Annotated in this window: 56 protein-coding genes and 1 riboswitch (1 of these 57 cut by a window edge); of the genes, 29 read left to right on the forward strand and 27 right to left on the reverse strand. The window is 69.2% G+C overall.

Annotation, left to right across the window (positions count from 1 at the left end; translation table 11 throughout):
* Window positions 1–221: 221 nt before the first annotated feature.
* Genes ACFE6Z_RS00835 through xseA form a run of 7 tightly spaced genes read right to left on the reverse strand, consistent with a single transcriptional unit; the run spans window position 222 to window position 6,791 of the window.
* Window positions 222–878, reverse strand: coding sequence for a response regulator transcription factor (locus ACFE6Z_RS00835; RefSeq protein ID WP_375383801.1), 657 nt, complete (start codon window positions 876–878; stop codon window positions 222–224).
* Complete coding sequence (locus tag ACFE6Z_RS00840; RefSeq protein ID WP_375383802.1) at window positions 875–2,395, reverse strand: ATP-binding protein; 1,521 nt, start codon at window positions 2,393–2,395, stop codon at window positions 875–877. The genes ACFE6Z_RS00835 and ACFE6Z_RS00840 overlap by 4 nt, the downstream gene beginning before the upstream one ends.
* 38 nt (window positions 2,396–2,433) lie before the next feature.
* Complete coding sequence (locus ACFE6Z_RS00845) at window positions 2,434–3,828, reverse strand: class II fumarate hydratase (RefSeq protein ID WP_375383803.1); 1,395 nt, start codon at window positions 3,826–3,828, stop codon at window positions 2,434–2,436.
* An 18-nt stretch (window positions 3,829–3,846) separates the two neighbouring features.
* Entirely contained in the window at window positions 3,847–4,464 is a 618-nt protein-coding gene (locus ACFE6Z_RS00850) for a carbonic anhydrase (RefSeq protein ID WP_375384620.1), read from the reverse strand.
* 38 nt (window positions 4,465–4,502) lie between these two features.
* Window positions 4,503–5,156: a DUF4245 family protein gene (locus tag ACFE6Z_RS00855; RefSeq protein ID WP_375383804.1), complete on the reverse strand. Its 654-nt coding sequence runs from the start codon at window positions 5,154–5,156 to the stop codon at window positions 4,503–4,505.
* Entirely contained in the window at window positions 5,156–5,434 is a 279-nt protein-coding gene (locus ACFE6Z_RS00860) for an exodeoxyribonuclease VII small subunit (RefSeq protein ID WP_375383805.1), read from the reverse strand. Before ACFE6Z_RS00860 ends, ACFE6Z_RS00855 begins: the two co-directional genes overlap by 1 nt.
* Before the next feature lie 10 nt (window positions 5,435–5,444).
* Window positions 5,445–6,791 carry an exodeoxyribonuclease VII large subunit gene (gene xseA / locus ACFE6Z_RS00865; RefSeq protein ID WP_375383806.1) on the reverse strand — a complete coding sequence of 449 codons (1,347 nt, stop codon included), beginning with the start codon at window positions 6,789–6,791 and terminating at the stop codon, window positions 5,445–5,447.
* Window positions 6,792–6,910: 119 nt separating this feature from the next.
* Between xseA and ACFE6Z_RS00870 the strand changes: the two genes are divergently transcribed.
* The 5 genes from ACFE6Z_RS00870 (at window position 6,911) to ACFE6Z_RS00890 (ending at window position 10,429) form a co-directional block, all read left to right on the forward strand.
* Entirely contained in the window at window positions 6,911–7,951 is a 1,041-nt protein-coding gene (locus ACFE6Z_RS00870) for a 4-hydroxy-3-methylbut-2-enyl diphosphate reductase (RefSeq protein WP_375384621.1), read from the forward strand.
* Entirely contained in the window at window positions 7,948–8,559 is a 612-nt protein-coding gene (locus ACFE6Z_RS00875; protein WP_375383807.1) for a DUF6264 family protein, read from the forward strand. Before ACFE6Z_RS00870 ends, ACFE6Z_RS00875 begins: the two co-directional genes overlap by 4 nt.
* Before the next feature lie 63 nt (window positions 8,560–8,622).
* Entirely contained in the window at window positions 8,623–9,129 is a 507-nt protein-coding gene (locus ACFE6Z_RS00880) for a sigma-70 family RNA polymerase sigma factor (RefSeq protein WP_375383808.1), read from the forward strand.
* The gene (locus ACFE6Z_RS00885) at window positions 9,126–9,833 is read left to right on the forward strand and encodes a zf-HC2 domain-containing protein (RefSeq protein ID WP_375383809.1); all 708 of its coding nucleotides are present in this window, start codon (window positions 9,126–9,128) and stop codon (window positions 9,831–9,833) included. Before ACFE6Z_RS00880 ends, ACFE6Z_RS00885 begins: the two co-directional genes overlap by 4 nt.
* A gap of 47 nt (window positions 9,834–9,880) precedes the next feature.
* Window positions 9,881–10,429 (forward strand): MOSC domain-containing protein, encoded by a 549-nt coding sequence (locus tag ACFE6Z_RS00890; RefSeq protein WP_375383810.1) that lies wholly within the window; start codon window positions 9,881–9,883, stop codon window positions 10,427–10,429.
* Between the two features lie 79 nt (window positions 10,430–10,508).
* On the opposite strand, the gene fbaA is transcribed toward ACFE6Z_RS00890, so the two are convergent.
* On the reverse strand, window positions 10,509–11,537 hold the full coding sequence (gene fbaA, locus ACFE6Z_RS00895; RefSeq protein ID WP_375383811.1) for a class II fructose-bisphosphate aldolase: 1,029 nt from the start codon (window positions 11,535–11,537) through the stop codon (window positions 10,509–10,511).
* A 210-nt stretch (window positions 11,538–11,747) separates the two neighbouring features.
* Here fbaA and glpX point away from each other — a divergent pair, with 210 nt between their 5' ends.
* The gene (gene glpX, locus ACFE6Z_RS00900; RefSeq protein WP_375383812.1) at window positions 11,748–12,737 is read left to right on the forward strand and encodes a class II fructose-bisphosphatase; all 990 of its coding nucleotides are present in this window, start codon (window positions 11,748–11,750) and stop codon (window positions 12,735–12,737) included.
* Between the two features lie 297 nt (window positions 12,738–13,034).
* Window positions 13,035–13,250, forward strand: a complete 216-nt coding sequence (locus tag ACFE6Z_RS00905; RefSeq protein WP_375383813.1) for a UDP-N-acetylmuramyl pentapeptide phosphotransferase — start codon at window positions 13,035–13,037, stop codon at window positions 13,248–13,250.
* A 9-nt stretch (window positions 13,251–13,259) separates the two neighbouring features.
* On the opposite strand, the gene ACFE6Z_RS00910 is transcribed toward ACFE6Z_RS00905, so the two are convergent.
* Both ACFE6Z_RS00910 and ACFE6Z_RS00915 read right to left on the reverse strand, forming a co-directional pair.
* Window positions 13,260–14,603 (reverse strand): DNA recombination protein RmuC, encoded by a 1,344-nt coding sequence (locus tag ACFE6Z_RS00910; protein WP_375383814.1) that lies wholly within the window; start codon window positions 14,601–14,603, stop codon window positions 13,260–13,262.
* Window positions 14,604–14,663: 60 nt separating this feature from the next.
* The gene (locus tag ACFE6Z_RS00915; RefSeq protein WP_375383815.1) at window positions 14,664–15,278 is read right to left on the reverse strand and encodes a 3'-5' exonuclease; all 615 of its coding nucleotides are present in this window, start codon (window positions 15,276–15,278) and stop codon (window positions 14,664–14,666) included.
* Window positions 15,279–15,360: 82 nt separating this feature from the next.
* Here ACFE6Z_RS00915 and ACFE6Z_RS00920 point away from each other — a divergent pair, with 82 nt between their 5' ends.
* The 4 genes from ACFE6Z_RS00920 to ACFE6Z_RS00935 are packed head-to-tail and all read left to right on the forward strand — an operon-like array spanning window position 15,361 to window position 18,445.
* Entirely contained in the window at window positions 15,361–16,113 is a 753-nt protein-coding gene (locus ACFE6Z_RS00920) for a class I SAM-dependent methyltransferase (protein WP_375383816.1), read from the forward strand.
* 10 nt (window positions 16,114–16,123) lie between these two features.
* Window positions 16,124–16,738 (forward strand): dihydrofolate reductase family protein, encoded by a 615-nt coding sequence (locus ACFE6Z_RS00925; RefSeq protein WP_375383817.1) that lies wholly within the window; start codon window positions 16,124–16,126, stop codon window positions 16,736–16,738.
* A 45-nt stretch (window positions 16,739–16,783) separates the two neighbouring features.
* Complete coding sequence (gene ychF / locus ACFE6Z_RS00930; protein ID WP_375383818.1) at window positions 16,784–17,857, forward strand: redox-regulated ATPase YchF; 1,074 nt, start codon at window positions 16,784–16,786, stop codon at window positions 17,855–17,857.
* 24 nt (window positions 17,858–17,881) lie between these two features.
* Entirely contained in the window at window positions 17,882–18,445 is a 564-nt protein-coding gene (locus ACFE6Z_RS00935; RefSeq protein WP_375383819.1) for an alpha/beta fold hydrolase, read from the forward strand.
* 9 nt (window positions 18,446–18,454) lie between these two features.
* Here the strand turns inward: ACFE6Z_RS00935 and ACFE6Z_RS00940 are convergent, their stop codons facing one another.
* On the reverse strand, window positions 18,455–19,339 hold the full coding sequence (locus ACFE6Z_RS00940; protein ID WP_375383820.1) for a zinc-ribbon domain-containing protein: 885 nt from the start codon (window positions 19,337–19,339) through the stop codon (window positions 18,455–18,457).
* Between the two features lie 246 nt (window positions 19,340–19,585).
* Between ACFE6Z_RS00940 and dinB the strand changes: the two genes are divergently transcribed.
* On the forward strand, window positions 19,586–20,782 hold the full coding sequence (gene dinB, locus ACFE6Z_RS00945) for a DNA polymerase IV (RefSeq protein ID WP_375383821.1): 1,197 nt from the start codon (window positions 19,586–19,588) through the stop codon (window positions 20,780–20,782).
* Between the two features lie 78 nt (window positions 20,783–20,860).
* Here the strand turns inward: dinB and ACFE6Z_RS00950 are convergent, their stop codons facing one another.
* Window positions 20,861–21,229, reverse strand: coding sequence for a VOC family protein (locus ACFE6Z_RS00950; RefSeq protein ID WP_375383822.1), 369 nt, complete (start codon window positions 21,227–21,229; stop codon window positions 20,861–20,863).
* A gap of 62 nt (window positions 21,230–21,291) precedes the next feature.
* Between ACFE6Z_RS00950 and ACFE6Z_RS00955 the strand changes: the two genes are divergently transcribed.
* Window positions 21,292–21,753, forward strand: coding sequence for a MarR family winged helix-turn-helix transcriptional regulator (locus ACFE6Z_RS00955; RefSeq protein ID WP_375383823.1), 462 nt, complete (start codon window positions 21,292–21,294; stop codon window positions 21,751–21,753).
* 6 nt (window positions 21,754–21,759) lie between these two features.
* Here the strand turns inward: ACFE6Z_RS00955 and ACFE6Z_RS00960 are convergent, their stop codons facing one another.
* Genes ACFE6Z_RS00960 through ACFE6Z_RS00980 form a run of 5 tightly spaced genes read right to left on the reverse strand, consistent with a single transcriptional unit; the run spans window position 21,760 to window position 24,200 of the window.
* Window positions 21,760–22,380: a hypothetical protein gene (locus tag ACFE6Z_RS00960; RefSeq protein WP_375383824.1), complete on the reverse strand. Its 621-nt coding sequence runs from the start codon at window positions 22,378–22,380 to the stop codon at window positions 21,760–21,762.
* Window positions 22,381–22,402: 22 nt separating this feature from the next.
* Complete coding sequence (locus ACFE6Z_RS00965) at window positions 22,403–22,606, reverse strand: hypothetical protein (RefSeq protein ID WP_375383825.1); 204 nt, start codon at window positions 22,604–22,606, stop codon at window positions 22,403–22,405.
* The gene (locus ACFE6Z_RS00970) at window positions 22,603–22,776 is read right to left on the reverse strand and encodes a hypothetical protein (protein ID WP_375383826.1); all 174 of its coding nucleotides are present in this window, start codon (window positions 22,774–22,776) and stop codon (window positions 22,603–22,605) included. Before ACFE6Z_RS00970 ends, ACFE6Z_RS00965 begins: the two co-directional genes overlap by 4 nt.
* A 26-nt stretch (window positions 22,777–22,802) precedes the next feature.
* Window positions 22,803–23,630, reverse strand: coding sequence for a PIG-L deacetylase family protein (locus ACFE6Z_RS00975; protein ID WP_375383827.1), 828 nt, complete (start codon window positions 23,628–23,630; stop codon window positions 22,803–22,805).
* A 33-nt stretch (window positions 23,631–23,663) separates the two neighbouring features.
* Window positions 23,664–24,200 carry a class I SAM-dependent methyltransferase gene (locus ACFE6Z_RS00980; protein ID WP_375383828.1) on the reverse strand — a complete coding sequence of 179 codons (537 nt, stop codon included), beginning with the start codon at window positions 24,198–24,200 and terminating at the stop codon, window positions 23,664–23,666.
* A 230-nt stretch (window positions 24,201–24,430) separates the two neighbouring features.
* Here ACFE6Z_RS00980 and ACFE6Z_RS00985 point away from each other — a divergent pair, with 230 nt between their 5' ends.
* The 3 genes from ACFE6Z_RS00985 to ACFE6Z_RS00995 all read left to right on the forward strand — a co-directional run bounded on the left by ACFE6Z_RS00985 (window position 24,431) and on the right by ACFE6Z_RS00995 (window position 28,220).
* Entirely contained in the window at window positions 24,431–25,837 is a 1,407-nt protein-coding gene (locus ACFE6Z_RS00985) for a sigma 54-interacting transcriptional regulator (RefSeq protein WP_375383829.1), read from the forward strand.
* A 33-nt stretch (window positions 25,838–25,870) separates the two neighbouring features.
* A complete protein-coding gene (locus ACFE6Z_RS00990) occupies window positions 25,871–27,913 on the forward strand; it encodes a VWA domain-containing protein (protein ID WP_375383830.1) in 2,043 nt (680 codons plus the stop codon).
* A gap of 136 nt (window positions 27,914–28,049) precedes the next feature.
* Complete coding sequence (locus tag ACFE6Z_RS00995) at window positions 28,050–28,220, forward strand: CsbD family protein (RefSeq protein ID WP_375383831.1); 171 nt, start codon at window positions 28,050–28,052, stop codon at window positions 28,218–28,220.
* An 81-nt stretch (window positions 28,221–28,301) separates the two neighbouring features.
* On the opposite strand, the gene ACFE6Z_RS01000 is transcribed toward ACFE6Z_RS00995, so the two are convergent.
* Window positions 28,302–29,459, reverse strand: coding sequence for an SLC13 family permease (locus ACFE6Z_RS01000; RefSeq protein ID WP_375383832.1), 1,158 nt, complete (start codon window positions 29,457–29,459; stop codon window positions 28,302–28,304).
* Between the two features lie 29 nt (window positions 29,460–29,488).
* Here ACFE6Z_RS01000 and ACFE6Z_RS01005 point away from each other — a divergent pair, with 29 nt between their 5' ends.
* The 5 genes from ACFE6Z_RS01005 to ACFE6Z_RS01025 all read left to right on the forward strand — a co-directional run bounded on the left by ACFE6Z_RS01005 (window position 29,489) and on the right by ACFE6Z_RS01025 (window position 32,080).
* The gene (locus ACFE6Z_RS01005; RefSeq protein WP_375383833.1) at window positions 29,489–29,881 is read left to right on the forward strand and encodes an ester cyclase; all 393 of its coding nucleotides are present in this window, start codon (window positions 29,489–29,491) and stop codon (window positions 29,879–29,881) included.
* Window positions 29,882–29,975: 94 nt separating this feature from the next.
* Window positions 29,976–30,410, forward strand: coding sequence for a hypothetical protein (locus ACFE6Z_RS01010; RefSeq protein ID WP_375383834.1), 435 nt, complete (start codon window positions 29,976–29,978; stop codon window positions 30,408–30,410).
* Window positions 30,411–30,515: 105 nt separating this feature from the next.
* Complete coding sequence (locus ACFE6Z_RS01015) at window positions 30,516–31,358, forward strand: Fpg/Nei family DNA glycosylase (RefSeq protein WP_375383835.1); 843 nt, start codon at window positions 30,516–30,518, stop codon at window positions 31,356–31,358.
* A 36-nt stretch (window positions 31,359–31,394) separates the two neighbouring features.
* On the forward strand, window positions 31,395–31,913 hold the full coding sequence (locus tag ACFE6Z_RS01020; protein WP_375383836.1) for a hypothetical protein: 519 nt from the start codon (window positions 31,395–31,397) through the stop codon (window positions 31,911–31,913).
* Between the two features lie 41 nt (window positions 31,914–31,954).
* The gene (locus tag ACFE6Z_RS01025) at window positions 31,955–32,080 is read left to right on the forward strand and encodes a hypothetical protein (protein WP_375383837.1); all 126 of its coding nucleotides are present in this window, start codon (window positions 31,955–31,957) and stop codon (window positions 32,078–32,080) included.
* Between the two features lie 23 nt (window positions 32,081–32,103).
* On the opposite strand, the gene ACFE6Z_RS01030 is transcribed toward ACFE6Z_RS01025, so the two are convergent.
* Window positions 32,104–33,609 carry an MDR family MFS transporter gene (locus ACFE6Z_RS01030; protein WP_375383838.1) on the reverse strand — a complete coding sequence of 502 codons (1,506 nt, stop codon included), beginning with the start codon at window positions 33,607–33,609 and terminating at the stop codon, window positions 32,104–32,106.
* 106 nt (window positions 33,610–33,715) lie between these two features.
* Between ACFE6Z_RS01030 and ACFE6Z_RS01035 the strand changes: the two genes are divergently transcribed.
* Both ACFE6Z_RS01035 and ACFE6Z_RS01040 read left to right on the forward strand, forming a co-directional pair.
* Entirely contained in the window at window positions 33,716–34,345 is a 630-nt protein-coding gene (locus ACFE6Z_RS01035; RefSeq protein WP_375383839.1) for a DUF1345 domain-containing protein, read from the forward strand.
* Between the two features lie 33 nt (window positions 34,346–34,378).
* Window positions 34,379–36,409, forward strand: coding sequence for an ABC transporter ATP-binding protein (locus ACFE6Z_RS01040; protein ID WP_375384622.1), 2,031 nt, complete (start codon window positions 34,379–34,381; stop codon window positions 36,407–36,409).
* 16 nt (window positions 36,410–36,425) lie between these two features.
* Here ACFE6Z_RS01040 and ACFE6Z_RS01045 read toward each other — a convergent pair whose 3' ends face one another.
* Genes ACFE6Z_RS01045 through ACFE6Z_RS01070 form a run of 6 tightly spaced genes read right to left on the reverse strand, consistent with a single transcriptional unit; the run spans window position 36,426 to window position 43,171 of the window.
* Window positions 36,426–37,370 carry a glycosyltransferase family 2 protein gene (locus ACFE6Z_RS01045; RefSeq protein ID WP_375383840.1) on the reverse strand — a complete coding sequence of 315 codons (945 nt, stop codon included), beginning with the start codon at window positions 37,368–37,370 and terminating at the stop codon, window positions 36,426–36,428.
* 28 nt (window positions 37,371–37,398) lie between these two features.
* On the reverse strand, window positions 37,399–38,544 hold the full coding sequence (locus tag ACFE6Z_RS01050) for a cysteine desulfurase family protein (protein WP_375384623.1): 1,146 nt from the start codon (window positions 38,542–38,544) through the stop codon (window positions 37,399–37,401).
* Window positions 38,545–38,566: 22 nt separating this feature from the next.
* A complete protein-coding gene (nadC, locus tag ACFE6Z_RS01055; RefSeq protein ID WP_375383841.1) occupies window positions 38,567–39,433 on the reverse strand; it encodes a carboxylating nicotinate-nucleotide diphosphorylase in 867 nt (288 codons plus the stop codon).
* Complete coding sequence (gene nadB / locus ACFE6Z_RS01060) at window positions 39,427–41,133, reverse strand: L-aspartate oxidase (RefSeq protein WP_375383842.1); 1,707 nt, start codon at window positions 41,131–41,133, stop codon at window positions 39,427–39,429. Before nadB ends, nadC begins: the two co-directional genes overlap by 7 nt.
* The gene (nadA, locus tag ACFE6Z_RS01065; RefSeq protein ID WP_375383843.1) at window positions 41,130–42,491 is read right to left on the reverse strand and encodes a quinolinate synthase NadA; all 1,362 of its coding nucleotides are present in this window, start codon (window positions 42,489–42,491) and stop codon (window positions 41,130–41,132) included. Before nadA ends, nadB begins: the two co-directional genes overlap by 4 nt.
* 26 nt (window positions 42,492–42,517) lie before the next feature.
* A complete protein-coding gene (locus ACFE6Z_RS01070; protein WP_375384624.1) occupies window positions 42,518–43,171 on the reverse strand; it encodes an NUDIX domain-containing protein in 654 nt (217 codons plus the stop codon).
* Between the two features lie 223 nt (window positions 43,172–43,394).
* On the opposite strand from ACFE6Z_RS01070, the gene ACFE6Z_RS01075 reads away from it, so the two are divergent.
* The 4 genes from ACFE6Z_RS01075 (at window position 43,395) to gcvP (ending at window position 49,368) form a co-directional block, all read left to right on the forward strand.
* Window positions 43,395–44,585: a MarP family serine protease gene (locus ACFE6Z_RS01075; RefSeq protein ID WP_375383844.1), complete on the forward strand. Its 1,191-nt coding sequence runs from the start codon at window positions 43,395–43,397 to the stop codon at window positions 44,583–44,585.
* An 83-nt stretch (window positions 44,586–44,668) separates the two neighbouring features.
* Window positions 44,669–44,764: riboswitch (glycine riboswitch) on the forward strand.
* Window positions 44,765–44,921: 157 nt separating this feature from the next.
* On the forward strand, window positions 44,922–46,121 hold the full coding sequence (gene gcvT / locus ACFE6Z_RS01080; protein ID WP_375383845.1) for a glycine cleavage system aminomethyltransferase GcvT: 1,200 nt from the start codon (window positions 44,922–44,924) through the stop codon (window positions 46,119–46,121).
* Complete coding sequence (gcvH, locus tag ACFE6Z_RS01085; protein WP_375383846.1) at window positions 46,118–46,495, forward strand: glycine cleavage system protein GcvH; 378 nt, start codon at window positions 46,118–46,120, stop codon at window positions 46,493–46,495. Before gcvT ends, gcvH begins: the two co-directional genes overlap by 4 nt.
* Window positions 46,492–49,368 (forward strand): aminomethyl-transferring glycine dehydrogenase, encoded by a 2,877-nt coding sequence (gene gcvP / locus ACFE6Z_RS01090; protein ID WP_375383847.1) that lies wholly within the window; start codon window positions 46,492–46,494, stop codon window positions 49,366–49,368. The genes gcvH and gcvP overlap by 4 nt, the downstream gene beginning before the upstream one ends.
* Window positions 49,369–49,474: 106 nt before the next feature.
* Here gcvP and ACFE6Z_RS01095 read toward each other — a convergent pair whose 3' ends face one another.
* Together ACFE6Z_RS01095 and ACFE6Z_RS01100 are read right to left on the reverse strand one after the other, a co-directional pair.
* Window positions 49,475–50,467: a hypothetical protein gene (locus tag ACFE6Z_RS01095; RefSeq protein ID WP_375383848.1), complete on the reverse strand. Its 993-nt coding sequence runs from the start codon at window positions 50,465–50,467 to the stop codon at window positions 49,475–49,477.
* Between the two features lie 279 nt (window positions 50,468–50,746).
* A complete protein-coding gene (locus ACFE6Z_RS01100; RefSeq protein WP_375383849.1) occupies window positions 50,747–51,598 on the reverse strand; it encodes a CPBP family intramembrane glutamic endopeptidase in 852 nt (283 codons plus the stop codon).
* Window positions 51,599–51,745: 147 nt separating this feature from the next.
* On the opposite strand from ACFE6Z_RS01100, the gene ACFE6Z_RS01105 reads away from it, so the two are divergent.
* Both ACFE6Z_RS01105 and ACFE6Z_RS01110 read left to right on the forward strand, forming a co-directional pair.
* Window positions 51,746–53,539 carry an ABC transporter family substrate-binding protein gene (locus tag ACFE6Z_RS01105; protein WP_375383850.1) on the forward strand — a complete coding sequence of 598 codons (1,794 nt, stop codon included), beginning with the start codon at window positions 51,746–51,748 and terminating at the stop codon, window positions 53,537–53,539.
* Between the two features lie 159 nt (window positions 53,540–53,698).
* Window positions 53,699–54,898 carry the 5' portion of an ABC transporter permease gene (locus tag ACFE6Z_RS01110; protein ID WP_375383851.1) on the forward strand. 336 nt of this gene lie beyond the right edge of the window, so only the first 1,200 of its 1,536 coding nucleotides appear in the window; the start codon lies at window positions 53,699–53,701; its stop codon lies beyond the right edge, outside the window.

The raw sequence follows: 54,898 nt of genomic DNA on the forward strand, positions 1-54,898 counted from the left end.
CGCGGTGCGGCGGTGATCGAGTAGCGAGCTTGCGAGCGTATCGAGATCGCCCGGATCGACGCACGACGCAGGCTCTGCGGGTCTCGAGCCGGCGCTGGCGCGCCTACTCGACCTGCGCGGGGTCGCGGTGCGGCGGTGATCGAGTAGCGAGCTTGCGAGCGTATCGAGATCGCCCGGACCGATGTACGACGCAGGCTCAGCGGGATCTCGAGCCGGCCGAGTCAGTCCCAGCGGTAGCCGGTGCCGCGGATCGTTGTGATGTGCTGGGCGCCGAGCTTGCCGCGCAGGTAGCGCACGTACACGTCGACGACGTTCGACCCGGGGTCGAAATCCAACCCCCACACCGTGCTGAGGAGCTGCTCCCGGCTGAGCACGCGCCCCGGGTTGGAGAGGAACTGCTCGGCGAGTTCGAACTCGCGCGACGACAGATCGACCTCCCGACCGCCCACGGTGGCGCGTCGGCTCCGCACGTCGAGCGCGACCTCCCCCTGGGTGATGACGATCGCGGTGGTCGCGGTCGTCTCGCGCAGGCGTGAGCGGACCCTCGCCAGCAGCTCGTCGAACTTGAACGGCTTCGGGACGTAGTCGTTGGCTCCGGCATCCAGACCATCCACCGTGTCGCGGGTGCTGGTGCGCGCAGTGAGCATGATGACCGGGAGCGCTGACCCGCGGGCGCGCATCAGACGGAGAACGTCGAAGCCGTCCATCGTGGGCAGCCCGACGTCGAGCAGCACGAGATCGATGCTGCCGCCGAGCGCGATCTCGAGTGCGTCGGCGCCGTCCTCCACGATCGTCGTGGCGTATCCGGCCGACTCCAGGCCCCTGCGGATGAAGGCGGAGATGCTGCTCTCGTCTTCCGCGATGAGGATGCGCGTCATCCGGCGGCCTCTCGCTGCAGCACGACGTCGCCGGCGCGTACGGGGGCGGGAAGTGCGGTGGGCGCGCCGATCGGCACGTGGATGGTGAAGGTCGCGCCGCCTCCCTCGGTGTCGCCGACCGAGCAGCGACCGCCGTGGGCCTTCGTGATGGCATCCACGATCGCCAGGCCCAGACCCGAGCCGCCGATGGAGCGCTTGCCCTGCGCGCGGTCGAAACGCCGGAAGATGCGGTGGCGTGCGGCGGGAGGGATGCCGGGGCCGTGGTCGCGCACCCACAGCTGCGCCTCACCGGCGTCGATCGTGCTGCCGATCTCGATCGGCGAGCCGTCGGGCGTGTACTTCGCGGCGTTGTCGGCCAGCTGCAGCCAGGCCTGCAGGAGCCGGTCCTCGTCACCGGTGACCCGGGCCGAGCCCGTCTGGCGCACACTCCACTCGTGGCCGGGGATCACCGAGACCAGCTCGCTCACGCGATCGGTGAGTGCCTCCACCTCCACATCGGACATCGAGAACTGATCGCCTTCGACCGCGGCGAGCAGGTCGATGTCGTCGACGAGGCGGGTCATCCTGTCCAGTTCGGCGATCCCGATCTCACGCGTGGCCTGCACGTCGACCGCGTCACCCGGGTCCATCAGCTCCAGATGCCCGCGCACGATCGTGATGGGCGTCTTCAGCTCGTGCCGCACGTCGTCCAGGAGTTGTCGCTGCGTGTCGACCGAGCCCTCGAGCCGGTCGAGCATCGAGTTCACGGTGCGGGTGAGGTCGGTGATGTCGTCGTTACCCTGCGTGGGCAGTCGCGCGCCCAGTTCGGTGAGCGTGATGGAGTCGGCGGTGTCGCGCAGGCGACGCAGGGGCGAGAGCAGCCGCCCGGCGACGAACCAGCCGACGATACCGATCGCGACCAGCACGACGCCCGCGGCGATCCCGTAGGTGACGATCGAGAAGGTCACCGGTGCGAGCTCGGCGTCGAGGTCGACGGCTCGCAGGTACACGCCCTGCTGCGGATCGCCTGCCATCGTCACCGGAACGGCGATGTAGCGCAGCGAGCCCTGTTCGGTGACGGCGGTGCCGCGCACCGCCGTGCCCGAGGCGGTCGTCTCGGCGACGACGCGGTCGATGAGCGCCTGATCCTGCGAGATGTCGAATCCCGACAGGGTGCCCGGGCGGTAGCGGGCCTGCCCGTCGAGGATGCCGACCGATCCCTCGTTGCGCCCGGGAACGAGCCGCGCGACGGCCACCCGCAGGTACTCGACGACGGTGGTGTAGTCATCGACGTCGAGGTTGTCGGTGGCGGTGGGAGCACCCTCCGTCGTGGTTCCGGCGGAGTCGGTGTCGGTGCCCGCCACCGTGTTCAGGCTCGCGATCTGCGAGGTCAGGCGGTCATCGATCTCGGCCAGCACCCGCTCGCGCTGCACGAGGAACGTCACGCTGCCCACGATCGCCAGCCCGACGCACGCCACGGCGAGGATTGCCCCCAGGATCCGTACGCGCGCCGAGACAGTTCTTGGCCTGCGGCTCACCCCCCGATTATCACCCTTCCGGGCGCCGAGGGCCCTGCTTATCCGGGATGAGTCATCGAGAGCAGGTCGAGCTTCTCGTCGAGCTGCTCCGCCGTGAGCTCGCCGCGCTCGACGTAGCCGAGATCGATCACGGCCTCGCGCACGGTGATTCCCTTCGCGACCGCGTGCTTGGCGATCTTCGCCGCGGCCTCGTACCCGATCAGCTTGTTGAGGGGCGTGACGATCGACGGCGACATCCCGGCGAACGCCGCCGCCCGCTCGAGGTTGGCCTCGAGCCCGTCGATCGTCTTGTCGGCGAGGATCCGCATGGAGTTGGCGAGCAGCCGGATCGATTCGAGCAGCGCGGTTCCCATCACCGGGATCGCGACGTTCAGCTCGAACATCCCCGATGCGCCGGCCCACGCGACGGTCGCGTCGTTGCCGATCACGCGCGCACACACCATCAGGGTCGCCTCCGGCACGACGGGGTTGACCTTGCCGGGCATGATCGACGAGCCGGGCTGCAGGTCGGGGATGTGGAGTTCGCCGAGCCCGGTGTTCGGACCCGAGCCCATCCAGCGCAGGTCGTTGTTGATCTTGGTCAGCGATACGGCGATGGTGCGGAGGGCGCCGGATGCCTCGACCAGGCCGTCGCGGTTGGCCTGGGCTTCGAAGTGGTCCTTCGCCTCGGTGATCGGCAGCTCCGTCTCGGCCACGAGCAGCTCGATGACCTTCTGCGGGAAGCCCAGCGGGGTGTTGATCCCGGTGCCGACAGCCGTGCCGCCCAGCGGCACCTCTGCCACGCGGGGCAGCACCGCCTGCACGCGGTCGATCCCGAGCCGCATCTGGCGGGCGTAACCGCCGAACTCCTGACCCAGGGTCACCGGCGTCGCGTCCATGAGGTGCGTGCGTCCTGCCTTGACAGCATCCTTCCAGAGCACGGCCTTGGCCTCGAGGGCCACGGCCAGGTGGTCGAGGGCGGGGATCAGATCGTCGATCAGCGCTTGGGTGACCGCGACATGCACCGACGTCGGGAAGACGTCATTGGAGGACTGCGACGCATTCACATGGTCGTTCGGGTGGACCGGCGCCCCGAGCTTGCGTGAGGCGAGGGAGGCGAGCACCTCGTTGATGTTCATGTTCGACGACGTGCCGCTGCCGGTCTGGTAGACGTCGATCGGGAACTGGTCGAAGTAGCCACCGGCGACCACCTCATCGGCCGCGGAGGCGATCGCGTCCGCGACGTCGGCGCCCAGCACCCCGAGGTCTTTGTTCGCCAGCGCCGCGGCCTTCTTGATGCGGGCGAGGGCGACGATCTGCGCCGGGTCGAGGCTGTCGCCCGAGATCGGGAAGTTCTCCACCGCGCGCTGCGTCTGTGCGGCGTACAGAGCGTCCTTGGGTACGCGCACCTCGCCCATGGTGTCGTGCTCGATGCGGTACTCGATGTCGCTCACGTCTTCGTTCCTCCGGATTCAGGCGGACGCGTCGGTCGCGTCGCCCACGATGATGTCGGGCACGGCCGTGCCCTCGTCGAGTCGGTAGTTGGCTCCCACGATCGCGAGGCGACCCTCTGCGATCGCATCGCTGATCAATTCGGACGAGTGCAGCAGCTCGGCGACGGTGTCGCGCAGGTGCTCACGGCCCACCTGCTCGCCGTCGACCTCACCCGCCGGCACGCCGTTGGCAGTCCCCTCGCGGATGACCCGGCGCACAGCGGGCACGATCGGGGCGATCTGGCGCCAGATGTGCGGCGGCAAGTGGGGGGCATCGATCCGGGTGCTGTCGATCGCGGCGTTGACCGCACCGCATTCATCGTGCCCGAGGACCACGATCAGCGGCACCCCCAGCACGGCTACGGCGTACTCGAGGCTGCCCACCACGGAGTCGGAGATCACCTGGCCGGCGTTGCGCACGACGAACAGGTCGCCCAGCCCCATGTCGAAGATGATCTCGGCAGACAGACGTGAGTCCGAGCAGCCGAACAGCGCCGCACGGGGCTTCTGCCCCGCGGCGATCGACTGCCGTCGCTCGATGTCCTGACGCGGATGCTGGGGCGTGCCCTCGACGAACCTGAGGTTGCCGCTCAGCATGTCGGCCCATGCGGCACCGGGGGTGGGTCTGTCGTGGCTCAACGGCCGGCTCCATTCGTCTGTTCGCGCAGTGCGCGCACCTGGTCGGCAACACCCGCCGCCGCCGTGCGCATCGCCGCGTCGTCGGTCGAGCCGTAGATGAGGATCGTGTCGGGCCCGGCCTGAGTGCTCATCGCGGCAGACACGTTGCCCGCACGCGCCGGATCGGCGATCCGATAGGTGTCCCATACGATCCCGTCGACCGTCGTGTTCCCGTCGATCGACGCGCCGTTGAGCACCCGTGTCGGCCACGCCGGATCGGCGTCGAATCCCTGCGCGACCCGAAGGTACCCCTGCTCCGTATCGGGCACATAGACGATCGTCCACGCCGCCGTCGCATCGCCTTCGACCGCAGCCCGGTTCACGATCCACTCCTGCGGCACCTCGGGTGCGATCGTCGTGCGCTCCAGGCCCGAGCCGACGCTGGCCGCGACCGCGGCGACGTCGATCGGTGCAGGGGGAGCGGGGGTGCCGCGCGGCACGGCGAAGATGATCACGGCGACCACGGCGAGGGTGATCAGCAGTGCCGCGATCAGGTTGCGCGCGGTCTGGCTGGATCGGTACACGCGCGAGGATTCGGCCTTGCGCGCAGCGGTCTCGTCCGCGGTCTCGGGGCGACCGAGTTCGGCGACGATGCGTGGGCCGGATGCCATCACGCCCCCGCGCCCTGGGTCGTCGCGTTCTGAGGAGCCGCGGCGCCGCGCGCAGCATCCAGCCGCCTCTTCGCGCCGAGCAGCCAGTCCTCGCACCGGGCGGCCAGGGCCTCGCCGCGCTCCCAGAGCGCCAGCGATTCCTCGAGCGTGGGAGCGCCCTGCTCGAGTTCGGCCACCACGCGCACGAGCTCATCGCGCGCCTGCTCGAACGACAGCGTCGCGACCTCCGTGGAGGGCACCGTCGAGACCCCGGTACCGCCCTGGTCTGACCCGCTCATGTCTTCCATTCTAGGTCGGCTCCGGGACGGGCCCGACGGACGTCGCGCGCGGATCGGCGGCGGGATCGGGGGGATCGGATGCTGCCGATTCGGCCATCTCGCCTTCCGAGCGGGCGGCGAGCGACCCGCGCCCGACTGTGACGATGAGCCGCTCGCCGGCCGGAGCCTGGGCGGCATCGCGCACGATCGCGCCGCCGGCCAGGTGGGCGATCGCGTAGCCGCGCGCCAGCGTCGAGGCGGGTGAGAGGGCGCGCAGCGTCGAGCGCAGTTCCGACGTCCGCCGCTCCTGGGTATCCAGTCGGCGTTCGACCAGGTCTCGCCCGCGCACCACGAGCAGCCACAGCTGCTGCGCGCGCGCATCGACCATCGACGACGGGGCGCGCAGAGCCGGCCGCGAGCGCAGCTGCTCTAGCTGGGCCATATCGTGAGTGACACGCTGCGTCAGCCGTGACGTGAGGCGTGAGCGCAGCTGACCGACGAGGGCGCGCTGCTCCGCGACGTCGGGCACGACCCGCTTGGCCGCGTCCGAGGGCGTCGAGGCGCGCAGGTCTGCGACGTCGTCCAGGAGTGGATGGTCGTTCTCGTGGCCGATCGCGCTGACGACAGGAGTGGATGCCGCGGCCACGGCCCGCAGCATCCGCTCATCGCTGAAGCCGAGCAGGGTCTGCGGATCGCCGCCGCCGCGCGCGATGATGATCACGTCGACCTTCGGGTCGGCGTCGAGGGCAGCGAGCGCGCCGATCGTGTCGGGCACGCAGCGATCGCCTTGGACGGCGGCGTAGGCAGTGCGGAAGCGCACCTGCGGCCAGCGCAGCTCGGCGATGCGGTGGACGTCTTTCTCGGCATCGGACTTTTCACCCGTGATCAGGCCGATCACCCCGGGGAGGAACGGCAGCGGCTTCTTGCGTGCGCTGTCGAACAGCCCCTCCGCGCGCAGCTGGGCGCGCAGGCGCTCGAGCTTCTCGAGCTGATCGCCCAGCCCGACGTGCCGCATCGCCGAGACGGCGAAAGTGAAATCGCCGGATTTGACGAAGTAATCGGCCTTCACGCATGCGATGACGTGGTCGCCGAGCTTGAGGTCGTCCGGGAGGCGCTGGAGTGTGCTCGACCAGATCCGGAACGAGATCGTCGCGTCGCTGCCGGAATCCTTCATGCGGCCGAACACATTGCCGCCCCGCTGATTCCACGACGTGATCTCGCCTTCGACCCAGACCGATCCCCACTTCTCGACGAAGCCGCGGATGGTCTCGTTCAGGCGCGACACCGAGGTCGGCGCAGCCTGGCTCGAGTCGCGGGGGTGCACGGAATCGGGCGGGGGCGCCTGGCCGGGGGCGACGGCGGGCTCGAACGTCGTCATCGAGGCCTTTCGTGGTGGAGCCGCGGATGCGGGTGTACAGCGCCGGCCATTCGGCGGCGCTCAGCCCGAGCACGGGCAGGCCCCGTAGAATCGATGACGTGAGCACTCCGGCCGTCCGAATGCCCGTCCCCCGCGTTCCGCGGCGGCGCGAGCGCCTCCAGGATATCCCCGTGAACGGGCTCAAGAAGGTGCTGCTGGCCTCGCCCCGTGGATACTGTGCCGGTGTCGACCGCGCAGTGATCGCTGTGGAGAAGGCGCTGGAGCGCTTCGGCGCGCCGGTCTACGTGCGCAAGCAGATCGTCCACAACATCCACGTCGTCTCCGAACTCGAGCAGAAGGGCGCGATCTTCGTCGACGAGGTCGATGAGGTCCCGGAGGGGGCCCACGTCGTCTTCAGCGCTCACGGCGTCTCGCCTGCGGTCGTGCGTGCAGCATCCGATCGTGGTCTGCAGGCGATCGACGCGACCTGCCCGCTCGTCACGAAGGTGCACCGCGAGGCCGTGCGCTTCGCGCGCGACGACTTCGAGATCCTGCTGATCGGCCACGAAGGCCATGAAGAGGTCGAAGGGACGGCCGGCGAGGCACCCGAGCACGTGACGGTCGTGGGCTCGCCGGAGCACGCCGACACGATCGAGGTGAACGACCCGTCGAAGGTCGTCTGGCTCTCGCAGACCACGCTCTCGGTCGACGAGACGATGGAGACGGTGCGCCGCCTGCGCCTCCGCTTCCCCGAACTGCACGATCCGCCGTCGGATGACATCTGCTACGCGACGCAGAACCGTCAGGTCGCGATCAAGAAGGTGGCCAAGGATTCCGATCTGGTGATCGTCGTCGGTTCGGCCAACTCGTCCAACAGCGTGCGGCTCGTCGAGGTCGCCCTCGAGTACGGGGCCAAGGCCGCCTACCGGGTCGACTACGCAGACGAGATGCGGCAGGAGTGGCTCGACGGCGTCGAAACGGTCGGGGTCACCAGCGGCGCATCGGTTCCCGAGGTGCTCGTGCAGGAAGTGCTGGCCGAGCTCGCCGGTGCCGGGTACGGCTCGGTGCAGGAGATCCGGACGGCAGAGGAAGACCTGCTGTTCTCGCTCCCCAAGGAACTCAGGCAGGATTCCGCCGGTCGCCGCGACGAGCGTGCGCTCGGCGGCAGAGGCCGGGCATGAGCGAAGACACGACACGTGCGGAGGCCGCGCGCCCGCGGCCGGCGTACGGCGAATACGCGACCCCCGAGGAGCAACGGGCACGAATCCAGCAGCCCGACCTCACCTACGCGCTGGAGACCGGGCAGGATCCGGAGCGGGTCAAGTCCGCCCCGGGTGCCCCCGCCGAGCCGCATGCTCCGGCGCCCGACTGGGTGCCGCTCCCGCCGAACGTCGATGCCGCCGCCGCCTCACGCGCGGGCCGGCGACGTATCGACCTGACCGTGGCGATGGTGCTGCTCGGCTACGGGCTCGTGCAGGTCATCCTCACCAGCATCCAGACCCTGAACTTCTCGGCGTTCGCCCAGCAGTTCATGACCCTGGCCGGGATCAGCGGCGACTTCACCAACGTCGATCAGGGACGCACGTGGGGATGGATCGGCGCGATCGCGTTCTCCGTCGGCTGGATCCTGACCGCGATGATCGTGTTCCTGCGCGCACGGCGCGGTCGCACGGTCTGGTGGGTTCCGCTCGTGGGCGCGGCGATCAGCTTCATCCTGCTGACGGTCTGCCTGATGGTTCCCCTGCTGAGCGACCCGGCGATCACGAGTTCACTGCTGCAGACGAGCTGAGCCCGCTCCGTCTGAACCGTTCGGGTCGGCGCGTCGTGTTCTCTGAGGAGAGGGGCGAAGCCGATGCCGCGCGACGATGATGAGCGTCTGGGCGCCCTCTTCGACGCGCACGCCGCGCCGGTGTGGCGTTACGTCGTGAGTCTCACCGGCGATCGCGCCGGCGCGGACGACGTCGTGCAGGAGACGCTGCTGCGCGCGTGGCGCAACCCGCGGATCCTCGCGCAGGAGCCCTCGACCATGCGGGCATGGATGATCACCGTCGCCCGGCACCTCGTGATCGACGAGGCGCGCAGCGCCCGCAAGAGGCATGAGCACTCCGTGGCGGAGCTGCCCGAGCGCGCCCGAGACGACGACACGGACGCGCTGTTTGAGCAGATCCTCATCGAGGAGGCGCTCGCGACGCTCAGCGCCGACCATCGCGCAGTCGTCGTCACCACGTACTTCGGCGGCCGCAGCGTCGCCCAGGCAGCGGCCGAGCTCGACATCCCCGAGGGCACCGTCAAATCGCGGCTGCACTACGGACTGCGGGCGCTGCGACTCGCACTGCAGGAAAGGGGGGTGACGCGATGAATCCGGATCACGCGCACTTCGCCGAATGGGATGCCGCCTATGTCATGGGCGCGCTCTCGAGCGCCGACCGGCGGGCATTCGAAGCGCACCTCGAGACGTGCGACGAGTGTCGTCACGCGATCGGAGATCTCGCGCCGACGGTCGGTCTGCTCTCGCGGGTCCCGGCCGCCCGCGCGCTGTCGCTCGCCGCAGGCGACGAGCCCGAAGGGCCGACGATCGCGCTGCGCGACGGCATCGCCTCGATGGCCCGCGCACGCGCGCGGCGTCGGCGCCGCGCGACGTGGTTCTCCCTCGCCGCTGCCGCGGTCGTCCTCGTGGTCGCCGCCGTGGCGATCCCCGTGACGATCTCGTCCCTCGACAGGCCCGCTCCGGCCTTCGCGCTCGAGGATGTGAGCGGTGCCCCGCTGGTGGCATCCGTGCGGCTCACGGATGTCGCGTGGGGGACGAAGATCGACATCGACTGCCGCTACACCGACGCCGCCGCACCCGGGTCGGGGGAGGGCAGGCCGTATGCGCTGGCGATCGTGGGCGCCGACGGCGAAGTCTCGACGGTGTCGACATGGCTCGCGCTGCCGGGCTCGACCGCGCGCCTGAGCGCGGGTACGGCGCTGGATGCAGCATCCATCCGCTCCGTCGAGATCCGCACCGTTACGGGCGGCAAGGTGCTCATGCGGTACGACCTGCCCGATACGCCGGGAGGGTGAGTCGCGCGCTCGCCGCGCGGACCCGAGTCGACACGTAATATGTCCGGATGCCGCATCTGGTCGCCGTCTGCATGGTCCATCAGCTGAAACCCGACGTGGGCAACGGCGTCACCGCCATCGACAAGCGCCCCGTAGCGGGGAAGGTGCGTATCGGCCCCTATGGTGTGCGAGGTGATGTCCAGGCCGACCGCAAGCATCACGGCGGACTCGACAAGGCGCTGTACGCCTATGCGTCGGAGGATGCCGCCTTCTGGGAGTCGGAGCTGGCGCGCGAGCTGTCGCCCGGATGGTTCGGCGAGAACCTGCGCACCGAGGGCATCGATGTCAATGCCGCTCTGATCGGCGAGCGATGGGCGATCGGCGAGCGGGTCATCGTCGAAGTGACGATGCCGCGCACGCCGTGCCAGACCTTCGCGCGGCGGGTAGGGGGCGCGGAGCAGCGCGGCTGGGTCAAGCGGTTCTCGAACGAGCGGCGGCTCGGTCCGTATCTGCGGGTCGTGCGCGGCGGATCGGTGCAAGCCGGCGATCCGATCGAGGTGCTTGCGCGCCCGGCAGGGGCGCCCGGACTGCTCGAGGTCTATCGCGACCCGGCCTGAAGGCGGGAAGGGCGGATGCCGCAGCATCCGCCCTTCTTACCGCTTGCTCAGTTTCAATACGGCGCTGGCGCGCCTCGCGTCATGAGGTCGACTGGCCCGCCGAGCCCAGCTGCCGCGTGGCCTGCACGACGCGCGCGGCCATCGCGGACTCCGCGACCTTGCCCCACGCACGGGGGTCGTAGGCCTTCTTGTTGCCGACGCCTCCGTCGACCTTCAGCACGCCGTCGTAGTTCGCGAACATGAAGCCGGCCACGGCCCGCGTGAAGGCGTACTGGGTGTCGGTGTCGATGTTCATCTTGACGACGCCGTTCCCCACCGCGAGGGCGATCTCGTCGTCGGTCGATCCGCTGCCGCCGTGGAAGACGAGGTCGAGCGGCTTCGGACCGGTTCCGAATTTGGCGGCGATGCCCTCCTGGATCTCGCCGAGCAGCTCGGGGCGCAGTTTGACGTTGCCCGGAGCGTAAACGCCGTGCACGTTGCCGAAGGTGAGTGCGGCGATCCAGCGACCCTGGTCGCCGAGACCGAGGCCCTCGACCGCTGCGGTCACGTCGCCGACCGTCGTGTACAGCGCTTCGTTCGAGCCCTCGTGCTGCACGCCGTCCTCTTCGCCGCCGACGACGCCGATCTCGACCTCGAGGATCGCGTTGATCGCTTTGAGGCGGGGGAGCAGCTCCTTCGCGATGTCGATGTTCTCGGCCAGCGGCACGGCCGAACCGTCCCACATGTGCGACTGGAAGATCGGCTGACCGCCGTCGGCGACGACCTTCTCGGACTCCGCGATCAGCGGCAGCACGAAGTCGGCCAGTGCGGGCTTGGGGCAGTGGTCGGTGTGCAGGGCGACGGTGATCGGGTAGCTCTTCGCGACCTCGTGCACGAACTTCGCGAAGGCGAGCGCACCGGTCGCGCGAGCCTTGACCGTGTGGCCCGCGAAGTAATCGGCGCCTCCGGTGGTGACCTGGATGATGCCGTCGGATCCGGCCTCGGTGAGGCCCTGCAGGATGGCGTTGACGCTCTGCGAGCTGGCGGCATTGAAGGCGGGGTAGGCGAAGCCGCCGGCCTTCGCGCGGTCCAGCATCTCGGCATACTGCTCGGGGGTGGCGACAGGCATGAGGTGCTCCCTTTGTCGTTGGAGGGGTTCACTGTCACTCTAGCGAAGGAGCCCCTCTCCGACCGCGAAAGGGACGGGCGGGGAAGGATGCTGCGCCCGGCGCCGCCGAGATGATCGCGGTTCTTCCTCCTCGGCAAGAACTGCGATTCCTTCGCGTCCGCGTGCGCGGTCGGCCGGCTTCGCGCGGAGCGCGCTGGATAGTCTGAGCGCATGGTGAGCATCTCCGGGGACTTGAGCCCTCTGCATCCCGACCGCAACCTCGCACTGGAGCTCGTGCGCGCGACCGAGGCCGCCGCGATCCGGGCGGTGCCGTTCATCGGCCGGGGCGACAAGCTCGCCGCCGACGGCGCGGCGGTGGACGCGATGCGCGCCTTCTTCAGCACCGTGGACTTCGACGGCACGATCGTGATCGGCGAGGGCGAGAAAGACAAGGCGCCCATGCTCTTCAACGGAGAGAAGGTGGGCAGCGGTCGCGGACCTGCCTGCGACGTCGCCGTCGACCCGATCGACGGGACCTCGCTGACCGCCGCGGGCCGTCAAAACGCGCTCTCGGTCATCGCCGTCTCCGACCGGGGCGCGATGCTCGACGCATCCAGCGTCTTCTACATGGACAAGCTGGTCACCGGCCCCGCGGGCCTCGGGGTCGTCGACATCCGACTGCCGATCGGCGAGAACATCCGCCTCCTCGCCAAGGCGCTCGGCAAGCCCGTCGACGAGATCGTCGTCTCGGTGCTGAACCGGCCGCGGCACGAGAAGCTCATCGCCGATATCCGCGCGGCGGGGGCGGGCACGCGACTCATGAGCGACGGCGATGTCGCCGGAGGTATCAACGCCGCCCGTCACAACGCCCGCACCGACATGTGCGCCGGGGTCGGGGGCAGCCCCGAGGGCATCGTCACCGCCTGCGCGATCAAGGCGCTCGGCGGCCACATCCAGGGCAGGCTGTGGACCCTCGACGATGACGAGGCGCAGAAGGGCAAAGACAAGGGGCTCAAGCTCGACGGCTACGTCTACGAGGCCGACGAGCTCGTCAAGGGCGACAACACGATCTTCGTGGCGACGGGCGTGACCGATGGCCAGCTGGTCGCGGGCGTGCGTCGGGAGGGCGAATACATCTACAGCGAGAGCGTCGTGCTGCGCGGTCGCTCGGGCACCCTGCGGCGCATCGTGTCGGAGCACCTGACCTCCAAATGGCTGTGACCCCCCGGTCGTAGATCGGACGGCGGGCGCCGGCCGATGGGGGGCGGGGTCCGTCTTTCGCTGCAGCTTCTTCGGTGATGCACGGAATTTCGGAGGGGTCCGCGCGCGATCCGCCCGAAGAACCGCAGATCTCCGAAACTGCGGCGTGACACTGTCGGTGCGGCGGGCCCCGGTGGCGCGCCGAGACGCGAATAGCCATTGTGATGCGGATGTGACACCCGTATTCGGCCTGGTCTGGCAGAATCGACTGCGGAGTCGACGCTGACTCAGAGAATTCTGAGACCGAGGAGATGCACGATGTCCGCACCCGCACCGACGAGCAGCTCCGCTCCGCAGACAGGGGCGCAGGCCGTCATCGCGGATGCCGTCGACCCCGCCCGTCGCCCCGACGTCCTGTTCCGCATACGGCGCGACGAAGGCCACCAGCCCAGCGCGTGGTGGATGATCGGCGCCTTCGTCGGCGTCTCGGCCGCGGTGATCGCGCTCCTCAGCTTCGTTCCCGGCGGCGCCTGATTCCCGAGCTCACTCGCCGGAGGGCGTGAGCCTTTCGCGCAACGCCCCGACGTCGGCCGTGAGCGAGTCGGCTCCGGACTCCGCCTCACTGCCGCGCGCATCGACGTCTGCGAAGCCGTCGAGCGTGTCGAAGCCCTCGAGCAGCTCGGGGGCCGTCATCCGGCGACCGGCCGCCTCGATGACCGCCGGCGCGGCGACGGCGTCGAGCTTGGTCGCATCGATGCCCGGAAACTTCCGTGCCGTCACCAGCACGCGCGACTCGAGCGAGCCGACGAACTTGTTGTAGCTGTCGACCGTGCGCTCCAGCGCTCGCCGCAGATCGTCGGCGTGACCAGCAAGCCCGCCCAGCCGCTCGAACAGCTGCGTGCCGAGCGCGAGCAGCTCGCGCGCCTCCTGAGACACGTCCTGCTGCGTCCAGGTGAAGGCTACGGTCTTCAGCACCGCCCAGAGGTTCACCGGTGACGCCAGGGCGACGCGCTTGCCGAACGCGTAATCGAGGAGTGCGGGGTCTTCCTCGAGCGCCGCGGCCAGCAGTGACTCGCTCGGGATGAAGCACACCACGAACTCGGGGCTGGAGGCCAGCCCCGCCCAGTACGTCTTCCTCGCCAGGGCGTCGACGTGCGCCCGTACGGCCTTCACGTGGCGGCCGAGCAGCGCGCGGCGTCGCGCGCCCTCCTCGCCCTGCGCCGTGAGGGGGATCGCGGATGCCTCGAGGTAGGCGTCCAGCGGCACCTTCGCATCGACGGCGAGAGCCTTGTCGCCGGGGAGGCGGATGACCATGTCGGGGCGGCCGGCTCCAGCATCCGTCACCACCGCGCTCTGCGTGTCGAAGTCGACGTACCGGGTGAGCCCGGCGGCCTCCACGACGCGGCGCAGCTGAGTCTCGCCCCATACGCCGCGCGTGGCGCCCGAGCGCAGCGCGCTCGCGAGCGACTCGGTCGTCGCGCGCAGCGCCTCGCCCGACTCGTTCGCATGCCGGAGCTGCTCGGCGACCGCGCCGAACTGCGTGTGCCGGTCGCGTTCGAGGTCGTCGACCTTGAGCTGCATCGTCCGCAGCGAATCCTGCACCGGCGCGAGGGCACGGAGCACCGCCTGCTCACGCCGCTCCCGCTCCTCGCGGGCGGCCTGGTCGGCGCGTGCCTGCCCGGACAGCTCGCGGTAGAGCGCGATCTGCCGATCGAGGTCGGCGCGCAGGGCGTGGCCTGCCGCGTCCGAAGCCGCCAGCCGGGCCGTCAGCTCGCTGCGCTCGCGATGGGATCGCGCGGCCGCTCGCGCGAGCCCTGCGAACCAGCCCGCGAAGATCCCGGCGGCCAGGCAACCCAGGGCGAGCAGCGAGACGAAGAGTGCATCCATGTGCTCAGGATGCCGCGACCCGCCGACATCGCCGGTCGACCCGCCGAAGAGCGGGAGGCCTCAGGCGACGGCGAGCACGAGTTCAGCCGGCGTCTCCGCCGGTATGCGCGACGGGATCTGCGAAATCCGCACGCCGGACAGCTCCGCGAGGCAGGCGATGTCGGTCGCACCCACGATGGTCGCCGCGTCGATCATGATGTGCGCGCACGCCAGCGCATCGGCGATCGGGTCGTGGTGGGGGAACTCGAGGAATCCGGCCGCAGCGGCCACGGACGGGAGGCGATACGAATCGAGTACGTACGTCTTGCGCGCCACCTGCAGGCTGCACACGTAGCGGTACGGCGGGCACTGGTCGCCCGTTGCCTCGCACGCGCGCCGCAGCACCATCATGTCGAAGCCGGCGTTGTGCGCCACGAGCACGTCGGCACCGGCGAAAGCCGTGATGTCGTCGAGCTGCTCGGTCCAGCGCTTCGCGCCGGCGACGTCCTCCGCGCGCAGCCCGTGGATGCCCGTGTTGAGCTCGAAGAACACGTCGTGTCCGGGCGGGGGCTGGATCAGCCATCCCGCCTTCGCGACCACCTGGCCGTCGCGGACCCGCGTGAGCCCGACCGCGCAGGCCGAAGCATTGCTGGAGTTGGCCGTCTCGAAGTCGATCGCGGTGAAATCCAGGGGCACGCATCGAGCCTCACTCGCGCGCGCCGGTGCGCGGCGGAGGCGCGCCGGGCGGATGGAACGCCGAACATCATAGGCTCGACGCATGGCGAGCCGCGATGACATGTCGACCTCGTTCGGGCGGATGGTCGGCGAGTACGAGGCGGGCAGGCCCGGCTACCCGCTCGAAGCCGTGGAATGGATGCTGGAGCCCGTCGCGACCGCGGCACCGCCGCTGCGCGTGGCCGATGTGGGCGCGGGCACCGGCAAGCTCACCCGCGTCCTCGCCGAGTTCGGCGCCGACGTGATCGCCGTCGATCCGGACGCCGACATGCTCGCGGCGCTCCGCGCCGAGCATCCCGCCGTTCCGGCGCTCGCCGGCACCGCCGAGCGTCTGCCGGTGCCAGATGCGTCACTGGACGCGGTCGTGCTCGGCCAGGCGTGGCACTGGGTCGAGCCCGTCGCGGGGTCGGTCGAGGTCGCCCGCGCGCTGCGGCCGGGTGGCGCGCTGGGTCTCGTCTGGAACATCCGCGACGACCGTGCGCCGTGGGTCGCGCGCATGACCGAGATCATGCACCAGAGCAACGCGGAGATCATGATCGCCGAGGGCGGTCCGCGCGTCGCGGAGCCGTTCGGAGCGCTGGCGGAGGCGCGGTTCGAGTGGTCGCGGCCCATGACCGCCGATCGGCTGCTCGCGATGGCCCGCTCGCGCAGTTATCTCATCACCGCCGCGCCCGAAGACCGGGCTCGAATCGAGGGAGATCTGCTCGACCTGTTCGGGCAGCTGCCCGAGCTCGCCGGCGGCGGCCAGATCGAGCTTCCCTACGTGACACGGGCGTTCCGCACGATTCGGCCATAACCTGGGGCGCATGCGCACGCTGACCGTCTGCAACTTCGTCACCGTCGACGGAAAGTACGAAGACGACGACCACGACATCGCGTCGTTCTTCGAGCACCAGCATCCCGACTATGCGGGTGCCGATTCGTTCGACTTCCATGCCACGAGGCTGCTCCGCGAATCCGACACGGTGCTGCTGTCGGGCAAGAGATCGACGCTGGGCAACCTCGGATACTGGTCGAGCGTGCCGGATGACCCGGATGCGACGCCCATCCGCCGCGAGTTCGCCGAGCTGTTCCTCGGCGCCCGGAAGATCGTCGTGTCCGACACGATCACCGAGGCCGACCTCGAGCCGTACGCGAACACCCGCATCGTGCCGGTCGCCGAAGCACGGGCCGAGGTGGCGGCGCTCAAACAGGGCGAGGGGCGCGGCATCCTGATCCTCCTCGGCCGACTGCTCTGGAACGATCTGATGCGGGCGGGGCTCGTCGACGAGCTGCACCTCGTGACGTTCCCGCTGATCGGCGGCGGGGGAGTGTCGCTGTTCGACGATCGGCCGGCCGTGGCGCTCAAGCTCCTCGGCACGCAGGTGTGGCCAGAGTCGGGCAACGTGCTCATGCGGTGGCACGTCGACCCCGACGGGTAGTCCTCGCCCGGGAGGCCGCACCCCGCCCACGTAGACTGGATGCCCGTGGCTCTCACTATCGGCATCGTCGGCCTGCCCAACGTCGGCAAGTCCACCCTGTTCAATGCGCTCACCAAGAACGACGTGCTCGCGGCGAACTATCCGTTCGCGACGATCGAGCCCAACGTCGGTGTCGTGAACCTCCCAGACCCGCGGCTGAACGCGCTCGCCGAGGTGTTCCACTCCGAGCGGATCCTGCCGGCGACCGTGTCGTTCGTCGACATCGCCGGGATCGTCCGCGGCGCGAGCGAAGGGGAGGGACTGGGCAACCAGTTCCTCGCCAACATCCGCGAGGCCGATGCGATCGCCCAGGTCGTGCGCGGATTCACCGACGACGACGTCGTGCACGTCGAGGGCGGCGTCAACCCCAAGAACGATCTCGAGACGATCAACGCCGAGCTCATGCTCGCCGACCTCCAGACCCTGGAGCGCGCGATCCCGCGGCTCGAGAAGGAGATCAAGGGCAAGAAGACCGACCCGGCGGTGCTCGAGGCGGCGGTGGCCGCCAAGGATGCGCTGGAGCGCGGCATCCTCCTGTCGCATTCGAACATCGATCTCGATGCCATCAGAGAACTCGGGCTGCTCACCGCCAAGCCCTACATCTATGTCTTCAACGTCGACGAGGCGGTGTTGACGGATGCTGCCGCCAAGGCGTCGCTCGAAGCGCTCGTCGCGCCCGCGCACGCGGTGTTCCTCGACGCGAAGATCGAGTCGGAGCTCATCGACCTCGACCCCGAGGACGCCGCGGAACTGCTCGCCTCGACCGGCCAGGACGAATCAGGGCTCGATCAGCTCGCCCGGATCGGCTTCGACACGCTCGGACTCCAGACCTACCTCACGGCGGGGCCGAAAGAGGCGCGCGCGTGGACGATCGGCAAGGGCTGGAAGGCGCCGCAGGCGGCCGGTGTGATCCACACCGACTTCGAGAAGGGCTTCATCAAGGCCGAGGTGATCTCGTTCGCCGACCTGATCGACGCCGGCTCGATCGTCGAGGCCCGCTCGCGCGGCAAGGCGCGCCTCGAAGGCAAGGACTACGTGATGCGCGACGGCGATGTCGTGGAGTTCCGCTTCAACAACTGACCCGCCTGGAGAGGACTCCCGGAGATGACCGACACCCAGATCTTCGAGCCCGAAGCCCGCGCCATCCCGTTCGCCGTGGAGGGAGAGGGGCCTGTCTCGCTCGTGCTCCTGTCCGAGGGCGACCTCGGCGGTGACGGCCTGAGCGTGATCTCGCATTACCTCGTCGAAGAGGCCGGATTCCATGTCGTGCGGATCGGTTCGCGGGGCGAGCTCGCCGACCTCGATGAGCGCGTAGAGGATGTCGTCGCGGTCTTGGACCACGTGGGCCTCGAGCACACCTGGATCGGCGGATATCGAGGCGGCCGCAACGTCGCCGGCGCCTTCGCCGCCTCGCACACCGATCGATCCAACGGACTCCTGCTGCTCGGCGTCGAAGAGGATCAGCTCGCGCTCGCACCGCTCATTCCGGTGCTCATCATCCAGGGAGCAGACGACGATGTCACCCCGCCGGCGCACGGCGAGCGGCTGCAGGCGACCGCTCCCGAGCGGGCCAGCGTCAAGAACCTCGACGGGGCGGGTCACGACTTCCCGCTGACGCACCCGATCCAGACCGCGTTCATCATCGAGGAATACCTCGATTGGGACTGACTCGCGTACTCATGTGAGATAGGCATCGACGAACAGCGGACCGCGGACGGCGCGCAGGGTGTCGATCAGTCGATCGAGTGCTTTCCGGTTCCATTGCGCGAGCTGCAGGTCGAACGGTCCGATCGGTTCGAGCTTCCCGGTGCGGAGGCGGACGACCTCCCAGCGGGCGCTCCGAAGGGCGCGGTCCTTTCGGCGATCGGTCGCCTCGCGCGTGCCGACGTGCTCGAGGCCGTGCCGCCCGATGCTGTCGTACTCGATCGCGATGCGCAGCTCGGGAAACACGATGTCGGGCCACACTTCGATGTGCTGGAAGAACGGCCTGGCGACGCGCACCGCGTTCAGTCCTGGAGTGACCGATAGGCGCGCGAACAGATCGGCTCGCACCCGGGCCTCGACGGCGGACGCCGGCTTCGGAGCGCATTCGCTCAGGAACGGCTCGCCGGTCGGCAGGTCGGGCGTCTTCGGGCAGAGCGTCACGGGCGGCTGGCGGCGGCGGCGCGCGCGGAGCGGCGGAGAGGATGCTGCGCCCGCCGCCTGCGGCGGCGCGCCTGGCAGAGTCACGGCGTCGCGCATCGGCAGGGCGATCGCGGGGCGCGCGAGCTCGGAGCACTCGGGGCACCAGGCTGAACGTCGACGCTCCCGGCCAGGCCTCGAGCGCTGCTCGCCGGGCGTGGCGGCGAACCGGTGCCCCGCCTCGCACTGCCAGAGCAGCAGCACATCGGCCGCCGGCGGGATCTGGCTGAGGCTGATTCCGGCGTTGAGATCGGGGTGATACTGCCGGACGAGCGCGGGGAACGCCGCCCACGCCGCGCGATACGCTCCCACGGCGTAGGGAGTCTCGGTGCCACGCGAGAACTGGCGCCGTGCCCACCACAGCTGAATGCGTTCCGGCATGCCAGGAGGGTAGACGCATCCCTCGACACTCCCGGCGCACCGCTCCCGCACCGCCGCACCGCCCGAGAAACCACATCGCGGTCGACACATCACGCGGCGCGATGCGTCTCGGCGCGAATCCGGTTTCTCACCGCGAGCGACGGTCGCGGAGCCGGCGGCGTCGGGCTGGATGTCGCCGGTGCGTGCGACGATCCGCGGGACGGATCATCCGCGGAACGGGTGATCGGGCCGTAGGAGGGAGGCGCGATGCGGGATGAGGCAACGGTGCTGCACGCCGACCTCGACGCGTTCTACGCGTCGGTCGAGCAGCGCGATGCGCCGGCGCTGCGCGGTCGGCCCGTCATCGTGGGCGCAGGAGTGGTGCTGGCGGCGAGCTACGAGGCGAAGGCCCGCGGGGTGCGCACCGCGATGGGCGGCCGGCAGGCGCGGGAACTGTGTCCGGATGCTGTCATCGTCCCCCCGCGCATGGAGGCGTACTCGGCGGCCAGTCGCGATGTGTTCGCGATCTTCCGGGATACGACACCGCTCGTCGAGGGCCTCTCGATCGACGAGGCCTTCCTCGAGGTCGGCGGTCTCCGGCGCATCGCGGGAACGCCCGAGCAGGTCGCAGTGCGTCTGCGCGAGCGCGTGCGCGCCGAGGTCGGCCTCGCCATCTCGGTCGGGGTCGCGCGCACGAAGTTCCTGGCGAAGGTCGCCAGTGCGGTCAGCAAGCCCGACGGACTGCTCGTAGTCGAGCCCGACCGCGAGCAGGAGTTCCTGCTGCCCCTCCCGGTCGAGCGGCTGTGGGGGGTCGGGGCCGCCACGGCCGAGAGGCTCCACGGGCTCGGCATCCGCACCGTGGGTCAGCTGGCGGAGCTGGAGGCCGCCACCGCCGAGAGGCTGCTGGGCAAGGCGAACGGCGCGCACCTGCACGCCTTGGCGCGCCTGCGCGATCCGCGTCCGGTCGACACCACCCGCCGCCGCGGGTCGATCGGTTCGCAACGAGCGCTCGGCAACCGGCCGCGCACGGCCGACGAACTCGACCTGTTCCTCACGCAGATCGTCGACCGCCTTGCACGCCGTCTGCGCGAGCACGATCGCGTGTGCCGCACGGTGGTGCTGCGGCTCCGCTTCGGCGACTACGCGAAAGCCACCCGATCGCACACCGTCCGCTTTCCGACCGATCGCACTGCGCTCCTGCTCAGCGTCGCCCGCGGGCTCCTCGCTGCGGCGCAGCCCGAGATCGCGGGGCGGGGCATCACTCTCATCGGCGTCTCGCTGTCGCAGCTGGGCCGGGTCGACAGCATCCAACAAGAACTACCCATCGATTGGGATGACGGCGCCCGGCTCGACACGGTGCTGGACGCAGTGCGCGATCGCTTCGGCGCCACCTCGGTCGCCCGGGCGACTCAGCTCGGCCGGGATCCGGGTTGGTCGACGCCGCTCCTGCCGGAACACGAGTGACCCGTGACCGGCCTCGGACTCAGCGCCGATCGCTCGGTACGCGACACCGTAGTCACGCCGTCGACGATCGCGCCAGCCTCAGGCGCGGTCGTGGAGGGTGATCCTGTAGCCGTCGGGGTCGGCGAACGTGAACGTGCGCCCGAAGGGTCCGTCGATCGGCTCTGAGACGATCTCGTGGCCGTCCGAGACTAGAACGTCGTGGATCGCCTGGACGTCGGTGGCGTGCAGCCAGATCGCCGCGCCGATCCCGGGGTAGTCGCCGGAGGCGATATCCGTCTCGGTGACGATGTCGCGCAGCGCGAACGTGATCGGCGTCGTCTGGAAGACGACGGCGTGGGGCGGACCCGCGGGGGCGCGGACCAGTCCGAGGTACTTCTCGTAGAACGCCTGCGATGCGGACAGGTCGCGAGCCTGGAGGGAGATGAAGTCGGGGCCGGTGGCGGGCATGGTGATACTCCTCATTCTATGTCAGTTTTCTGACACTCTCCAATGTATGTCAGAATACTGACATGAGTCAACACGACGTCGGGATCGACCTCACCACGTCGCTCGGCTACCTCCTCAAAGAGGCTTCCAGTGCCCTGCGTGCGGCCATGGACGCGGTGCTGAAGCCGCTCGGGCTCACTGTCACCCAGTACTCGTGTCTCGAGTTGCTCGCGCAGCGCCCCGGTCTGTCCAACTCCGATCTCGCCCGCGGTGCGTTCGTGACGCGCCAGTCGATGAACGTACTGCTGCAGGCGTTCGAGCAAGACGGCTATGTGTCTCGGCCGTCGGAGGCACCCGTGGGCAAGGTCCTTCCCACGCAGCTCACGCCACGCGGCCGTGGGGTGCTCGAGAAGGCGAGCGCCGCAGTGCGATCCGTGGAGGTTGGGATGCTGGACGGAGTCACCGCAGACGAGCAGGCGGCGGCGCGCAGCATCCTGCACCGCATGATCGACTCCTTGCGCGTCGATGGGGCCGCCCCGAGGTGAGGCCAGTCAGGTGGAGGGGTAGACCTGCACCGACGACGCGTGGTGGGTGGTGGCGAGGACGAGGGCGAGCACGCCGAGCCCGAGCGTGCCCGCGAGGAAGCCGAGCATCCCGAGGAGTGTCAAGAGGCCGACCATGGCCTGGATCCCCGACGTGTCGGTCCCTACGGCCACCGCCTGCGGCAGTGCCCACACGATCGCCTGCGCTGCCAGCACCCAGAGCGGCGCCCACCGCCATCTGTTCGGCACCGTTCCGGCCCTCGCGATCTGCACTGCGGCGACGAGCGCTGCGGCCACCGGCACGAGAATGCTGAGATAGCCCAACACGATCCATCCGGCACCGGGAGACTGGCCAGGGTCGAGCAGCATCCACAGCAACGTGGTGCTGATCGGCCAGAGTGCGAGTACGACCATCGCGGTCACGCCGAAGGGCTTTCGAGCCACGACGCTCTCCGCAGGGCTCAGACCGATCGCGAACACCACGATCGCGGCGCCCCAGCACAGGTCCGCGACGATCTTCACCGCGCTCGCGCCCGGGGTGGCGGCCATCGCGCTCTGCAGCATCCCCGCCACTGCGCAGCCGATGAGTCCGACGCCCCCGATCAGCCAGGTCTGGTTACGACGATGCATGGCTCGAGGCTACCTGCCAGCGTCACGGAGCGGGGAGTGCGGAATGCCGGCTGTGGTCTTCCACGTCGGGTTCGGCGCGCAGGAGGTCGGCGGCGGTCTCCTCCGGCCGTGGGGCGACGTTCTCGTCGTCCTCCAACTCGGGGATGCTCGGCTCACCCGGGCCCGGAATGTGCTCGTGGGAGGCGTGTCCGTCGTGAGCAGATTCGGGCGCCGGTTCGTTCGTCATGCCCCCGGTACTTCGCTGTCGATCACGCCGATACCCACGGCTTCATGATCGGGATGCTCGTCCGCGCCACCGCCCTTCGGCTCCTGCCCGGGCTCCTTCTCCGTGCTCGGTTCTTCGAGCACCTCGGTCGGTGGCTCGTCGGATGCCTGGTCGTGCGGTTCGCTCGTCATCTCATCGCTCCTCGTTCGGTGGGTGATCATTGCTGCGGGTGCGGCCCGAGCTCGCTGTGGGGCACGAGGTATTCGCGCTGCAGCCACTCGCCGAATCCGCGGACGCCCAGGTAGTCGCGAACCGCTTCGCGCGCGACCACAGGGTCGTTCGCCCCGTACGCGGCGAACGCCGTCAGCTTGCGGTCGAGCAGGATGGGGTCGATGTTGGCGGGGCGCCGCGCGCCGGGGTAGCCGATCGCGTAGCGGACCTTCTCGGCCGGAATGACGCCGGCCTCGACGACCGAGGCGACGACGCGCCCCACGGTCTGGTGATCGGGATGATCGTCTCCGTCGACATCCTCGAACCCGGGATAGTTGGCGATCACGATCGTCGGGTCGTGGAGTGCCACGAGCTCGGCGACGGTGCTGCGCAACTGCTCCAGCGTGACCGACTGCTCATCGTCTATCGTCCGGATCGCGGGGAGCTCGCCGCTCAGGAGCTTCGGCAGGCTGTGCCACCCGGTGACCGCGTAGCCACCGCCGCGCAGCCCGCCGTCGGGCAGTCGCAGGAAGGACAGCGAGATCCGATCGTCGCCATCCGGGCGGGTGACCGTGACCGTCAGACCGCTGGAGAGCACGACTGTCTCGTCCGACCACGCGCCCGACCCGCCGCGCATCGTGTCGTAGGCCGCACGGATGCCTCGCTCCCGGCCGTCGGCATACTCGGACACGCCCTTGCCCGCGTCGGAGCCGGTGAAGAAGAAGGTATGGGCGCGGTGCCCGTCGGCGAGGGCCTGCAGGAGCGTGGGATTGGCGAAGACCAGGTCGTCGTCGTAGTGCGCCCAGAACATCGCGATCGTCTCGATCTGATGCACGACCTGAGTATCGGGATCGGTCGGTGCCACGGTTCAGCGCTTCCGGAAGAAGTCGAAACGGTGACCGTATGCCGTCTCGGGAATGAAGTGGTCGGCCTGTACCGGTGGGAAGATCTCGCGGCGGAAACGTCGGGCGAACTGCTCGTCGAGATCGGGCACGCGGTGCCCCTCGACGTCGTTCCAGCCCACCACGAGCCACCCGTCAGCACGAAGCACATCGGCGCACGCGTCCAGAGCCTGCTCGACGTCGGCCGGGGTGTTGACGCCCCACCCGATCACCCCGTTGCATACGACGAGGTCGAACGTCTCAGGGTCGAATTCATCGGTGAGCCTCGTGGCCGAGACGGTGCGGTGGTTGGGGCCGGCGATCTGCGTCTTCTCGGGATCGATGTCGACGGTCCAGTACTGCACGCCCTTGTACAGCCGGGGGTATGAGCGGGTATACCAGGCGATGCCGAGGTCGAGAACGCGCCGGATCCCGCTGTCGGCGAGGAAGAACGGAACCACGACATCCTCGAGGAACACGCGATCGGTGGTCGCCAGGCGCCAGCGCCCGTTCTTCCACCGCATCTTGCTTCGGAGCCGGATGCTCCGGGGAACGAGCCTCTTCAGATTAAGTGGGGACATGCCTCAGTTTCGGAGAATCCTTCGGGAACGAACCGTCAATGCCCCCCGACTCGTCGGGTACGGCACCATTCGACGTTACCAACTGATCTCATCCGGCTGTGTACAACACTGTCAAGGCGCTGAAGTTGCCGCATCCGGCCCTCATCGCTCCCGAGGCAACTTACTCTCTCGTCATGACATCGCCGCAGGTCTCGACGCCGCCGTCCGCGATCACCACCGTCGGAGCACTGCGCGCCTCAGGCCACACCTACCGACCGTTGCGGGTCGAGCTGCGTGAGAACCTCCTCACCGCCCTCGCCGACGGTTCCGATCCGTGGCCTGGAATCCATGGATTCGACACGACGGTGATCCCGCAGCTGGAACGCGCCCTCCTCGCCGGTCACGACGTGGTGCTCCTCGGCGAGCGGGGCCAGGGGAAGACCCGGCTCCTGCGCAGTCTCGCCGGCCTGCTGGACGAATGGAGCCCGGTGATCGCCGGCTCGGAGCTCGGCGAGCATCCGTTCCACCCGGTCACCCCCGCCTCGCGCCGACGCGCGTCGGAACTCGGCGACGACCTGCCGGTCGCCTGGCGACATCGCTCTGAGAGGTACACCGAGAAGCTCGCCACGCCCGATACCTCTGTCGCCGATCTGATCGGCGACGTCGACCCGATCAAGGTGGCTGAGGGCCGTTCGCTCGGCGACCCCGAGACGATCCACTACGGGCTCATCCCGCGCAGCCACCGCGGCATCATCGCGATCAACGAGCTGCCCGATCTCGCCGAGCGCATCCAGGTGTCTCTCCTGAACGTCATGGAGGAACGCGACATCCAGATCCGCGGATATGTGCTGCGACTCGATCTCGACGTCCTGGTCGTGGCGAGCGCGAACCCCGAGGACTACACGAACCGCGGGCGCATCATCACGCCGCTGCAGGACCGTTTCGGCGCCGAGATCCGCACCCACTATCCGCAGACGATGGAAGAGGAGATCGCGGTGATCCGGCAGGAGGCCGACCTGGTCGCCGCGGTTCCCGAGCACCTGCTCGAAGTACTGGCACGGTTCACCCGCAATCTTCGCGAGTCGGATGCTGTCGACCAGCGCGCGGGAGTGTCGGCGCGCTTCGCGATCGCGGGCGCCGAGACCATCGCCGCGGCCGCGCTTCATCGCGCGACCCGTCAGCACGAGGAGGTCGGCGTGGCGCGACCGGTAGATCTGGAGGCTGCCGTCGACGTGCTCGGCGGGAAGATCGAGTTCGAAACCGGTGAGGAGGGCCGGGAGCGCGCGACCCTCGAGCATCTCCTGCGCACCGCGGTCATCGAGACGGCGCGTGCCCACCTGCGCGGGATCGACGCCCGCGGGCTCGTCGATGCTCTCCACGACGGGGCGACGGTGATGACGGGCGAGCAGGTTCCGGCGGCCGACGTCCTGGCCGCGATGCCGGTGCTCGGCGAGTCGAACCTGTACGACGAGGTCGCCGAGCGGTTCGATGCGCACACCGCAGGCGAGCGCGCCGGGGCGCTGGAGCTGCTGCTGGAGGCGCTCTACCTGGAACGCCGGATCAGCAAGGACAGTGCCGCGGGGGAGACGGTCTATGGCTGAGGTCCGGTCTCTGGGCCTGTCGAAGGGCCGCTGATGGCACGCGGATTCCATCGCACACCCGCTCATACCAACAGGTACGGGCCCTATGACGGTGGTCCGGATCCGCTCGCCCCTCCCGTCGAGGTGCAGGAGGCGCTCGAGGCGATCGGGCGAGACGTCATGTCGGGCACGTCCGCCGAACGCGCGATGCGCGAGTACCTGCGCCGAGGCACCCGCGACACGCAGGGACTGGACGACCTGTCCCGCCGGGTGCGTGAGAGGCGCACCGAGCTCATCCGGCGCCATCGGCTCGACGGCACGCTGGAAGAGGTCCGCAGACTCCTCGACCACGCGGTGCTGGAAGAGCGCAAGCACCTCGTCCGCGACGTCGAGATGGACGACGACGACCGTTCGTTCGCCGAGATGCGCCTCGAGAACCTGCCGCCGAGCACCGCTGCGGCCGTGAACGACCTCGCCGACTATGAGTGGCGGAGCCCCGCGGCACGCGCCGATTATGAGCGCATCAAAGAACTGCTCGGCCGCGAACTGCTCGATCAGCGCTTCGCCGGAATGAAGAATGCGCTCGAGGGGGCGACGGATGCCGATCGCCAGGCCATCCGCGACATGCTCGCCGATCTCAACGAGCTGCTCGAAAAGCGCCGGCTCGGAGAAGACACCCCCGAGGACTTCGCCGAGTTCATGCGCACGCACGGCGCTCAGTTCCCCGAGAATCCGCAGAACCTCGATGAGCTGCTGGATGCTCTCGCCGAGCGCTCCGCGGCGGCGCAGCGCATGCTCAACTCCATGACTCCGCAGCAGCGGGACGAGCTGATGGAGCTGGCCGCCCAGGCGTTCGGGTCGCCGGAGCTCATGCAGTCGCTGTCGCAGCTCGACGATAACCTGCGCTCGCTCAGGCCCGACGAGGACTGGGGCGGCTCAGCATCCTTCTCCGGCGATGAAGCGACCGGTCTCGGTGAGGCGACCGGGATCATGCAGGATCTCTCCGACCTCGACTCGCTGGCCGACCAGCTGAGTCAGAACCATCCCGGCGCGCGGATGGACGACATCGACGTCGACGCGCTCGCGCGTCTGGTCGGCGACGACGCCGCCGTCAGCGCCCGTGCCCTGCGCGATCTCGAGCAGGAGCTGAAGAACACCGGGATGCTGCAGCGGGCGTCCGACGGAGCGCTGCGGCTCACCCCGCGTGCGATGCGCCAACTCGGCAGGGCGCTGCTGCGCGACATCGCCACCCGGGAGTCGGGACGCACGGGCCGCCGCGAGACGCGGCACACGGGCGCCGCCGGCGACCGCACCGGCTCGACGCGGGAGTGGGCATTCGGCGACACCGAGGCGTGGGACATCCCGCGCACGGTGTCCAACGCGGTGCTGCGCACTCTGGCCGACGGTGGCGATGCGTCGTCGGGGGTGCGGCTGGAGACGCGAGACGTCGAAGTGGTCGAAACCGAGGAGCGCACGCAGGCCGCCGTCGCGTTGCTGGTCGACACGTCGTTCTCGATGGAGATGGACGGCAGGTGGGTGCCGATGAAGCGCACCGCTCTGGCCCTGCATCACCTGATCACGAGCCGTTTCCGCGGCGACAGCCTGCAGTTGATCTCGTTCGCGCGCTATGCCGAGGTGATCGACATCGAGCAGCTGACCGCCAAGGAATCGGTGTGGGACAAGGGCACCAATCTCCACCACGCACTGCTGCTCGCCCAGCGGCATTTCCGTCGCAACCCCACCGCGCAGCCGGTGCTGCTCATCGTCACCGACGGCGAGCCGACATCGCACCTCGAACCGGACGGCACAACGTATTTCGACTATCCGCCGGATCCGCGCACCGTCGCGGTCACCGTTCGCGAGCTCGACAACGTGCACAGGCTCGGCGCCCAGACCACCTTCTTCCGCCTGGGAGACGACCCGGGACTCGCCCGCTTCATGGATGCTCTCGCCCGCCGCGCCGGCGGGACGGTCGTGGCGCCGGAACTCGATGACCTCGGCCGCGCGGTCGTCGAGAGCTACCTCGGGTCACGGCATACCGGCCGCGGCACCCCCGAGGACTTCGGCGAGATGCTGCGGGGCAGAGCCTGGTGGTAGGGCCGGTTGGTAGGGCCGGCTGGTGAGTGACTGATCCGCTTCCCGACGTCAAGCCCCTTCCGCGCACGACGTTCAGGAGCGTGGGATGGGATGCGGGCCGCGACGAATCCGGCGACCACCACCAGAGGAGACCACGATGGGCATCGACGACAAGATCAAGAACGCCGCAGAAGACCTCACCGGCAAGGCGAAGGAAGCGGCCGGCAAGGTCGCCGGCAACGAGCGACTCGAAGCCGAGGGCGATGTGGATCAGACGAAGGCGTCGGTGAAGAAGGCCGGCGAGAACGTGAAGGACGCGCTGAAGTAGGAGTCGGATCGGCCGGGGAGGCGCAGCGGCGATTCCCCGGCCTCCGCCATGTCCGGGGCAGTCCGGCCTCCTCGGCGATGACTACCCGAACGCGAGCGGGATGACCGACAGCCCGACCACGAGCGGCGCGGCCAGCAACCCGATCAGCATGTAGCGGCGCCACACCACTTCGACTCCGAGTGCCTGCAGGCGCTGATGCCACAGGAGCGTGGCGAGGGATGCCCACGGTGTGATGAGCGACCCGGCGTTCACCCCGACCAGCAGCGCACCCAGGCGGGCCGGGGAATCCGCGACCGACTCGAGCGCGAGATACGCCGGAAGGTTGTCGATGGCGTTGGCGCCCAGCATCCCGACTCCGGCTAGCTGCCAGAGCGACGGCAGATCGCTGCCCGTTCCCGCGATGACCTCGAGGATCGCGCGAGACCCCGCCGCCTCGAGGGCGGCGATCGCCAGGAACAGCCCCGAAGCGAAGATGACGAGCTGCCAGGGCACGAGCGCCGCGTGGATCACGCTCGGCGAACGCCAGACGAAGAGCGCGATCAGCAGGACTGCGGCCCCCGTCGCTGGAATCCACGGGGGAATGCCGCTGACCAGGAGCGGCAGGAGGAGGACGACGATCACGGCCGCGGCTCTCAGCTGGAGACGGTCGGAGATCGTCGGTCGCGGCGCTGCGGGGTAGCGGCCGCGCAACGCGCGTCGGTGGAGGATCCACAGCAGCAGAACCGTCACGATGATCGCGATCAGCGCGGGAAGCCCGAGGAGTGCGGCGAACTGCAGGGGCCCGGCCCCGAGGCGATCGGCGGCGAGGAGATTCGTCAGGTTCGACACGGGCAGCACGAGCGATGCCGTGTTCGCGAGCCAGACGGTGGTGAACGCGAACGGCATGACATCCAGGCGATGCGCCCGCGCGATCGTGATGACGACGGGCGTCAGCAGAACCGCGGTGGTGTCGAGCGAGAGCAACGAGGTGGCGGCGACCGCGAGGGCGACGATCAGGAGCCACAGTGCGAGGGTGCGTCCTCGAGCGAAGCGCGCGAGCGCGTCGGCGGCGACGTCGAAGACGCCCGCGGTCGCGGCGAGCTCGGCGACGACGGTGATCGCGACGACGAACAGCAGGATCGGCCACACCCGGTCGGCGATCGCGAATGCGTCGGCGAGCGGCAGGATGCCTGCGGCCACGGCGACAACGCCGGCCACCCACAGGGCGCCGCCGATTAGAGCGAGTCTCACGGCATCCATCCTCGCGCGAGCTCGCCGATAATGAGCAGGTGGAGACGTGGGAGGTGCGCGAGTGGTATGCCGACTACCTGGACGCATGCAACCGGCACGACCTCGACGCCATCCGTTCCTTCATCGACCCGGCGGTGCGGCGGGCGCACCTTCCCGGCGGCGCGGATGCGTGGGTGGCCGACCTGGCAGACCTGTTCCACGGATTCCCGGACTGGCGCTGGCGGCGCATTCAGCTGATCGTCGAAGACGATCGGGTCGCCGCGCATCTGCGGGCCACGGGGACGCACTCCGGACCGTTTCGAGGCATCGCGCCGACCCGTCGGCACGTCAACGTCGCCGAGTTCACGATGTACCGGGTGACCAACGGCCGCATCGCCGAGGTCTCGGGCACCGCCGACTCCCTCGAACTGATCCGGCAGCTGCAGGGCTGATCGGTCAGGATTCGAGAAGTGCCGTCGTGGCGTACGTCGTAGCGTGGGGTCAGGCCACGAAACGGCCGACCGAGCCCATCACGAGGAGCACCACATGGCCAACAAGACCGCCGGACTTTCCCAGGAAGAACGCGACGCCGTCAAGCAGCGCGCCGCAGAGCTGCGCGCGGAGGAGAAGGCCGGCAAGAGCCGTGCCGCCGGTGAGAAGGCGGTGCGCGAGGCGATCGCGGCCCTGCCGGACGAGGATCGCGTGCTCGCCGAGGGAATCGATCGGATCGTGACGGAGGTGGCCCCGCACCTCGTTCCGAAGACCTGGTACGGGTTCCCGTCGTACGCCGACGCGAACGGCAAGATCGTCGTCTTCTTCAAGGCCGCGTCGAAGTTCACCTCCCGCTACGCGACTCTCGGGTTCGAGGAGTCGGCGCAGCTCGACGACGGCGACCTGTGGGTCACCTCGTTCGCAGTGATCGCCCTGACCCCCCAGAGCGAGAAGACGATCGCGGACTACGTCCGCAAGGCCGCCGGCTGAGAAGCCGCCGGCTGGAGTTGCCCGGCTGAGAAGCCGCCGGCTGGTTGGTGACGCCGTGGTGGGAGGTGTCGCCCGGCTGTCCGATGCCCGTGGAATCATGGGCGCATGCCCGAATCCCCCGAGGTGCAGGCGCTCGTCGAGTTCCTGAGCGAGCGGGTCGTCGGCCACCTCATCTCCCGTGTCGACATCGCGTTCCCGAAAGCTCTCAAGTCGCCGTCGACGGATGAACTGGTCGGATGCCGGATCACCGGTGTCGTCCGCCACGGAAAGCTCGTCGACGTCAGTGCGCTCGGCACGACGGGCGAGCCGGTGCACGTGATCGTGCACTGGGGTCATGACGGCTGGCTGCTGTGGCACGATACGGTGCCTGCAGGCACCAAGCGCGCCGGCGATGCGACGCTGATGGCCCGATTCGGGCTCGATGACTCAGCAGGTTTCGATCTGACCGATTCCGGCACCTGGAAAGCCCTCTCGATCTTCGTCGTCGCCGACCCGGAAGGCGTGCCGGCCGTCGCCAAGCTCGGCCCCGACCCCACCGACGACGCCTTCACACGCGAGACGCTCGGCGCGATCGTGGCGGGCCGGCGCAAGCAGCTCAAGGCACTCCTGCAGGACCAGGCGGCGATCGCGGGTATCGGGAACGCCTATTCGGACGAGATCCTGCATGCGGCCCGGCTCTCACCGGTGGTCCACGCGGCAACGCTGTCGCCCCCAGAGGTCGACCGACTGTACGACGCGATGCGCAACATCCTGTTCTCAGCGATCCGGGAACGGCGCGGGCTGCCGCCCGAATCGCTCAAGGACGACAAGCGGGCGAATATGCGCGTGCACCGCCGACCCGGCGAAGCCTGTCCGGTGTGCGATGACGTCGTGCGCGAGTTCACGTTCTCCGGAGCTGCCGCGCATTACTGCCCGACCTGCCAGACCGACGGCGTCGTGCTGAGCTGACGAATTCCGCGTCGCGCGCGCCCGTATCCTGGTCGCATGGATGCCGACCCTGACGCGAACCTCTCGCCCGTGCGTCACCTCGCACGCACCCTGTTCACCGAGGACGCGATCTACGGTCTGATCCTGGTTTCGGGGATGATCGTGATCAGCGCGCAGATCGAGGGCGACCCGTGGGCGGCGTTCGTGACCGTCCTTGTCACCGTCGTCGTGTTCTGGATCGCGCACGTCTATTCGCAGGCGCTCGCGCTCTACGCTCGTCACCGCGTCGACCACAATCTTCGGCGCGCGATCGGTGAGGCGATGTACAAGGCACGCGGGATGCTCGTGGTCGCGGTTCCCGCTCTCCTGCTGCTGCTGGCCGGGGTGACCGAGGTGATCGACGACGATGTCGCGTTGACGACGGCGCTCGTCGTCAACGTCGTGCTGCTCGCGATCGTCGGCTGGATCGCCGTCGCCCGCTGGTCGCCGAGTCTCTGGGCACGGACAGGCGGAGCCGTGCTCACGGCTGCGTTCGGGCTCATCCTCACAGCCCTCAAGGCGTTCGTCCACCACTGAGTGCCACCCACGGCGACGACGGGCGGGTCTAGGCTGGACGGATGACCACGCCCCAGCTCGCACCGCTCATCGTTCTTCAGCCCACCGCTGCCGCCCAGAACGACGTCGCAGGTGCTCCCGCCGACACGGCAGACCAGTGCTGCGGCGGAGGCTCCTGCTCGATCTGAGCCGCGATCCAGACTCGTCCGACTCAGTGCGCGAAGTGCTGCTCGCCGTCGGGGTCATCGTCGGGCTTGCGGACGAAGAACGCGCCGACGATGGTCAGCAGTGACACCACGGCACCCACGAAGAATGCCGCGCGCACGCCGGCCGCCTGGGCTGCGATGTCGCTGATGTCCGAGCTCTGTGCGCCTGCGGTGACCGCCGACATCACGGTGATGAAGATCGCGATGCCGGTGGCGCCCGCCACCTGCTGCACGGTGCTGACCACGGCGCTCCCGTACGAGTAGAAGCGCTTCTCGAGTGAGCCGAGCGAAGCCGTGAACAGCGGCGTGAACGACATCGCGAGTCCGAGCGAGAGCACTACCTGCCCGACGACGACTGCCCATACCGGCGTCGTCTGGGTGAGGGTCGCGTAGAACCACAGCGCGGCGGCGGCGAGGATCGAACCGGGGATGATGAGCACTCGCGTACCCCACCGGTCGTAGATGCGGCCGATCAGCGGGCCGGTGAAGCCCATGATGAGGGCGCCGGGCAGCACGATGAGACCGGTCTCCAGCGGTGAGACGCCGAGCACGTTCTGCAGGTAGATCGGGAGCACGGTGAGCGAGCCGAAGAACGTCAGCGACAGCACGAACATCTGCGCCATCGCGATCGAGAAGTTCACCGAGTTGAAGACGCGGAGATCCAGGAGGGCGCTGTCGGTGCGCTGGAGGCGCAGCTGCCGCCCGATGAACAGGGCGAGGGCTACGACGCCGACGCCGAGCGAGATCCACAGCGACATCGCGGCGGTGGCGGACGCAGCACCCGCAGCGGCTCCTGAGTCGTGCGCCACTGCGCCGCCGATCTGGCTGAGGCCGTAGACGACACCGCCGAACCCGAGCGCCGACAGCACGATCGAGAGTGTGTCGATCGGAGCCGAGCGCGTCTCGCCGACGTTGGTCACCCACTTCGCGCCGATCAGCAGCATCACCAGGGCGATCGGGAGGACGATCCCGAACATCCAGCGCCAGCTGAGCGTTTCGAGGATGATGCCTGAGAGGGTGGGGCCGATCGCGGGTGCCACCGAGATGACGACCGTGACGCGGCCCATCATGCGTCCGCGAGCGTGCGCCGGCACGAGCGTCATGATCGTGGTCATCAGGAGCGGCATCATGATGGCGGTGCCGGATGCCTGGATGACGCGTGCGAGGAGAAGCACCTCGAACCCGGGCGCAGCGAACGCGGTGAGGGTACCGGCGGAGAAGAGCGCCATCCCGCCGATGAACGCCTGACGGGTGCTGAACCGCTGGAGGAGGAACCCGGTGATCGGGATCACGACGGCCATCGTGAGCATGAAGGCGGTTGTCAGCCATTGTGCCTGGAGCGCGGTGATGCTCAGGTCGACCATGAGGTGCGGGATGGCGACGTTCATGATCGTCTCGTTGAGGATCACGACGAACGCTGCACCCATGAGCAGCCAGATCACTCGAGAATCGCGGGCGCTGAGGCCGGCGGGCGCGCTCACGGTGCGCAGGCTGTCGGTGTCGGCAGTCATGGAAAAGTCTCCTCCGGGCGATCGCGTCACCCTGTCGATGCCGCTCGTTCGAGGCCAACGGCGTGCGGCGGCGTGCAATTCCCGATCCGCGTGAAACGATCCGATCATGCGAGCCATCCCGGAACCGATCCGCCGCATCCTGGTCGCGGTCATCTGCGGGCTCCTGGCGGGATTCGCCACCGGTGGCGCCCTCGGTCTGGCCGCCGGGCTCCTGGCCGGATGGGGTGCGGCAGCGCTGGTCACCGACATCTACATCCTCGTGGTGGTCTGGCCCATGGATGCCGAGAAGACGCGGACGCACGCCCTGCGCGAAGACCCGGGCAGACGGACGGCGCGTCTCATCTCACTGCTCGGCAGCCTCGCCAGTCTGGGCGGAGTCGCGGTCGTGCTGCTCGAATCGTCGAGCCTGGGGCGCCCGGAATCGTTCGTCCTCGCCGGCATCGCGGTTGTCAGCGTGGTGGCCTCGTGGGCGCTCATCCAGCTCGACTACATGCTGCGGGTGGCGCGCGTGTATTACGCCGAACCGGTAGGCGGGATGAGCTTCAACCAGGACGAACCCCCGATGTACACCGACTTCGTGTACTTCGCCGTCGGCCTCGGCATGACCTACCAGGTCGCCGACACCAACCTGCAGACCAATGAGCTGCGCCGGATCGTGATCGCGCAGACCTTGCTCGCCTACCTCTTCGGTGCGGTGATCCTCGCGACGGTGATCAACCTCGTCTCGAACCTCTAGCAAGGGGAGCGGGGTTACGCTGACCGGATGAGCATGGGCATGCGCGGAGGTGCCGGGCGCGGCGGAGGGCTGGTCGACCCGGCGGTCCAGAAGCGCGCCAATGCGGCCGCGCCGAAGATCCCCGACCTGCGGGGCCGAATCCTCTCGCTGTTCCGCCCCTACCGCGGCACGCTCGTGATCACCGGCTTCCTCGTCGTGATCAGCGCCGCCCTGGGAGTCGTTCCCGCGCTGGTGATCGAGCGGATCTTCGACGAGGCACTGTTCCCGCCGTCCGGCGGGCCGCAGATGGCACTGCTCATCGAGCTGGTCGTGCTGATGATCGTGCTCTTCGTCGCGTCGTCGGGCATCAACATCGTCCAGACGTTCCTGACCTCGTCGGTCGGCAACCGGGTGACCGGCGACCTGAGGATGCGATTGTTCTCCCATCTGCAGCGCATGGACCTCGCCTTCTTCACCCGCACGAAGACCGGGGTGATCCAGTCTCGGCTGCAGAACGACGTCGGGGGAGTGGCGGGGGTGCTCACCTCGACGCTCACCAGCATCCTGGGCAACCTCGTGACGGTGATCGCGTCGCTGGTCGCGATGATCCTGATCGACTGGCGCCTGACGATCATCGCTGTGATCCTGCTGCCGATCCTTGCGATCGTGCAGCGGCGGGTGGGCATCGTACGTGCGCGGATCGCCGGCGAGACGCAGGAATCGCTGTCGGAGCTGACCGCGATCACCCAGGAGACCCTGAGCGTCTCGGGCATCCTGCTGTCGAAGTCGTTCAACCGCCAGCGCACCGAGGAGGCGCGGTACGAGGCCGAGACCGCCAATCAGGTGCGCCTCCAGGTGCGTCAGACGATGAGCGGCCAGTGGTTCTTCGGCATCGTCGGCGTGCTGATGTCGTCGGTTCCCGCGATCATCTACCTGGTGGCGGGATTCATCATCACCGGCGGGAGCGCCGACATCACCGCCGGTGTCATCGTCGCCTTCACCACGGTGCAGGCGCGGCTCCTCTTCCCGCTGATGGCACTGATGCGGGTGGCGCTCGACCTCCAGACCTCCCGCGCGCTGTTCGCCCGCATCTTCGAGTACCTCGACCTGACCCCCGCGATCCAGGACGCGCCCGATGCGATCCCGGCATCGGCCGCGCCTGGCCCCCAGGGCTCGGTGGAGTTCCGCGACGTCGTGTTCCGGTATCCGGATGCGGCGGACGACAGCCGGCCGACGCTGGACGGCGTGTCGTTCCGCGTCGAACCCGGTCAGCACGTGGCGTTCGTCGGCCCCTCCGGCGCGGGCAAGACGACGGTGATCTACCTGACGCCGCGCATGTACGAGGCATCCGCAGGCACGGTCATGTTCGCGGGCGAGGACGTCCGCCGCCTGACGCACGAATCGATCATCGACGCCGTCGGCATCGTGTCGCAGGAGACCTACCTCTTCCACGCGACGATCGGCGAGAACCTGCGCTACGCCAAGCCCGAAGCGACGCAGGAAGAGATCGAGGAGGCGTGCCGGGCGGCAAACATCCACCACGTCATCGCCGGCTTCGAGCAGGGCTACGACACGATCGTCGGCGAGCGCGGGTACCGGCTCTCGGGCGGCGAGAAGCAGCGCATAGCGATCGCGCGCGTGCTGCTGAAGGACCCGCCCGTGCTGCTGCTGGACGAGGCGACCTCCGCCTTGGACACCGTCTCGGAGCGCGTCGTGCAAGAGGCCCTGGATGCCGCGGCCCGGGGCCGCACGACTCTGTCGATCGCGCATCGGCTTTCGACCGTGATCAACGCCGACGTCATCCACGTCGTCGAGGCCGGCCGGATCATCGAGTCCGGCACGCATTCCTCGCTGCTCGAAGCGGGCGGCCTCTACGCCGAGCTGGCCGCGCAGCAGCTGGCGACCTCGCGCGTGCTGGAGGTCGAGGAGTCGCTGCCGGGAAGCGACCACCCCGATCGACGTGGCGACCGCGCCCCCGCGGCCGACGCCACGGATCCGATCGCCGCCGACACACCCGTCGACACGGGAGCGTTCGATACCGCTGCGTTCGAGACCGCTCCGTTCGAGAACGACGTGCGGCGCTGAGCGCCGGGCGTTCCGCTCACCAGAGCAGCGCTGCGGCGACCTGCTCCGTCGGCTCGGCGTCGCCGCGGGCGTTCAGCGCGCGCACGAACGCGCCGAGCGCACGGCGATACCCATCGTCGGGGTGCGTGTGCGCGATCCGCACGAGGGGCGGGACATCCATCGCCAGAATGAGCCTGACGCGGGCGCTCGCGGCTGCGGGGTGGCCCGCGGCATCCAGCACTCCGACGCCACCCGCCATCGCCTCGAGGTAGTCGTGGAGGACGGGCAGAGCATCCTTGTGCTGAGTGATCGAGCTGCCGTCGGCGCGCTCGCGCCATTCCACGACAACGTCCGGGATGACATCGAACGCCCGGGCCCGCGTGTACAGCTGCTGGGCGACGACCTGGTCTTCATACAGCTTCCCGACCGGGAAGCGCAGTCCGGTGCGCCGCCACAGATCGATGCGGCTCACCTTCGACCACGCGACGATGTTGGCGGATGCCTCGGGGTGCGCGTCGATCGTCGTGCCGGTGCGCGCGGGGTCTGTCGCGGCAGCGACCCACGGCTGCACGACGCCGGGAACGTAGGCGCCGAGCGCGTCGGGCCGCAGGCGCACGTAGGCGCCGACGGCGAAGTCGCTGCCGCTCGCCGCGACCGTGCCGACGAGGCGCTCGAGGGCGTGTGGTGTCATGCGGTCGTCGGCGTCGAGGAACCCGACGAACGGCGTCTCGACGAGGTCGATGCCGCTGTTGCGGCCCGCCCCGAGGCCCCGCCGGCGATCATGGTGCACGACCCGGAAACGCGCGTCTGCCTTCGCGGCCGCCTCGAACATGTCGCCCGTGGCATCGGTCGATGCGTCGTCCACGAGCACTGCCGTCCAGTCGGGCAGGCTCTGCGCCAAGAGCGAGTCGAGAGCCTCCTCGGCGTAGTTTGCGACGTCGAATCCCGGCACGATGACGGTGACCGCGGGTCGGGTGCTCACCCGGCCGATTCTATGGTCGCCCGTCGGGTCAGGACCCGACAGCGGCGACGGATGCTGCGACCGCCGCCGCGACGGCATCCAGAGGTGCCCGCAATCCGTGCGGGAACGTGAACCGCACGGCCGTCTGGGCCACCTCGGCGGAGATGCCCATCGCGAGCAGCACGTGGGAGGGCTCGTCGCTGCCGGCCGCGCACGCCGATCCGCTGGAAGACACGATGCCGCGGCGTTCCAGTTCGAGCAGCACCGCCTCGCCGCTCGTGCCCGCGAAGGTGAAGCTGGCGGTGCCGGGCAGACGGTGAACCGGGTCGCCGGTGAGCCGAGCCGACGGCACGGCCCGCAGCACCTCGCCGATGAAGGCGTCGCGCAGGGCGGCGACGGCGGCGGCATCCGCTTCTCGCTCTGCCTCGGCGAGATCCAGGGCCGTGGCGAGGGCGACGGCGCCCGCGACATCCTCGGTGCCACTGCGGCGCCCGTTCTCCTGCCCGCCGCCGTGCAGCAGCGGTTCGATCGGGATCCGACCGCGGACGCCGAGTGCACCGGTGCCCTTGGGGGCGCCGAGCTTGTGCCCGGCGATCGAGATCGCGTCCACCCCGAGGTCCGCGATCGACAGGGGCAGCCACCCGGCGGCCTGCACGGCATCCACGTGCACGACGACGCCGCGCGCGGCCGCTTCGACGGCGGCCGCGATCTCCGCGACCTCCTGCACCGTGCCGACCTCGTTGTTCGCGTAGCCGAGGGTGACCAGCGCCGTGTCGTCGCGCACGGCGGCGGCGACAGCGGCGGGATCGACCCGGCCCGACGCGTCGACGGACACGTGTGTGACGTCGAATCCGTGCACGCGCGCGAGATACGCGGCCGATTCGAGGAGAGACTCGTGCTCGATCGGGGTCGTGATGACGTGGCGCGCGCCGCGCCCGAGTGCCGCGGCGATCGCGATCCCCTTGACCGCCAGGTTGTTGGCCTCGGTGCCGCCGGAGGTGAAGACGACGTCGCTTCGCCGCATCCCGAGCACGCGAGCAACCCGCGCACGCGCGTCATCGAGCGCCTCGGCGGCCGACTCGCCGGTCGTGTGGTGGCTGGAGGCGTTGCCGAAGCGATGCGTCAGAAACGGCATCATCGCGTCGAGCACCTCAGGCCGCACCGGCGTGGTGGCGGCGTTGTCGAGGTACAGCATGCTCATGCCGTGAGCGCGATGCTCATGCTGCCGGCGCTTCCGTGATGCGGATGTCGAGCCCGAGGTCGAGTGCGCGTGCGGAGTGGGTGAGTGCCCCGACCGAGATCACGTCGACGCCGGTCTCGGCGATCGCGCGGACGGTCTCGAGGTTCACTCCGCCCGATGCCTCGACCTTGGCGCGACCGGAGACCTGAGCGACTCCGGTCCGCAGGTCGTCGAGCGAGAAGTTGTCGAGCATGATCGTGCCGATGCCGGCGGCCAGGACCGGCTCGATCTGGTCGAGGCGGTCGACTTCGACCTCGACGTGGGTGGTGTGGGGGAGCAGGTCGATCGCGGCCTGCAGCGCTTCGGTGACCGACATTCCGCGCTGGGTGAGCACGGCCAGATGATTGTCCTTGACCATGACGGCGTCAGACAGCGAGTAGCGGTGGTTGCGGCCTCCGCCGTCGACGACGGCGGCGCGCTCGAAGGCGCGCAGCCCCGGGGTCGTCTTGCGTGTGTCGACTATCCGGGCGTGCGTGTGGGCGACCTCGGCGACGTAGCGGGCGGTGAGCGTGGCGATCCCCGACATCCGCTGCGCGAAATTGAGGCCGATGCGCTCGCCGGTGAGCACCGAGCGCGCCGGTCCTCGTACGATCGCCAGCGTCTCGCCGGGCTGGAAGGACGCGCCGTCCTTCACGCTGAGCTCGACCTGCACGCGGGGATCGGTCAACCGGAACGCCGCCGCGAACACCTCACCCCCGCTGAAGACGCCGCTCTCGCGCGCCACGAGGGCGGCTTCGGCGACGGCGGATTCCGGGATGAGCGCCTCGCTCGTAAGGTCGCCCCAGGGTGCGTCCTCTTCGAGTGCCGCCGCGACGACGCGGTCGATGCTCGCCCGGGTCAGCATCCCGCGGCTCCGACCGACACTGCGGTTGCGTCAAGACTCACTCTTTGATCAGCCACGCGGATCAAAGGGTGAGTCTGCGGAGCGGCTGCGTCCGCCCCGGCGGCGATCCGGTCGCCGGCGGCCGTGCCGGAGGCGTCGCGCCGGTAGTGCGCTCCGACGGACTCCGTGCGCGCCAGTGCCGCCGCGACGACGTGCTCGGCGACCAGCAGCAGATTCTCGTCTTCGCACTCCGACTCGGTGATCGCACGCCCTGCCGCGGCGCGCCAGCCGGCGATCATGCCCGCGGCATGCCGCAGCCCGTCCGCATCGCGGACGAGGCCCGCGTCCTCCCACATGAGCTGCTGCAGCGCTCCGCGCGAGAACGGGGGCCGATCGCCGGACGAGGCAGGCCCGTCCGTGCGCGCCGCGGGGGTGCCCTCCGACGGGTGGGCGACACGATGCGGGCCTGCGGGCCAGATTCCGGATGCTGTGTCCGCCGCGATCACGTCGCCGGCACGTGCCCCGAAGACGGCGCCCTCCAGCAGCGAGTTCGAGGCCAGGCGATTCGCGCCGTGTACGCCCGTGCGGGCGACCTCGCCGACCGCGTACAGGCCGGCGATCGTCGTGCGGCCCTGCAGATCGGTCGTCACGCCGCCCATCAGGTAGTGCGCGGCCGGGGTGACCGGGATGGGCTCTTTCGCCCAGTCCAGGCCACGGTCGCGCACGGCGCGGTCGATCGTCGGAAAGCGCCGGGCGAGGAATTCGGCGCGCTCGGCCTCGGTCGGTCGAAGGCCCGTGGCGTCGAGGTAGACCGGCCGGCCGTCCTGGACCTCCATCTGGTGCGCGATCGCCCGCGCGACGACGTCGCGGGGTGCGAGCTCGCCGTCCGGGTGGGCGTCGAACGTGAATCGACGCCCGTGCTCGTCGATGAGGGTCGCACCCTCGCCGCGCACGGCCTCCGACACCAGGAACGACTCGCCCACTGCCAGCACCGTCGGATGGAACTGGAAGAACTCGAGATCGGAGACATCCGCGCCCGCGCGCAGCGCCGCGGCGATGCCGTCACCGGTCGCCACCGAGGGGTTGGTCGTGTGCGCGTAGAGCTCTCCGGCGCCGCCGGTGGCGAGCACGACGGCGTCCGCGTCGACCGTCTCGCGGCGGCCGGTGACAGCGGGTTCACCGGCGGTCGCCGCGTGGTCGCCGACGAGCAGCTCGACGCCGCGCACGCGACCATCCCGCACCACGAGGTCGACGAGGAACGCGTGCTCGATCACCCGCACATCGCTCGCGCGCAGCGAGGCGACCAGGGCCTTCTCGATCGCGGTGCCCGTGGCATCCCCACCCGAGTGGAGGATCCGGGGGTACGAGTGCGCCGCCTCCAAGCCCTTCACGTACTGCCCGTCGGATGCGCGGTCGAACGCGACTCCCAGCGCGATGAGCTCGCGGATCCGGGTGGGGCCCTCCTCAACGAGCACGCGCACCGCCGCGGGATCGCTGAGTCCGGCGCCCGCGACGAGGGTGTCGTGCACGTGATCCTCCACCCGGTCGTCGTCGAACATGACACCGGCGATGCCGCCCTGGGCGTACCGCGTGTTGGCGTGCTCGAGCACGTCCTTCGTCACGAGCGTGACGCGGCATCCCTTCTGCACGGCGTGCAGGGCGACCGTGAGCCCGGCGATGCCGCTGCCCACCACGATCGCGTGGACGGGGGCGGCGATCACGAGGCGTTCTCCCATGCGGCGGCCGGGGCTTCCGGCGGCTTGGCCGCCAGCATCCGCTCGAGAGCGATCCGTGCCGGTTCGGCGACATCAGCGGGCACCGTGATGCGGTTGAGCACCCGGCCCTCGACCAGGCCTTCCAGCACCCACGCCATGTAACCGGGGTGGATGCGGTACATCGTCGAGCAGGGGCAGACGACGGGGTCGAGGCAGAAGATCGTGTGCTGAGGATGCTCGGCCGCGAGGCGCTGCACGAGGTTGACCTCGGTGCCGATCGCGAAGACGGTGGGCTCGGTCGCGGCCTCGACCGCCTTGCGGATGTAGTCGGTCGACCCGGATTCGTCCGCGGCGTCGACCACGTCCATCGGGCACTCCGGGTGCACGATCACCCGCACGCCGGGGTAGTCGGCGCGCGCCTTCGTGATCTGGTCGACGCTGAACCGCCGGTGCACCGAGCAGAAGCCGTGCCACAGGATGACGCGGCTGTCTTCGAGCGTGCGCACGTCGTTTCCGCCGAAAGGCCTGCGCGGATTCCACATCGGCATCTGCTCGAGCGCCACGCCCATCGCCTTCGCGGTGTTGCGGCCGAGGTGCTGGTCGGGGAAGAACAGCACGCGGCGCCCGCGCTCGAACGCCCACTCGAGCACCGTGCGGGCGTTGGAGGAGGTGCAGACGATTCCGCCGTGGCGCCCGACGAAACCCTTTATCGCGGCCGACGAGTTCATGTAGGTCACCGGGATGACGGGCACGAGGCCCTCGGCGTCCTGGGCATCCATGTCGCCGTAGATCTCGGCGAGCTGCTCCCAGGCCTCTTCGACCTGGTCGATGTCGGCCATATCCGCCATCGAGCAGCCGGCGGCGAGATTGGGCAGGATCACGGCCTGATCGGGCCCGGAGAGGAGGTCTGCGGTCTCGGCCATGAAGTGCACGCCGCAGAACACGATCGCCTCCGCCTCGGGGTGTGCCTTGGCCGCATTCGCGAGCTGGAACGAGTCGCCCACGTAGTCGGCGTGCGCCACGACCTCCTCGCGCTGGTAGAAGTGTCCCAGCACGACGACCCGATCACCCAGGGTGGCCTTCGCGGCGATGATGCGAGCATCCAATTCCTCCGCGGATGCCGCGCGGTACTCGGCCGGCAGTTCGCCCTGGCGCGGCGAACCGGTGGGGATCACATCGCCCATCGACGATCCGGGGCCGTAGCCCGGCCGATCGTCGAACACCCAGGGCCCCGCCGCGAGGTCGGTGTTGCAGGTCGCGGCGGTGGAGGCGCCGGCGACGATCGCCTGGATCTCGTGATCGACCGAGGGATCGATCACAGCGTCGATCGGCCGAGGCTCGATCGTGAGGAAGGTGGCGGCCATTTCGGTGTCTCCTAGCGGGTTCGGGCTCAATGACGGACGACGAGCGGCCCGCGGTCCGCGAGTTCGACGTCCTGGTCGTACCGATACAGCCGTGCCGGGCGATGACTGCCCGTGCGGAACCGTTCGGTGGGGGTGATGGCGTGCGAGCCCTCCGCCTGACGGCGGAAGTTCGCAGGATCGAGGCGGCGTCCGAGGATCGCCTCGTAGACCTCGCGGAGCTCGGCGAGGGTGAATTCGTCGGCGAGGAGGCCGTGCGCGATCCGGCTGTAGCCGACCTTGTTGCGTAGGCGCCAGAGCGCGTAGTCGACGATCTCGTTGTGGTCGAACGCGAGGCGGGGCAGAGCCGCCGCGTCGAACCACGACACGTTCTCCTCGGCGGCGGCCGCGGTCACCTCGTCTGGGCGCAGCAGCGCCCAGTAGATGATCGAGACGACGCGGGTGGGGGAGCGGTCGACGTCGCCGAACGCGTACAGCTGCTCGAGATAGCTCGGCGTGAGCCCGGTGGTTTCGGCGAGGGTGCGGGATGCTGCGGCATCCAGGCTCTCGGAAGAGTCGAGCCATCCGCCCGGCAGCGCCCAATCGCCCTCGAACGGATCGCGGGTGCGGCGCACCAGGGGGAGTACCACGGAGGGGCACGTGTCGCCTTCGTCGCGGCGAAGGCTGAAGATCACGGTCGACACGGCGACGCGCGTCACGTCGCCGTCGGTGCCGACTGCCGCAGCGACCGGCGATCCTCTGTGTGTCATACGTGTTCCAGTCATAGTGACTCTAACTCCCGGGGACGATCTTATAGTCGCATCGACCAAAAGACAAACCGCCGCGGTCGACGCCCGCGCGCTGTGGCCGGCTTCACAGGGATGTTGCGTACGCTGAAGCGCGCAGTCCGCATCCTGAGAGGCCGCCGTGCTCATCGTCGACGTCATCCTGATCGCCCTGCTGATCGCCGCGCTCGCGGCCGGCATCGCCAGCGGCGCCGTCGCGAGCCTCGGAGCTCTGCTGGGTCTCGTCGCGGGAGGCCTCGCCGCCCTCTGGCTCATGCCGATCGTCAACGACGCGTGGCCGGCCCAATCGTTCCGCCCGTTCGCTGTGCTGATCGCGGGGCTCCTCCTCCTCGGCATCGGCGTCGGAGTCGGAGCGGCGATCGGGCGTGCGATCCGCAGCGGCGTCGATCGGACGGCGCCCTTACGCGTCATCGACCGCATCCTGGGCGGCATTGCGAGCGTCGTCGTGGCCGCTCTCGCGATCTCGCTCGTCGGCGCGGGCGTCGCAGCGACCGGGTCGCCGGTGATCTCCTCCGCGATCGCGTCATCGCGAGTTCTGCAGACGATCGAGGAGCTCACCCCCGATCCCATCGATGCGACCCTCGCGCAACTGCGCGCCGCGGTGCTCGACGACGGCATCCCCCGTATAGCCGCGCTCCTCGGCGGCGACGCCGCTCCCACCGCCGCGCCGGTCGTGCTCGATGATCCTGCGCTGACGCAGGCCGCAGCATCCGTCGCCCTCATCTCCGGCGTCGCGTACGCCTGTGCGACCAGCTCCACCGGTTCGGGCTTCGTGGTCGCCCCCGACCGCGTCGTGACCAACGCGCACGTCGTCGCAGGGGTGGAGCGGCCCGTCGTGCAGCTTCCCGGCCGCGATGCGCGCGAGGGCACGGTGGTGTACTTCGACCCCCTGGGCGATCTCGCGGTGATCGCGGTGCCCGACCTCGGCGCATCCGCACTGCCGATCGTCCCGACGCTGACGCCGGGGTCGGCCGCCGTGGTGCAGGGGTATCCCTTCGGCGGACCGTTCACGTCGGTCAACGCCCAGGTGCTCTCGGTCGGCACGACGGAGGTGGAAGACATCTACGCGGGTCCGTCGCATCCGCGTGAGATCTATGCGCTCAACGCCGTGGTGCGCCCGGGCAACTCAGGCGGCCCGCTCCTCACCGGAGCGGGCGAGGTCGCCGGGGTCGTCTTCGCCCGCGACCAGAACGACGACAACCGCGGGTACGCGATCACCCCCGCCGAACTGCTGCCCGTCGTGGCGGAGGCCGCCGCCCTCGTCGATGCCGTGTCGTCCGGAGTCTGCACGACGGCGCCCACCCGCCCCTGACCCGCAATGCACCCTCGGTTCCCGCAGTGCACCCTCGGTCAGGCCCGGCCGCTATGCTGGTCGCGCAACTGAACACAGGCCGAATGTCACGTGCGGGAGAGCCCCGTTCCTGCGGGAACGGGCACCGAAGGAGCAAGCCTCCCCGCCAATCTCTCAGGTCCGCGTACCGCGCGTGTCCGGCCGCTCTGGAAAGCGATTTCGAGCGAGAGCTCGACGTCCGCCCACGGTGAAAGCGCGAGCATCCTCCGGGATTCTCGGCGAAGCTCTCAGGCCCGCGACAGAGGGGGAGTTCAGAGGCGTCATCCGACGCCTCCCCGCACGAGACCGGGAGAACTCATGCCAGACCCCCAGTACACCCCGCTCCGCGAACGCCACGAGGCGCTCGGCGCATCGTTCACCGATTTCGGCGGGTGGATGATGCCGGTGCGCTACACCTCCGACCTCGCCGAGCACCATGCCGTGCGCGCGGCGGCCGGCCTGTTCGACATCTCGCACATGGCGGAATTCCTCATCACGGGCGTCCACGCCGGCGCGTTCCTGGATTACGCCCTGGCCGGGCGCCTGTCGACCATCACGGACGGTCGAGCCAAATACTCTCTCGTGCTGGCCGATGACGGCGGCATCGTCGACGACGTCATCGTCTACCGCATCGCCTCAGATCGCTACCTGGTCATCGCGAACGCGGGGAATCGGGATGCTGTCGCCGAAGCTTTCGCGCAGCGCGCGCGCCGCGCGCCCATCGCCGCGGTCTTTCTCGAGGCTCCGGCCGAAGCCGCGCAATACTTCGCCTACGTCGAAGGACTCGACCAGGCCCGCATCGAAGACATCAGCGACCAGAGCGCCCTGATCGCGGTGCAGGGCCCGGTCGCCAGGGCTGTGGTCGCGGCGACGGCCGGCATCGCCGACGTGACCCCGCCGCTTGCGGAGCTCGGCTATTACGCGTGGGCGCAGGCCTCCTTCCGGGGAGTGCCGGTCCTCGTCGCGCGCACCGGCTACACCGGCGAAGACGGGTTCGAGCTGCTGGTACCCACCGCCGCGGCGGGCGAGCTGTGGGATGCGCTGCTCGAGGCCGGCGCGCCGCTCGGACTGGTGCCGGCCGGGCTCGCCGCCCGCGACACCCTTCGCCTCGAGGCCGGAATGCCGCTGTACGGCCACGAGCTCTCGCGCGACATCGTGCCCGCGCAGGCGGGCCTCGGTCGCGCCGTCGCGACGGACAAGGACGACTTCGTCGGAGCGGAGGCCCTGTCTTCGGCCCCGGATGCCGATGCCCCCGTGCTGGTCGGTCTCGTTTCCGAGGGCAAGCGGGCCGGCCGTGCCGGCTATGCGGTGTACGACCCTTCGACGGGGTCAGCGACCGATGATCCGGTCGGCGAGATCACCAGCGGCGCCCTCAGCCCGACCCTCGGCCATCCGATCGCGATGGCCTTTGTCGCCCCCTCGGTGAGCACCCTCGGCACCGTCCTGTCCATCGACGTCCGCGGCACCCGCATCCCCGCCACCGTCACCGCCCTGCCCTTCTACCGGAGGAAGAAATGACCGATCTGAGCGCCCTCACCTACACCGCCGAGCACGAGTGGATCGCCGTCGAAGGCGATATCGCGACCGTGGGGATCACCGACTTCGCCGCCGACAAGCTGGGCGACGTCGTCTTCGTCGACCTGCCTGCCGCCGCGTCGAGCGTCGCCGCCGGCCAGGTCTGCGGCGAGATCGAGTCGACGAAGTCGGTCGGCGAGCTCTACGCGCCCCTCGCCGGTGAGGTCGTCGAGGTCAACGACGCCGTGGTCGATGACCCGTCGCTGATCAACTCCGACCCTTACGGAGACGGCTGGCTGATCAAGCTCCGCGTCGAGGTCGCCGCGCTCGGCGGGTTGCTCGATCGTGAGGCCTACCTCGAGCTGACCGGCGCATGACCGCGACGTTCCAGGACCGTCATATCGGGACGGATGCCGCGGCCCAGCGCACGATGCTGGCGGCGGTCGGCTACGACACGGTCGATGCCCTCGTGCAGACGGCGGTGCCAGCATCCATCCATGTCCAGCCGAGCGCGACCACCGGCATCCCCGCCGCCGCGACCGAAGCCGAGGCGCTCGCCGAGCTGCGCGCCCTCGCCGCGCAGAACCGGACCGCGCGGCCGATGATCGGGCTCGGGTACTACGACACCTTCACCCCCTCGGTGATCGCCCGGAACGTGCTCGAGAACCCGTCGTGGTACACCGCCTACACGCCCTACCAGCCCGAGATCTCGCAGGGCCGGCTCGAAGCGCTCATCAACTTCCAGACGATGGTCACCGACCTCACCGGCCTGACGACGGCGAACGCATCGATGCTCGACGAGTCGACGGCCGTTGTCGAGGGGATGCTGCTGGCCCGCCGTGCCTCGAAGTCGGCCTCGCCCGTGTTCGTCGTCGATGCCGATGCGCTCCCGCAGACCAAGGCGCTGCTGCGCACGCGCGCCGACGCCGTGGGAATCGAGCTCGTCGAGCTCGATGTCGCCGGCGGTGCCTTGCTCGAGAACCCGGTCGGTGAGCCTGTCGAACCGTTCGGTGTCTTCGTGCAGTACCCGGGCGCGTCTGGGAACGTCTGGGATCCGTCCGGCATCATCGACGCGGTCCACGTAGCGGGCGGCCTCGCGGTCGTCGCGGCAGACCTGCTCGCGCTCACCCTGCTGCGCTCGCCGGGCTCGCTCGGGGCGGATGTCGCCGTAGGCACGACGCAGCGCTTCGGCGTGCCGCTCGGCTTCGGCGGACCCCACGCCGGGTACATGGCCGTGAAGCAGGGGCTCGAGCGCCAGCTGCCCGGCCGCCTCGTCGGGGTGTCGCAGGATGCGGCCGGCCACCCGGCCTACCGTCTCTCGCTGCAGACCCGCGAGCAGCACATCCGCCGCGAGAAGGCCACGTCGAACATCTGCACCGCGCAGGTGCTGCTGGCCGTGATGGCGGCCATGTACGCGGTCTACCACGGTCCTGCGGGGCTGCGCGAGATCGCGACCGAGGTCACCGTCAACGCCCATCTGCTCCGCGATCGGCTCGTCGAAGCGGGCCATGAGGTGCTGCACGACGAATTCTTCGACACCATCATCGTGTCGGTTCCCGGACGCGCGGTCGAGATCGTCGCGAGCGCGCGGGAGCGCGGCTATCAGCTGTGGCTGCGGGACGCGGATTCGGTGGGCATCTCGGTCGATGAGACGACCTCGCACAGCGACCTGCACGCGTTGGCGCAGGTGTTCGGCGGGCCCGAAGAGCGCTGGTTCGTCCACTCCCCGCTCGCCGTCGGGCTGCCATCCGCGTTGCTCCGCGACGACGAGTACCTCCAGCATCCCGTCTTCAACAGCCACCACAGCGAGACGGCGATGATGCGCTATCTCAAGCAGCTCGCCGATCGCGACTACGCGCTGGATCGCGGCATGATCCCGCTCGGGTCGTGCACGATGAAGCTCAACGCGGCGACCGAGATGGCGGCCGTGTCTTGGCCCGAGTTCGCGCGCGTGCATCCGTTCGCCCCCGAGGCGGATGTGCGCGGCTACCTCGCCATGATCGAGCAGCTCGAATCGTGGCTGGCCGAGATGACCGGGTACGACGCGGTCTCGCTGCAGCCCAACGCGGGGTCGCAGGGCGAGCTCGCGGGCCTGCTCGCGATCCGCGGCTATCACCGTGCGAACGGCGAGGTGGATCGGATCGTCTGCCTCATCCCGTCGTCTGCGCACGGCACGAATGCGGCATCGGCAGTGCTCGCCGGAATGAAGGTCGTCGTGGTCGCGTGCGATGACGCCGGCAACGTCGACTTGACCGATCTGCACGCCAAGATCGCCCAGCACGCCGACCAGCTCGCTGCGCTCATGATCACCTATCCGTCGACGCACGGCGTGTACGAGCACGAGGTGCTCGCGATCACCCAGGCCGTGCACGATGCCGGTGGCCAGGTGTACGTCGACGGCGCCAACCTGAACGCGCTCCTCGGGTGCGCGCGGTTCGGCGACCTCGGCGGAGACGTCTCGCACCTCAACCTCCACAAGACCTTCGCGATCCCGCACGGCGGCGGCGGACCGGGCGTCGGGCCGGTCGCGGCCAAGGCGCACCTCGCACAGTTCTTGCCGGGGCATCCGTTCTCGCAGCGAAGCGACCATGCCGGCGGATTCGCGTTCGACGGGGGAGCCGTCTCGGCGGCGCCGCACGGGTCGGCCGGCATCCTGCCGATCTCGTGGGCGTACGTGCGGATGATGGGGGCTTCGGGGCTCCGCGAGGCGACCGCGGCCGCCGTGCTGTCGGCCAACTACGTCGCCGCGCGCCTGCGCGAGCACTACCCGGTGCTCTACACCGGCGAGGGCGGGCTGGTCGCGCACGAGTGCATCCTCGACCTGCGGCCGCTGCGCGAAGAGACCGGGGTCACGGTCGACGACGTGGCCAAGCGCCTCATCGACTACGGCTTCCACGCCCCGACGATGTCGTTCCCGGTCGCCGGCACCCTGATGGTCGAGCCGACCGAGTCCGAAGACCTCCCAGAGCTCGATCGGTTCGTCGAGGCGATGATCGCGATCAAGGCCGAGGCGCTCGCCGTGGCCGCAGGGGAGTGGCCCGCCGACGACAACCCGCTCGTGAACGCCCCGCACACGGCGGCCTCGGTCATCGAGGGCGAGTGGGAGCATCCGTACTCCCGCGAGGTCGCGGTCTACCCCGTGCACACCCTGGTGCGCACGAAGTACTGGCCCCCGGTGCGCCGGATCGACCAGGCCTACGGCGACCGCAACCTGGTGTGCGCGTGCCCGCCGATCGAGGCCTTCGCCTGATCCCCGTCCCCTCCCTCCCTCACTGCCGTCTCCCATTCCCATCTCCATTCCGCGAGACCGGATAGGCGCCACAAAAATGTGACGGATGCACTTCGTCTCGTGCCACCTATCCGGTCTCGCGGGTGTGAGGGGCGTGGCCGTTCAGCGCCGCGGAGAGGGTGGCGAGCGGCTCGGGCTCGCCGAGGCCGGTTTGCCGCAGACCCGCAGAGACGAGAATCTTCCGAAGCCGCGCGGGGGTGCGGACGTCATCCCATCCCCATCGTGCGAATCCGTTCACGATTCGACGGATGCTGTCCTCTCGGCGCTTCTCGTCGTGGATGGCCTTCGCGGCATCACCGCGTGAGCCGTTGTACTTGAGTCGCCCGTCGGCTTCTCCGACGATTCGGGCATCGCGCCAGTAGTGATCGACGCAGTATCGCTGACCGTCGATGCGGAACGGTACCTGGAGCTCAGGCTCCGGGAACCCGAGCAATTCGACGACGGCTCGGCTGACGGACTCGAGAGCGCCGTCCGCGGCAGCGTCGCCGCGGTGGATGGCCCAACGCGCATGGCGACGCCCGCGGCTGCTCTGCCGGGATGCGTTCACAGCGACGAGTTGCTCGACGCTGAGCCCGGCGTCTGCCCGGAGCGCAGCATCCACGACGGCGAGTCCGGTCGCGCAGTGTCGGGTGCGTGCGATGTCGACGGCCGTCTCATCGGACGAGGTGAGCTGAATGCCACCGAGTGCCACGACCTGGCGTGGCGTCGAGGCCGTGTGGGTGCGCAACCCCTTCCAGCTGCCGGAACTCGCGGCGGGATCCCGAAGCACGTGCACCTCGCCCGGCTCACCAAAGACCGGCAGCCCGAGCAGCACCGCCGCTGATTCGTGACTGAACGTGAGCCCTGGCATCGTCAGCGCGGCGGCGTGCACCCGCGCGAGGTAGCGATCCCATGGCGCGAGAGCACGCCACGCCGATGCTGGGGCGTATACGCCGTACTTGACCGAGACGAGCTCTCCCCGTGCCACGAGGCTGCCGGGTCGAGCGATCGTTCGAGCTCGGATCAACGGAATCGGGCAAGGTCTGACATCCGCGACCGCGATGTCCAGTACGTCACTCATCCCGAAAGTGTTCATGCGGTGTTCGCCTCCGCGGCGGCGGTCATGCCGATCAGTGGAGGGCGCGCGACCCACTCCACCCTGTGCAGGGATGGACGTCCGCCGGGCTTCCCGCCGCCCCCGCCCCACACCACCCGCGAAACCGGATAGACGAGACGAGAGGGTGACGAACGCACTCTGTCTCGTGGCGCCTATCCGGTCTCGCGGATGGGCCCGGGCCCGGGCCGGGGGTACGGGGAGGGCGACGGGGCCGGGCCGGGGCGCGACCGGGGAGCGGAGCGGCTAGGGCCGGGGGGCGAAGACGCCGGGCCACAGGGCCGCCGCGAGGGGATATCCCACGAAGGCGACGGTGTCGAGCAGCGTGTGGGCGATCACGAGCGGCATCACCCGGCCCCAGCGGCGGTAGCACCAGCCGAAGACGACGCCCATCACGAAGTTGCCGATGATCGCTCCGACGCCCTGGTACGCGTGGTAGGCGCCGCGCAGCGCGGCCGTCGAGAGGATGATCGCCCACCACGACCACCCGAATCGGCGAAGGCGATCGAAGAGGTAGCCGATGAAGATGACCTCTTCGATCAGACCGGCTCGCAGCGCCGACAGCAGCAGAAGCGGCACCGTCCACCACGCGGCATCCAACGGCGATGCCGAGACGTTCAACGTCACGCCCAGCAGCCGACCGACGACATAGAGGCCGAGTCCCGGGATCCCGATCACGGCAGCGAGCAGGATGCCGCGCCCGAGGTCGCCGCCGAAGCCCCGGAAGTCGAGCCCGATGCGGTGCAGCGCGTTGCTGGCGGGCTCCCACAGCAGGAACACCACGAGCGCGACCAGGGCGAGCGCGAAGCCGACGTCGAGCAGCTGATAGAGGATGTCCCAGAACGCCGCCGCGTCCTGTGAGGGGTTGAGGGTCGTGCCCTGGTCGGCCAGTTTCGAACCCTGCTGGAGCGCCTGGATGCTGGAGCGCACGAGTGAAAGCACCGAGTACAGCGCCGACCGGCCCACCGTGATCGCCAGGACCAGCGACACTTCCCAGATCAGTCGAGTCCGCTCGTAGCCGGAGACCCTGGTCGGTGCCGTGGGATTCCTCACATCATTGGAGGAATCGCGCGCAGGCATCTTGTCAGATTGCCACATTCACGCGCGGTTGAGTTAAGGGTATGTAACGTTTTCGCTGAAGGTTTTGACCATCGCTGGGCATTTACTTAGGGTTTCGATATCCGCGACCCGCTGTTCACCCCGGTTCGGCGTGTCGCATTCACCCCTTGCACAGGAGGAAACACAGTGTCTGCAAAGACCTGGCGCACCCGCGCCCTCGCAGTCGTGGCGGGAGTCGGCGTCACCGCCTTCGCCCTCGCCGCCTGCTCCAGCCCCGGCGGAGGCAGCGGCACATCCGCCAAGCCCGTCGTCGACACTCAGGTCATCCTCGCGGAGACCAACGAGGTTACGAGCTTCAACCCGTCGACCACTCAGGGCAACCTCGACGTGAACTCGAAGGTCAATTACGCGACCCACGACACGTTCGCCTACGTCAACGACAAGATGGAGGTCGTCCCCAACGACGGCTTCGGCAAGATGGAGAAGGTCTCCGACGACCCGCTGACGGTCAAGTACACCCTGAACGACGGCGTCAAGTGGTCCGATGGCACTCCCATCACCACGGATGACCTGATGCTCGGCTGGGCCATCGCCTCCGGCTACTACGACGACGCCACCTTCGACGATGAGGGCGCGGTCACGGCCGGCACCCAGTACTTCACCATCGCGGGCTCGACCGTCGGCGTGAACGACACGCAGGTCCCCACGGTCAGCGACGACAAGAAGACGCTGACCCTCGTCTACAACACTCCGTTCGTGGACTGGAACCTGGTCTGGCTGCTCGACCAGCCGATCAAGGTCGTCACCGAGAAGGCCGGCGTCACCGTCGATGACTTCATCAAGGCGCTCCAGGACACCCCGAAGGGTGACGCCAAGGCCCCGGCCGCGGCGCCGAACGCGACGATCAAGTCCGTCGCCGACTTCTGGAACACGGGCTTCGACGCCACATCGCTGCCGACCGACCCATCGCTGTACCTGTCGAACGGACCGTTCGTCGTGCAGTCGTGGGAGCCCACGCAGTCGATGACGCTCGTCGCCAACCCGAACTACACGGGTACGCACAAGCCGGCGTTCTCGACCCTGGTGTTCCGCTTCGTCGGTGACTCGCAGGCGCAGGTGACCGCCCTCCAGAACGGCGAGGTCGACATCATCAATCCGCAGGCCGGTGGCGACACGCTGACGCTGCTGAAGAGCTTGCCCGGCATCCAGATCCTGACGGGGCCCCAGCTGTCGTACGACCACGTCGACATCTCGTTCAAGGGCGACTTCGCAGACGCGAAGGTCCGCGAGGCGTTCATGAAGGTCATCCCGCGTCAGCAGATCGTCGACACGGTCGTCAAGCCGGTCAACCCCGACGCCGAGGTGCTGAACTCGCAGGTCTACGTGACCTCGCAGACCGAGCCGTACGCCAAGACGATCGCTGAGAACGGCTCGGACGCATACGCCGACGTCGACATCGCCGGTGCCAAGGCGCTCCTGGCCGGGAAGACCCCGACCGTCCGCATCCTGTACAACATCAACAACCCGAACCGCGTCGCGGCGTTCGAGGCCATCCAGGCTTCGGCGACCGAGGCAGGTTTCGTGGTCGAGGACAAGGGTGACGCCAAGTGGAGCAGCCTGCTGCCCACCGACGGCTACGACGTGGCGATCTTCGGTTGGATCTCTCCCGGCGTCGGCAACGCGTCGATCCCGCAGATCTTCTCGTCGACCGGCGGCGGCAACTACACGGGCATCAACGTGCCCGAGATCGACACGCTGGCCTCGGACATCCAGACGATGACCGACCCGGCCGACGTCGAGGCTGCCAACATCAAGGTCGACAAGCTGCTGTTCGACAACTACTACGGGCTGCCGCTGTTCCAGAGCCCCGGCGTGGAGGCGCACACCGACCGCATCTCGGGCGTGACCTTCATGGCGAACCAGACCGGTCCGGTCTGGAACTTCTGGGAGTGGACTGCTCAGGGGAGCGCGTCGAACTAGTTCGACCGCCCTCTGACGAACACCATCGCGTGGGGCGTCGGGAGAACATCCCGGCGCCCCACGCGCATGCCAGCTTCCCAGCCCAGCGGCCCCGCGCACTCGAGACCCGAGCCCTCCGTGCGGTCGACTGGTAGCTTTTGTCCATGAAGGGGCAGCCCAGTGCTTAGCTACGTCCTTCGGCGCATCGGAGTTTCGATCCTCATCCTGATCGCGGCGTCGTTGCTCATGTATGTCCTGGTCGCGTGGTCGAAGAACCCACTCGACGAGCTCTACGCGTCCAGCAGTCCCAACAAGGAGCAGCTGATCCTCCAGCGGATCCAGTGGCTGCATCTCGATCAGCCCGTCTTCCTCCGGTGGCTGAACTGGCTCGGCGGCGCTGCCCGCTGCGTCGTCCCGTTCGCGGGTTGCGACCTCGGTGTCACGATCCAGAACCAGGATGTCCAGGTGCTCCTGGCCCGTGCGGTCGGCTCCACCCTCCAGCTGGTCACCGGCGCCACGATCCTCGCGATCGTGCTCGGCATCACGATCGGCATCGTCTCGGCCCTGCGTCAGTACAGCGCCGTCGACTACACGTTCACGTTCGCGAGCTTCTTCCTCTACTCGCTGCCCTCGTTCCTCATGGGTGTGCTGCTGAAGGTCTTCGTTGCCATCGGATTCAACGACTGGCTGGTCGACCCGGTCTTCTCGTGGGCCGTCATCATCATCTTCTCGATCGTCGCCGGGCTCTTCTGGCAGGCGATCATCGGAGGCAACCGGCAGAGACGCCTGGTGGTCTTCGTCGCGTCGCTCCTTGTCACCGGCCTGCTCATGTACCTCATGTCGGTCACGGAATGGTTCCTCAATCCCTCGCTCGGACCGATCCTCTCGCCGCTGCTGATCGTGGCATTCGGTGCGGGCATGGTGCTGCTGATCGCCGGGCCCACGTCGCGATTCGCCTGGCGCACAGGCGGCGCGACGGTGATCGTCCTGGCGGCGGGATACTTCGCGCTCCAGCCGTTCCTCCCGTCGATGGACGGGTCGGGGATCGTCCTGCTGTTCATCGTCGCGATCGGCGTCGGCCTGCTCGCCGGCTGGCTGCTGGGTGAGCACGACAAGGGTCAGGCGATGCGCATCGGTGCGTTCACCGGTCTGCTCGGCATGGGCGTCATCATCCTCGACCAGTTCATGCGCAACTGGAACTCGTACATCACCAATCCTCGGATCAACGGGCGCCCGATCGCGACGGTGGGCTCGGCCACCCCGAACCTGCAGGGTGACTTCTGGATCCAGGCCACCGACACCTTCACCCACCTGCTGCTGCCGACGGTCAGCCTCATGCTGATCTCGTTCGCCGGCTACACGCGCTACGCGCGCGGCGGG

The sequence above is a fragment of the uncultured Microbacterium sp. genome (genome assembly GCF_964244775.1).
GTDB lineage: Bacteria > Actinomycetota > Actinomycetes > Actinomycetales > Microbacteriaceae > Microbacterium.

Excerpts from the sequence above, each read along its gene's own strand:
- ACFE6Z_RS00990 (WP_375383830.1), top strand. The coding sequence starts at position 25,871 with ATGGCACGCGGATTCCATCGCACACCCGCTCATACCAACAGGTACGGG.
- ACFE6Z_RS00905 (WP_375383813.1), top strand. The coding sequence starts at position 13,035 with ATGTCCGCACCCGCACCGACGAGCAGCTCCGCTCCGCAGACAGGGGCG.
- ACFE6Z_RS00870 (WP_375384621.1), top strand. The coding sequence starts at position 6,911 with ATGCCCGTCCCCCGCGTTCCGCGGCGGCGCGAGCGCCTCCAGGATATC.
- ACFE6Z_RS01025 (WP_375383837.1), top strand. The coding sequence starts at position 31,955 with ATGACCACGCCCCAGCTCGCACCGCTCATCGTTCTTCAGCCCACCGCT.
- nadC (WP_375383841.1), bottom strand. The coding sequence starts at position 39,433 with ATGCTGACCCGGGCGAGCATCGACCGCGTCGTCGCGGCGGCACTCGAA.
- ACFE6Z_RS01040 (WP_375384622.1), top strand. The coding sequence starts at position 34,379 with ATGGGCATGCGCGGAGGTGCCGGGCGCGGCGGAGGGCTGGTCGACCCG.
- ACFE6Z_RS01010 (WP_375383834.1), top strand. The coding sequence starts at position 29,976 with ATGGCCAACAAGACCGCCGGACTTTCCCAGGAAGAACGCGACGCCGTC.
- ACFE6Z_RS01015 (WP_375383835.1), top strand. The coding sequence starts at position 30,516 with ATGCCCGAATCCCCCGAGGTGCAGGCGCTCGTCGAGTTCCTGAGCGAG.
- ACFE6Z_RS00995 (WP_375383831.1), top strand. The coding sequence starts at position 28,050 with ATGGGCATCGACGACAAGATCAAGAACGCCGCAGAAGACCTCACCGGC.
- ACFE6Z_RS00980 (WP_375383828.1), bottom strand. The coding sequence starts at position 24,200 with ATGCGGTGGAAGAACGGGCGCTGGCGCCTGGCGACCACCGATCGCGTG.
- ACFE6Z_RS01035 (WP_375383839.1), top strand. The coding sequence starts at position 33,716 with ATGCGAGCCATCCCGGAACCGATCCGCCGCATCCTGGTCGCGGTCATC.
- ACFE6Z_RS00965 (WP_375383825.1), bottom strand. The coding sequence starts at position 22,606 with ATGACGAACGAACCGGCGCCCGAATCTGCTCACGACGGACACGCCTCC.
- ACFE6Z_RS01030 (WP_375383838.1), bottom strand. The coding sequence starts at position 33,609 with ATGACTGCCGACACCGACAGCCTGCGCACCGTGAGCGCGCCCGCCGGC.
- dinB (WP_375383821.1), top strand. The coding sequence starts at position 19,586 with ATGCGGGATGAGGCAACGGTGCTGCACGCCGACCTCGACGCGTTCTAC.
- ACFE6Z_RS00850 (WP_375384620.1), bottom strand. The coding sequence starts at position 4,464 with ATGCTGAGCGGCAACCTCAGGTTCGTCGAGGGCACGCCCCAGCATCCG.
- ACFE6Z_RS00985 (WP_375383829.1), top strand. The coding sequence starts at position 24,431 with ATGACATCGCCGCAGGTCTCGACGCCGCCGTCCGCGATCACCACCGTC.
- ACFE6Z_RS00880 (WP_375383808.1), top strand. The coding sequence starts at position 8,623 with ATGCCGCGCGACGATGATGAGCGTCTGGGCGCCCTCTTCGACGCGCAC.
- ACFE6Z_RS00960 (WP_375383824.1), bottom strand. The coding sequence starts at position 22,380 with ATGCATCGTCGTAACCAGACCTGGCTGATCGGGGGCGTCGGACTCATC.
- ACFE6Z_RS00875 (WP_375383807.1), top strand. The coding sequence starts at position 7,948 with ATGAGCGAAGACACGACACGTGCGGAGGCCGCGCGCCCGCGGCCGGCG.
- ACFE6Z_RS00955 (WP_375383823.1), top strand. The coding sequence starts at position 21,292 with ATGAGTCAACACGACGTCGGGATCGACCTCACCACGTCGCTCGGCTAC.
- ACFE6Z_RS00935 (WP_375383819.1), top strand. The coding sequence starts at position 17,882 with ATGACCGACACCCAGATCTTCGAGCCCGAAGCCCGCGCCATCCCGTTC.
- xseA (WP_375383806.1), bottom strand. The coding sequence starts at position 6,791 with ATGACGACGTTCGAGCCCGCCGTCGCCCCCGGCCAGGCGCCCCCGCCC.
- nadA (WP_375383843.1), bottom strand. The coding sequence starts at position 42,491 with ATGGCCGCCACCTTCCTCACGATCGAGCCTCGGCCGATCGACGCTGTG.
- ACFE6Z_RS01100 (WP_375383849.1), bottom strand. The coding sequence starts at position 51,598 with ATGTGGCAATCTGACAAGATGCCTGCGCGCGATTCCTCCAATGATGTG.
- ACFE6Z_RS00835 (WP_375383801.1), bottom strand. The coding sequence starts at position 878 with ATGACGCGCATCCTCATCGCGGAAGACGAGAGCAGCATCTCCGCCTTC.
- ACFE6Z_RS00925 (WP_375383817.1), top strand. The coding sequence starts at position 16,124 with ATGCGCACGCTGACCGTCTGCAACTTCGTCACCGTCGACGGAAAGTAC.
- glpX (WP_375383812.1), top strand. The coding sequence starts at position 11,748 with ATGGTGAGCATCTCCGGGGACTTGAGCCCTCTGCATCCCGACCGCAAC.
- ACFE6Z_RS00940 (WP_375383820.1), bottom strand. The coding sequence starts at position 19,339 with ATGCCGGAACGCATTCAGCTGTGGTGGGCACGGCGCCAGTTCTCGCGT.
- gcvP (WP_375383847.1), top strand. The coding sequence starts at position 46,492 with ATGACCGCGACGTTCCAGGACCGTCATATCGGGACGGATGCCGCGGCC.
- ACFE6Z_RS01095 (WP_375383848.1), bottom strand. The coding sequence starts at position 50,467 with ATGAGTGACGTACTGGACATCGCGGTCGCGGATGTCAGACCTTGCCCG.
- ACFE6Z_RS01050 (WP_375384623.1), bottom strand. The coding sequence starts at position 38,544 with ATGCTGTACCTCGACAACGCCGCCACCACGCCGGTGCGGCCTGAGGTG.
- ACFE6Z_RS00950 (WP_375383822.1), bottom strand. The coding sequence starts at position 21,229 with ATGCCCGCCACCGGCCCCGACTTCATCTCCCTCCAGGCTCGCGACCTG.
- ACFE6Z_RS00970 (WP_375383826.1), bottom strand. The coding sequence starts at position 22,776 with ATGACGAGCGAACCGCACGACCAGGCATCCGACGAGCCACCGACCGAG.
- gcvH (WP_375383846.1), top strand. The coding sequence starts at position 46,118 with ATGACCGATCTGAGCGCCCTCACCTACACCGCCGAGCACGAGTGGATC.
- ACFE6Z_RS00910 (WP_375383814.1), bottom strand. The coding sequence starts at position 14,603 with ATGGATGCACTCTTCGTCTCGCTGCTCGCCCTGGGTTGCCTGGCCGCC.
- ACFE6Z_RS00920 (WP_375383816.1), top strand. The coding sequence starts at position 15,361 with ATGGCGAGCCGCGATGACATGTCGACCTCGTTCGGGCGGATGGTCGGC.
- ACFE6Z_RS00855 (WP_375383804.1), bottom strand. The coding sequence starts at position 5,156 with ATGGCATCCGGCCCACGCATCGTCGCCGAACTCGGTCGCCCCGAGACC.
- fbaA (WP_375383811.1), bottom strand. The coding sequence starts at position 11,537 with ATGCCTGTCGCCACCCCCGAGCAGTATGCCGAGATGCTGGACCGCGCG.
- ACFE6Z_RS00885 (WP_375383809.1), top strand. The coding sequence starts at position 9,126 with ATGAATCCGGATCACGCGCACTTCGCCGAATGGGATGCCGCCTATGTC.
- gcvT (WP_375383845.1), top strand. The coding sequence starts at position 44,922 with ATGCCAGACCCCCAGTACACCCCGCTCCGCGAACGCCACGAGGCGCTC.
- ACFE6Z_RS01020 (WP_375383836.1), top strand. The coding sequence starts at position 31,395 with ATGGATGCCGACCCTGACGCGAACCTCTCGCCCGTGCGTCACCTCGCA.
- ACFE6Z_RS00860 (WP_375383805.1), bottom strand. The coding sequence starts at position 5,434 with ATGAGCGGGTCAGACCAGGGCGGTACCGGGGTCTCGACGGTGCCCTCC.
- ACFE6Z_RS01000 (WP_375383832.1), bottom strand. The coding sequence starts at position 29,459 with ATGGATGCCGTGAGACTCGCTCTAATCGGCGGCGCCCTGTGGGTGGCC.
- ACFE6Z_RS00890 (WP_375383810.1), top strand. The coding sequence starts at position 9,881 with ATGCCGCATCTGGTCGCCGTCTGCATGGTCCATCAGCTGAAACCCGAC.